Here is a 56067-nt window from a genome sequence, read left to right as displayed (position 1 = left end):
GACCGGTGGCATCTGCAGTGATGTACGGCAGGTTGACATCGGTCGACTGAGCGGAGGACAGCTCGATCTTGGCTTTTTCAGCAGCTTCTTTCAGACGCTGCAGGGCCAGGGGATCGTTCTTCAGGTCCATGCCGGACTCTTTCTTGAACTCGTCGACGAGGTAGTCGATCAGGCGCATGTCGAAGTCTTCGCCACCCAGGAAGGTGTCGCCGTTGGTGGCCAGTACTTCGAACTGGTGCTCACCGTCGACTTCGGCGATTTCGATGACCGATACGTCGAAGGTACCACCACCCAGGTCATAGACGATGACAGTGTGGTCGCCCTTGCCCTTGTCCATGCCGTAGGCCAGCGCGGCGGCGGTCGGTTCGTTGATGATACGTTTTACGTCCAGGCCAGCGATGCGGCCGGCGTCCTTGGTCGCCTGGCGCTGGCTGTCGTTGAAGTAGGCCGGCACGGTGATGACCGCTTCGGTGACCGGCTCGCCGAGGTAGTCTTCGGCGGTCTTCTTCATCTTTTTCAGGACTTCGGCGCTGATCTGCGGCGGAGCCATCTGCTTGTCGGCGGCCTCGACCCAGGCGTCACCGTTGTTGGCCTTGACGATCTTGTAAGGCACCAGCTTGATGTCTTTCTGCACGACATCTTCTTCGAAGCGGCGGCCGATCAGGCGCTTCACCGCGAACAGGGTGTTGTGCGGGTTGGTGACCGCCTGGCGCTTGGCCGACTGGCCGACCAGGATCTCGCCGTCGTTGGCGTAGGCGATGATCGAAGGCGTGGTACGCGCGCCTTCGGCGTTCTCGATGACCTTGGCGGTGCCGTTTTCCAGCACGGAGACGCAGGAGTTGGTGGTCCCCAGGTCGATACCGATGATTTTACCCATGTTGATTCTCCCGAAACTTGAATTTGGTAGCAGCGACTGCTTTGGCCAACTGCACTAATACTTGAAGGCTTGACACCTAGATGGGGGTGTCCGGAAAGATTTCAAGCCTTTTCGTTGATCGAAGGCTGCGGGGCGCTCGGCGCCTTGCTGACCACCACCATGGCAGGGCGCAGCAGACGACCGTTGAGCAGGTAGCCCTTCTGGAACACGTTCAGCACGCTGTTCGGCTCGACATCGGCGCTTTCCTGCATGGCCATCGCCTGGTGGTGCTCGGCGTTGAATGGCTGGCCGTGCGGCTCGATGGTCTCGAGGTTGTAGCGCTTGAGGGTGTCCTGGAACATCTTCAGGGTCAGCTCGATGCCTTCGCGCATAGGCTTGATGGTTTCGTCGTCGGCGCTGGACAGCTCCAGACCACGCTCCAGGCTGTCGATGATCGGCAGCAAGTCGCCGGCGAACTTCTCCAGGGCGAACTTGTGGGCCTTCTCGACATCCTGCTCGGCACGGCGGCGGATGTTCTGCAGGTCGGCGGCAGCGCGCAGGGACTGGTCCTTGGCGGCGGCCAGCTGCTCCTCGAGCTCCAGTACGCGGGCATCGGCATTCGCGGCGCCTGCTTCTTCGGAATTCAGGTTCTTCTCATCCAGCTGTTCGTCAGCCATTGGGTTTCTCCTCCACGATTTCTGTCGTGCGAGCCAGGCTCGCCATGTCTTGCCGGCTATATGGGGTCGGAAAAACCAGGTTCAAGGGGGAAGGTGCTTTTCCACATTCGTCGACCGGCTATTGGCAGACTCGCGAAAAGCACTGTATAAATATCCAGACACGACCCTTCGGGAGCCGCCCCATGCTGGTGCACCTGTCCATTCACAACTACGCCATCGTCGAACACCTCGACCTCGAGGTCGCCCGTGGCATGTCCGTCATCACCGGCGAGACCGGGGCCGGCAAGTCGATCATGCTCGACGCCCTCGGCCTGGCCCTGGGCGATCGCGCCGATAGCGGCGTGGTGCGCCCGGGCACCGACAAGGCCGACATCCTTGCTACCTTCGACCTGGTCGACATCCCCGAGGCGCACGCCTGGCTCGCCGAGCGCGACCTGGATAGCGACGGCCCGTGCATCCTGCGCCGGGTGATCACCGCCGAGGGCCGCAGCCGTGGCTACATCAACGGCACCCCCTGCCCACTGGGCGACCTCAAGGCCCTGGGCGAGCTGCTGATCGACATCCACAGCCAGCACGAACACCAGTCGCTGTTGAAGACCGACACCCACCGCCGCCTGGTGGACGAGTACGCCGGCGCCAGCGACCTGGCCCGCCAGGTCCAGCTGGCCGCCAAGCGCTGGAACCAGACGCGCCAGGAACTGGAGCGCCTGAGCAATTCCGGCGATGAGCAACGGGCGCGCCAACAGCTGCTCAGCTATCAGCTGGAAGAGCTGGACAACCTCGGACTTGGCGAGAACGAACTGGAACAGCTGGAGCAGGAGCACAAGAACCTGACCAACGCCGAGGCGCTGTTCGGCATCTGCCGCCAGGTCATCGACCAGTGCAGCGAAAGCGACTCGGGCAACGTGCTGAGCGCCCTGACCGTCAGCCTCAACCGGCTCACCGCGGTCGTCAACGGCCCCAAGGCACTGGGCGAGGCGGTCAACCTGATCGCCAGCGCGCAGATCCAGGTGGAGGAAGCCGTCGGCGAGCTCAACCGGTTCCTCGACAACTTCGACGCCGACCCGATGCGCCTGCAGGCCCTGGAAGAGCGCCTGGACACCATCTATACCCTCGCCCGCAAGCACCGCGTACACCCCACCGAGCTGCCGAACCTGCAGCAGCGCCTGATGGTGGAGCTGGAAGGGCTAAACGCCAGCGACGAGTCGATCGAGCGCCTGGGCGAGGAGCTGGCCGCCTACGCCCAGCACTATAAAGAGAAGGCCGGCGAGCTGAGCGCGCTGCGCCAGCAGGCCGCCAAGCAGCTGGCCACCGCCGTCGAGCAGGAAATCCAGCGCCTGGGCATGCCCGGCGGACGTTTCTGCATCGAGCTCACGCCCTTCGACAACGGCGACCTCTCGCCCCATGGCCTGGAGCAGATCGAACTACTGGTCAGCGCCAACCCCGGCCAGCCACTCAAGGGCCTGGCCAAGGTCGCCTCGGGCGGCGAGCTGTCGCGTATCAGCCTGGCGATCCAGGTGATCACCGCGCAGACCTCGCGCATTCCCACCCTGGTATTCGACGAAGTGGACGTGGGGATCGGCGGCCCGACCGCGGAAATCGTCGGCCAACTGCTGCGTCGTCTCGGCGAGCGCGGCCAGGTACTGACCGTGACCCACCTGCCCCAGGTGGCCGCGCAGGGCCATCACCACCTGTTCGTGCACAAGGTGCGCAACAGCGACACCACGCACACCGCCGTGGCCAGCCTGGGCAAGCGCGAGCGGGTCGAGGAAGTGGCGCGAATGCTGGGCGGGATCGACCTGACCAAGGAATCGCTGGCCCATGCGCGCAAGATGGTGGTGAGCAGCAAGGCCTGAGCCTGCGCGGTCCCTGTAGGAGCGGCCTTGTGCCGCGAAAGGGGCGCGTAGCGGCCCCAGTTCAGTATTGACGCACAGGTAGCCGGGGCCGCTTTGCGGCCCTTTCGCGACGCAAGGCCGCTCCCACAGGCATCGCGCAAGGTTTGAGCCGGTGCCCCCCATAGCATTGCTTCCCCCACAAAGCACAAAGGCGACCCGAAGGTCGCCTTTGTCATCAATAACGATCTGAATCGTTACTTCTTTTTACGCACATACAGAACCAGATTGTGGTCCACCAGCTCGAAGCCATGTTCGGCAACGATCTCCTTCTGGCGTTTCTCGATTTCGGCATCGAAGAATTCAATGACTTCACCGCTGTCCACGTTGACCATGTGATCGTGGTGCTTGCCATCCGCCAGCTCGAACACCGCGTGGCCGCCATCAAAGTTGTGGCGCTCCACCAGGCCCGCCGCTTCGAATTGGGTCAGTACGCGGTACACGGTCGCCAGGCCGACATCCTCGCCAGCTTCCATCAGCGCCTTGTAGACATCCTCGGCACTCATGTGACGTTGCTCGGCCGAGTCGAGCATCTGAAGAATCTTGACTCGAGGCAGAGTTACCTTGAGGCCCGCTTTGCGCAATTCGCTATTTTCAACCATGGTCAGCTTTCTCGCCGATGCTGCTTCGCAGCTTCTCTTAATACGGGTATGATCGGGGTTTACGTTGTCCAGCCAAGATAGTGGAAGTCGCCCACCGATGCAAAACACCAAGCTCTTGCTAACCAGCCTCACCCTAGTGGGACTGCTCGCACTCGCCGGTTGCTCGTTTCCCGGGGTTTACAAAATCGACATCCAGCAGGGCAATGTCGTCACGCAGGATATGATAGACCAATTGCGCCCGGGAATGACCCGCCGACAAGTAAGGTTTATCATGGGCAACCCGCTGCTGCAGGACACTTTCCACACCAACCGCTGGGACTACCTGTACAGCCTGCAGCCCGGCGGCGGCCAGCGCCAGCAAGAGCGCATGAGCATCTTCTTCAACGAGAACGACCAACTGGTCAACCTCTCCGGCGACTTCATGCCGGGCGTCAGCCGCGACCAGGAAATCCTCGGCGGCAGCGGCGACACCACGGTCAGCCCGGACAAACAGCCGAGCCAGCCCGAGAAGCCGGCCAAGCCAGGCTCGCTGGAAGACACGCTGCAGAAAGAAATCGACAACATCGAGACCACCCCGGTCCCGACGCCAGCACCGCTGGAAACCTCGCCGCAGTAATTGCGCCGACACTAAAAAGCCCGGATCCAGTCCGGGCTTTTTATTGCACTGTCGAAAAGCCCTTGGATCAGGCCATCAGCACTACTCAGCCATTAAGCTGCTTGGCACGCTGGCAAAACGCATCAACCATGGTATTGGCCGCCTGATTGAACAGCGGCCCCAGGGTCGCCCGCACCAGGGCGCCGGCGTAGTCGAACGACAGGTCGAGGCTGATCTTGCAGGCCTTCTCGCCCAGCGGCTTGAACACCCACAGGCCATGCAGCTGGGTAAACGGCCCATCTTCCAGGTTCATTTCGATCGACTGCCCCGGCACCAGCACATTGCGCGTGGTGAACTGCTGGCTCATGCCGCCCTTGGCCACTTCCAGCTTGGCGCGCATGTGCGTGTCGCTGGCCTCGAGCACGGTGGAAGCCGAGCACCAGGGCAAGAACTCCGGGTAGCTGGCCACATCGTTGACCAGGTCGTAGAGCGCCTGGGCAGGGAACGGCAGCAGGGCGGAGCGTTGAATATGGGTAGTCATCCAGGCGTCACTTCCAATCTGGGCGGCGGCGCGTCGCAGCGCCTCGAATACGGTTCTGCACAGCAGAACGAGGCCTGTATTGTCCGGGATTCACACAACTGGCTCAAGCGCACCTAAACCCCGTAGCCGAGGACGCGGACTCTCCCTATAATGCGGCCCCTATGGCTAAGCAAAAGAAACATCCGACCGGGACCATCGCGCAGAACAAGAAGGCGCGACACGATTACTTCATCGAACACAAGTTCGAGGCCGGGCTGGTCCTGTCCGGCTGGGAAGTAAAGAGCCTGCGGGCCGGCAAGGCGCACCTGACCGACAGCTACGTGCTGCTCAAGGATGGCGAAGCCTGGCTGTTCGGCAGCCACATCACACCGCTGAACACCGCCAGCACCCACGTCATCGCCGACCCGATCCGTACCCGCAAGCTGCTATTGAACAAGCGCGAGCTGGAGCGCCTGGAAGCGGCCGTGGCGCAGAAGGGTTACACCTGCGTGGCGATGTCGCTGTACTGGAGCAAGCACTTGATCAAGTGCGAGATCGCGCTCGGCAAGGGCAAGAAGGAGTTCGACAAGCGCGACACCGTGCGCGAGCGCGACTCCAACCGCGAGCTGCAGCGCACGATGCGCAACAAGGGCAAGGAAGAGTAACTCCTACCCTGCTTGGTCACTGTAGGAGCGGCCTCGTGCCGCGAAAGGGCTGCGAAGCAGCCCCCTACAACCTGTATGACGCATAGATTCTGAGGCCGCTGCGCGCCCTTTTCGCGGCACAAGGCCGCTCCTACAACGACCGTGCATGCCGCCTCTCAGCGCCCGCTGCGCCGCTCCGCCCGCGCCACCCGCTGGGCCTCCTGCTGCGCCTCTTGCAGCACCTCCTGCACATACAGGATGTGCCGGCTAGACACCTCCCGCGCATCGTCCGCCCGCCCCTCGACAATCGCCAGGTACAACTCGCGATGCTGACTGATCAGCATGTCGCGGGTCTCCGTGCGCTGCTGGTACATGCCGCCGATGTTGGTCACCACGTTGCGCTTGAGCAGGTCGAACAAGCCGCGGATGGTATGCAGCAGCACGGCGTTGTGACTGGCTTCGGCAATGGCCAGGTGAAAACGCGCATCGGCCGCGCCTTCCTGCGCCCGATCCACCTCACCGACACGGTTGTAGCAGTCCTGCAGTGCGTCGAACGCCGTCTTCAACCGCTCGCGATCAGGCTCGGTGGCGCGCTGGGCCGCGTAGTAGGCGCATGACGCCTCCAACGTATGACGGAACTCCAGCAGGTCGCGCTGGGCCTCCGGATTGCGCTCCAGCAGTTGCAACAGCGGATCGCTGAAGGTGGAGCCCAAGGCTTCGGCCACGTAGTTGCCGCCGCCCTGGCGACTGACCAGCAACCCCTTGGCCACCAGCTTCTGGATCGCCTCGCGCAGCGACGGACGGGACACGCCGAACTGCTCGGCCAGAACGCGTTCTGCCGGCAGGCGCTGACCCGAAGTGAGGGTACCTTCGAGAATCATCCCTTCCAACCGATCGACGATGTCGTCGGACAGGCGCCGCTGGCGGACCTGATCAAAAACCATTGCTTGCTCTCCACGTGCCCCGGCACCGATTTCGGGGGCGCTTATTCTGCGCTTATCCGCAGCGTGGCGACAGATGTTCCACCACGCGAGGGCCACCTTGCGGCCCGTTCGCGGCACGAGGCCGCTCCTACACAGGCCAAAACAGCCGCAGAAAACCCGAATGCATAGTCGCTCCGACAACACTCATCCAAACAGCCGCTCATCGGAGCTCGACCAAAGTTTTGTGTAGGACAAATTGACACACCCCTAATCAGGCTCTTAACCTAGCGCCCAGCCATTGTAAATTGGTCTTACCAATTATCCAATGCCAGTGCCTTGACCAACAACAATTAGGGGCCACCCCATATGCAAACCTGGCAACAACTCTATACCCCGCTTGGTAGCCTCGGCCTGTCCGCGCTGGCGGCGGTCATCCCCATCGTGTTCTTCTTCCTCGCCCTCGCCGTGTTCCGCCTCAAGGGCCACGTCGCCGGCAGCATCACCCTCGCGCTGTCGATACTGGTGGCAATCTTCGCCTTCCAGATGCCTGTCGACATGGCCCTGGCTGCCGCGGGCTATGGCTTCCTCTACGGCCTGTGGCCGATTGCCTGGATCATCGTCGCCGCGGTGTTCCTCTACAAACTCACGGTCAAGAGCGGCCAGTTCGAGGTGATTCGCAGCTCGGTGCTGTCGATAACCGACGACCAGCGCCTGCAAGTGCTGCTGATCGGCTTCTGCTTCGGTGCCTTCCTCGAAGGTGCGGCCGGTTTCGGCGCACCGGTGGCCATCACCGCCGCACTGCTGGTGGGCCTGGGCTTCAACCCGCTGTACGCCGCCGGCCTGTGCCTGATCGCCAACACCGCGCCGGTGGCCTTCGGCGCCCTGGGCATCCCGATCATCGTCGCCGGGCAAGTGACCGGCATCGACGCCTTCCACATCGGCGCCATGACCGGCCGCCAGCTGCCGCTGCTGTCGCTGTTCGTGCCGTTCTGGCTGGTGTTCATGATGGACGGCGTGCGCGGCGTGAAGGAGACCTGGCCCGCCGCCCTGGTTGCCGGCCTGAGCTTCGCCGTCACCCAGTACTTCACCTCCAACTTCATCGGCCCGGAGCTGCCGGACATCACCTCGGCCCTGGCCAGCCTGATCGCCCTGACCCTGTTCCTCAAGGTCTGGCAGCCCAAGCGCTCGTTCGCCGAAGCCAAGGGCAGCGTCGGCGCCGCCGTCGTGCAATCGGGCGGCAGCCAGCCTTCGCCGTACAGCTTCGGCGAGATCTTCAAGGCCTGGTCGCCGTTCCTGATCCTGACCGTGCTGGTCACCATCTGGACCCTGAAACCGTTCAAGGCGGCCTTCGCCCCAGGCGGGGCGATGTACAACTTCGTGTTCAACTTCGCCATCCCGCACCTCGACCAGCTGGTGATCAAGACCGCGCCGATCGTCACCGCGCCGACCGCCATGCCGGCGGTGTTCAAGCTCGACCCGATTTCCGCCACCGGCACGGCGATCTTCCTCTCGGCGCTGATCTCGATGTGGGTGTTGAAGATCAACTTCAAAACTGGTCTGACCACTTTTAAAGAGACCTTCTGGGAACTGCGCTGGCCTATCCTGTCGATCGGCATGGTGCTGGCCTTCGCCTTCGTCACCAACTACTCGGGCATGTCCTCGACCATGGCCCTGGTGCTGGCCGGCACGGGCGCCGCGTTCCCGTTCTTCTCGCCGTTCCTGGGCTGGCTGGGCGTATTCCTGACCGGTTCCGACACCTCGTCCAACGCCCTGTTCAGCTCGCTGCAGGCAACCACCGCGCACCAGATCGGGGTCAGCGACACCCTGCTGGTGGCGGCAAACACCAGCGGCGGCGTGACCGGCAAGATGATCTCGCCACAGTCGATCGCCGTGGCCTGCGCCGCCACCGGGCTGGTGGGCAAGGAATCCGACCTGTTCCGCTTCACCGTCAAGCACAGCCTGTTCTTCGCCACCATCGTCGGCCTGATCACCCTGGTCCAGGCCTACTGGCTCACTGGCATGCTGGTTCATCACTAAAGTGAAAGGGGCCGGGCGCCAGTCAGCGCCCGGCATCTCCTTCAACCCACGCTGCGAGAATCCATGATCATTTCCGCCTCCACCGACTATCGCGCCGCGGCCCAACGCAAGCTGCCCCCCTTCCTCTTCCACTACGCCGACGGCGGTGCCTACGCCGAGCACACCCTGCGCCACAACGTATCGGACCTGGCCAGCATCGCCCTGCGTCAACGCGTGCTGAAGAACATGTCGGACCTGAGCCTGGAGACCCGGCTGTTCGACGAGACCCTGAGCATGCCCGTGGCCCTGGCCCCGGTCGGCCTCACCGGCATGTACGCCCGTCGCGGCGAAGTGCAGGCGGCCCGTGCGGCGGCGGCCCATGGCATCCCGTTCACCATGTCCACCGTATCGGTGTGCCCGATCGAGGAAGTGGCCCCGGCCATCGACCGACCAATGTGGTTCCAGCTGTATGTCCTCAAAGACCGCGGCTTCATGCGCAACGCCCTGGAGCGCGCAAAAGCGGCCGGCGTGAAGACCCTGGTATTCACCGTCGACATGCCGGTACCCGGCGCCCGCTACCGCGATGCCCACTCCGGCATGAGCGGCCCGAACGCGCCGCTGCGCCGCGTGTGGCAGGCCATGACCCACCCGCAGTGGGCGCTGGATGTCGGCCTGCTCGGGCGCCCGCACGATCTTGGCAACATCTCCAAGTACCGTGGCAACCCCACGGGCCTGGCCGACTACATCGGCTGGCTGGGCAACAACTTCGACCCGTCCATCTCCTGGAAAGACCTGGAGTGGATCCGCGAATTCTGGGACGGCCCGATGATCATCAAGGGCATCCTCGACGCAGACGATGCCCGCGACGCGGTCAAGTTCGGCGCCGATGGCATCGTCGTCTCCAACCACGGCGGCCGCCAGCTCGACGGCGTGCTGTCCAGTGCCCGCGCCCTGCCGGCGATCGCCGACGCGGTGAAGGGCGACATCAAGATCCTCGCCGACTCCGGTATCCGCAGCGGCCTCGACGTAGTGCGCATGGTCGCCCTGGGCGCCGACACCGTGCTGATCGGCCGCGCCTTCCTTTATGCCCTGGCCACCCATGGCGAAGCGGGCGTGAAGAACCTGCTGGAGTTGTTCGAGAAAGAAATGCGCGTGGCCATGGTGCTGACCGGCGCCAAGTCCATCAGCGAGATCACCCGCGACTCGCTGGTCCGCGAACTGGGCGCCTGAGCGCGCCCGCCAACGCCTGATTGCCCGGGGCACGCCGCGCACAAGACGCCGCGGCCCCGCGAGGAGACTGCATGAGCCTGCCCGCCGCGTTCCTGCGTGATGCCGAGCGCCTGATCCCCGCCGAACGCCGCTTCGACGACCCGACCTCGACCCTGGCCTTCGGTACCGATGCCAGTTTCTACCGGCTGATTCCCAAGCTGGTGGTGCGGGTGGAGTCCGAGGACGAAGTGGTCGCGCTGCTGAAACTGGCCCAGCGCGAACGCGTGCCGGTGACCTTCCGCGCCGCCGGCACCAGCCTGTCGGGCCAGGCCATCAGCGACTCGGTACTGATCGTGCTCGGCGACAACTGGAATGGCCGGGAGATTCGCCGCCAGGGCGAGCAGATCCGCCTGCAACCCGGCGTGATCGGCGCCCAGGCCAATGCCTGGCTGGCCCCTTACGGGCGCAAGATCGGCCCCGACCCGGCCTCGATCAACGCCTGCAAGATCGGCGGCATCGTCGCCAACAACGCCAGCGGCATGTGCTGCGGCACCGCGCAGAACACCTACCACACCCTCGCCGGCCTGCGCCTGGTGCTGGCCGACGGCACCCGCCTGGATAGCGAGGACCCGGCCAGCGTCGCCGCGTTCGAGCAAAGCCACACCGGCCTGCTGGACGAACTGGCCCGCCTTGGCCGCGAGACCCGCGCCAACCTTGAGCTGGCCGACCGCATCCGGCACAAGTACCGACTGAAGAACACGACCGGGCTGTCGCTCAACGCACTGGTGGATTACGACCAGCCGCTCGACATCCTGCAGCATCTATTGGTCGGCTCCGAAGGCACCCTCGGTTTTATCAGCGCCGTCACCTACGACACCGTGCCCGACCATCCGCACAAGGCCAGCGCGCTGCTGGTGTTCCCGAGCGTCGAAAGCTGCTGCCGGGCGGTGACCCTGCTCAAGCCGCAACCGGTATCCGCCGTGGAGCTGCTCGACCGCCGCAGCCTGCGCTCGGTGCAAGATATGCCCGGCATGCCGGCCTGGGTGAAGGGCCTGTCGGCCAATGCCTGCGCCCTGTTGATCGAGTCCCGCGCCGCCAGCCGGAGCCTGCTGCACGAACAGCTCGACCAGGTGATGGCGGCCATCGCCGAGTGCCCGCTGGAGCAGCAGGTCGCCTTCAGCGAAGACCCGGCGGTGTACAACCAGCTGTGGAAGATCCGCAAGGACACCTTCCCCGCCGTCGGCGCCGTGCGCCAGACCGGCACCACGGTGATCATCGAAGACGTCACCTTCCCCATCGAGCAACTGGCCGAGGGCGTTAACCGCCTGATCCAGCTGTTCGACAAGCACCACTACGACGAAGCGATCATTTTCGGCCACGCCCTGGAAGGCAACCTGCACTTCGTCTTCACCCAAGGCTTCAACAGTGCCGAGGAAGTGGCGCGCTACCAGGCGTTCATGGATGACGTGGCACAACTGGTGGCGGTGGAGTTCGGCGGCTCGCTCAAGGCCGAGCACGGCACCGGGCGCAACATGGCGCCGTTCGTCGAGCTGGAATGGGGCAAGGACGCCTACCAGTTGATGTGGCAGCTCAAGCGCCTGCTCGACCCCAACGGCATCCTCAATCCTGATGTGGTGCTGAGTGAGGATCCGGACATCCACCTGAAGAACCTCAAGCCGCTGCCGGCCGCCGACGAGATCGTCGACAAGTGCATCGAGTGCGGCTTTTGCGAGCCGGTGTGCCCGTCGAAAGGGCTGACCTTGAGCCCACGCCAGCGCATCGTCATGTGGCGCGATATCCAGGCGAAGAAACGCGCCGGCGTCGACACCCGCGAACTGCTGCGCACCTACCAGTACCAGGGTATCGACACCTGCGCCGCCACCGGCCTGTGCGCCCAGCGTTGCCCGGTGGGCATCAACACCGGCGAGCTGGTGAAGAAATTGCGCGGCCAGGCGGCCGAGCACGGCAAGGCCGCCGACTGGCTGGCCGAGCATTTCCACGCCACCCTGCGCGGCGCCCGCTTCACCCTGGCCGCCGCCAATGGCGCGCGCAGGCTGCTCGGCGCGCCACGCATGAGCCGCCTCAGCGCCAGCCTGAGCAAGGCCAGCAAAGGCCGCCTGCCACAGTGGACACCCGCCATGCCGCAGCCACTGCGAGCCATCGACTTCCCCACGCCAAGCCACGATGCCCGACCACGGGTCGTCTACCTGGCCGCCTGCGTGTCGCGGGTGATGGGCCCGGCCTACGCCGACCGCGAACAGAGCTCGCTGCTGGACAAGACCCGCGCCCTGCTGGAGAAGGCCGGCTACCAGGTAGTGTTCCCGGACAACGCCGACAGCCTGTGCTGCGGCCAGCCGTTCGCCTCCAAGGGCTACCCCGAGCAGGCCGAGCACAAGCGCCAGGAGCTGATCACCGCCCTGCTGCACGCCAGCCGCGGCGGCCTCGACCCGATCTACTGCGACACCAGCCCCTGCACCCTGCGCCTGGTGCAGGACCTGGGCGAGTCGCGGCTGGACCTGTACGACCCGGTGCGCTTCATCCGCACCCACCTGGCCGACAGGTTGGAGTTCACCCCCCAGGACGAGCCGGTGGCGGTGCACGTGACCTGCAGCACCCAGCACCTGGGCGAAAGCCAGGCGCTGATCGACCTGGCGCGGCGCTGCAGCAAGCAGGTGGTGATCCCCGAGGGCATCCATTGCTGCGGCTTTGCCGGCGACAAGGGCTTCACCACGCCGGAGCTCAACGCCCACTCCCTGCGTACCCTGAAGGACGCCGTGCAGTATTGCAGCGAAGGAATCTCCACCAGCCGCACCTGCGAAATCGGCCTGTCGAGCCACAGCGGTATCGACTATCACGGCCTGGTGTACCTGGTCGACCGGGTCACCCGCGCGCGCAGCCTCTGAACCGCCGAGCAGCCCCGCTCTCTCCCGTGGGAGCGGGCTAGCCCCGCGCAAAGCCAGCGGCACAACTACGTCCTGCACAAACCCTGCGCACTCAAGTAAACTGGCGGCCTTTTCGCGCAGCCTCGGGCTGCCCCTGTCGATTTACCAAAGGTGCCCGCCATGCCCTGGCTGCAAGTACGCCTGGCCATCAGCCCGGAACAAGCCGAAACCTACGAAGACGCCCTGCTCGAAGTGGGTGCCGTCTCGGTGACCTTCATGGATGCCGAAGACCAGCCGATCTTCGAACCGGACCTCAACACCACCCCGCTGTGGTCGCACACGCACCTGCTGGCGCTGTTCGAGGCCGATGCCGAGCCCGACCAGGTATTCGCCCACCTGCGCCTACTGACCGGCGCCGAGTTGCCCGAGCACCACGCCGAAGTGATCGAGGACCAGGACTGGGAACGCAGCTGGATGGACAACTTCCAACCCATGCGCTTCGGCCAGCGCCTGTGGATTGTGCCGAGCTGGCACGAAGCCCCGGAAAAGGACGCGGTGAACCTGCTGCTCGACCCGGGCCTGGCGTTCGGCACCGGTACCCACCCGACCACCGCGCTGTGCCTGGAATGGCTCGACGGCCAGCAGCTCGAAGGCACCCAGGTGCTGGACTTCGGCTGCGGCTCGGGCATCCTCGCCATCGCCGCGCTGCTGCTGGGCGCCCGCCACGCGGTCGGCACCGACATCGACGTGCAGGCTATCGAGGCCTCCCGTGACAACGCCCAGCGCAACGGCATCGCCGACGACAAGTTCGACCTGTACCTGCCCGAGCAGATGCCGGCCATGCAGGCCGACGTGCTGGTCGCCAATATCCTGGCCGGCCCGCTGGTCTCGCTGGCGCCGCAGCTGTCCGGCCTGGTGCGCCCCGGTGGCCTGCTGGCGCTGTCGGGCATCCTCGCCGAACAAGGCGAGGAAGTGGCCGCCGCCTATACGGCCGACTTCGACCTGGACCCGATCGTCGTGCGCGACGGCTGGGTACGTATCAGTGGTCGCCGCCGCTAAGCGCGCCTAGACTCATTTCCTGCACAGTTCCCCGGACAGCCGCATGACCGACAGTTTCGTCACCCAGTGCCCGCATTGCCAGACCAGCTTTCGCGTCACCCATCACCAGTTGAGCGTGGCCCGTGGCGTGGTGCGCTGCGGTCATTGCCTGCAGGTGTTCAACGCGGCGAAACAGTTGCTGGAGCAGAACCGCGCCGCCGGCGCCGAGGCACCGCCTGCCGTGGCGCAGGCGATCGCTCCGCTGCCCCCGGCAGTCGCGCCGGTGGCCGAAACCCCGGCACCGGGCGAAGACAACTGGAGCGTCACGGCCGAGGAACTGGACGCCCTGGACCTCGACCAGGAACTGGCGCGCCTCGAACGGCGCAGCCCGGGTGACCGGCGCGGCGCGACGAAGGGCGTGCTGCAGGCCCGTCGCGACGAGCAGGTTGGCGATGGACACGGCGACGAACTGTTCGGCACGGCCACCGATAATGACCTGGAGCCCGTACAGGTGCGCGAGGAAGCGCCGGTACTGGTCGAGCAGGAACCGCTGGACCTGGAAGCCGCGGCCGACGAACGCACCGAACCGACCCTCGGCAGCGCCGACCTCGAGCTGGACGACGAACCGCCGGTGCGCCACCAGACAGCGACCGACGACCTCGACGAGCCGTTGGAACGGTTGTCCGCCCACGACGAGCCAGTTCCGGAGAAGGGCCTGTCGGCGCTGGATGACGAGGTCCGCAGCGAGCCGCTTTCAGCCCGCGACGAGGAACCCGACGAACAGTCCGGGCAACGCCTGGAGCCCAGCCTGGTGATCAAGCCCGAGCGCACGCGCAAGGAGCCGCTGGTCGACGTGGTCGACGATCCGTTGCAGCTGGATTGGGAAAAGCCCGCGCCGAACTGGGGCAAGCGCCTGCTGTGGGGCTTCCTGACCCTGCTGGCCGCCACCCTGCTGGCATTCCAGTACGTCTGGTTCCACTTCGATGAAATGGCCCGCCAGGACCAGTACCGCCCCTGGTTCCAGCAACTGTGCCCGGTGTTCGGCTGCCAGGTGCCGACCCGCGTGGACATCTCGCGGATCAAGAGCAGCAACCTGGTGGTGCGCAGCCACCCGGACTTCAAGGGCGCGCTGATCGTCGACGCGATCATCTACAACCGCGCCCCCTTCGCCCAACCCTTCCCCTTGCTGGAGCTGCGCTTCGCCGACCTCAACGGCCAGCTGATCGCCAGCCGCCGCTTCAAGCCCAGCGAGTACCTGTCGGGCGAGCTGGCCGGCCGCGGCGAGATGCCCAGCCAGACACCGATCCACATCGCCCTGGACATCCTCGACCCGGGGCCGAAGGCGGTGAACTACAGCCTGAGCTTCCGCTCGCCGGAGTAAACGACCAGCGGCAAGCCCGCCCTACGGGCTTGCTGGTGTCGCGAACGGGCCGCAAAGCAGCCCCAGGTTCAACTGAACGGTTGAATTTCCGAGACTCGCGGCATCTTTCATAACGCCGCAACTGTTCAGATTTTATCCAGATTCATCTTTATCCGGTCATCGAGAGCGGGTATCATGCCATCCCTTTTTCGAACTCCAATGATTCGGCCCCACAACAGGGAACACCTATGTCGGCGGTACGCATCGGCCCTTACACACTGCAGAACAACCTGATCCTGGCCCCCATGGCCGGCGTCACGGACCAACCTTTCCGCACCCTGTGCAAACGCCTGGGGGCGGGCATGGTGGTCTCGGAAATGGTCTCCAGCGACATGCGCCTGTGGAACAGCCGCAAGTCGAGCCTGCGTCGCATCCACGAAGGCGATCCCGAGCCACGCTCGGTGCAGATCGCCGGCGGCGACGCGCAGATGATGGCCGAGGCGGCCCGGGCCAACGTCGAAGCCGGCGCCCAGATCATCGACATCAACATGGGCTGTCCGGCGAAAAAAGTCTGCAACAAGGCCGCAGGCTCTGCTTTATTGAGAGATGAAGCCTTGGTCACCGAGATCCTCCACGCCGTCGTCGGCGCCGTGGACGTCCCGGTGACGCTGAAGATTCGCACCGGCTGGGACCGGGCGAACAAGAACGGCCTGAATGTGGCGAAGATCGCCGAACAGGCCGGCATCCAGGCGCTGGCGGTGCATGGCCGCACACGCGCCGACCTGTACACCGGTGACGCCGAGTACGACACCATCGCCGCGATCAAGCAGGCGGTGTCGATCCCGGTATTTGCCAACGGCGACATCACCTCGCCGGAAAAGGCCCGGGCGGTGCTGCACGCCACCGGTGCCGACGGCCTGCTGATCGGCCGTGCCGCCCAGGGGCGGCCGTGGATTTTCCGCGAGATCGAGCATTTCCTGCGCACGGGCGAGCATTTGCCCGCACCGGCGCTGGACGAAGTGGAACGCATTCTGCTGGAGCACCTGGCTGCGCTGCACGCCTTCTACGGCGATGTGATGGGCGTGCGTATCGCCCGCAAGCACGTGGGCTGGTACCTGGCGACCCGACCCGGCGGCAAGGAGTTCCGCAGCCGGTTCAACGCTTTGGAAGACACACAAGCGCAGTGCGCCAACGTTCAGGCCTTTTTCGCCGAACGTCGACAGAGCCTTGGGACAGAGGACGAACAAGGGGTGGCCGCATGACGATGATGACCGAGACATTAGTGAGTGGAACAACGCCCGTGAGCGACAACGCCAACCTCAAGCAGCACCTGAACACGCCGAGCGAGGAGGGCCAGACCCTGCGCGACAGCGTCGAGAAGGCGCTGCACAACTACTTCGCCCACCTGGAAGGCGCTACCGTCACGGACGTGTACAACCTGGTGCTCTCGGAAGTCGAGGCGCCCTTGCTCGAATGCGTAATGAACTACGTCAAGGGCAACCAGACCAAGGCCAGCGAGATGCTCGGGCTCAACCGAGGCACGCTGCGCAAGAAGCTCAAGCAGTACGATCTGTTGTAAGGCCAGAACCCCAACCAGAAAAGGCGCTCATGCAAAAAGGCGCCTTTTTTGCTGACTCCACCGCGTTATGGAATCTGAAATGACCGACCAGACTACCCGCCTGCCGATCCGCCGCGCCCTGATCAGCGTCTCCGACAAGACCGGTATCCTCGAATTCGCCCGTGAGCTGCAGCAGCTCGGTGTCGAGATCCTGTCCACCGGCGGCACCTACAAGCTGCTCAAGGACAATGGCGTGAACGCGGTGGAAGTGGCCGACTACACCGGCTTCGCCGAAATGATGGACGGCCGGGTCAAGACCCTGCATCCGAAGATCCACGGCGGCATCCTCGGCCGTCGCGGCACCGACGACGCCATCATGAACGAGCACGGCATCAAGCCGATCGACCTGGTCGCGGTCAACCTGTACCCGTTCGAAGCCACCATCAGCAAGCCGGGCTGCGACCTGCCGACCGCCATCGAGAACATCGACATCGGCGGCCCGACCATGGTCCGCTCTGCTGCGAAGAACCACAAGGACGTCGCCATCGTGGTCAACGCCAGCGACTACGCCGGCATCGTCGAGGGCCTCAAGGCCGGCGGCCTGACCTACGCCCAGCGCTTCGACCTGATGCTCAAGGCCTTCGAGCACACCGCCGCCTACGACGGCATGATCGCCAACTACATGGGCACCATCGACCAGGCCAAACAGACCCTGTCGACCGAAGACCGCAGCGAGTTCCCGCGCACCTTCAACAGCCAGTTCGTCAAGGCCCAGGAAATGCGCTACGGCGAGAACCCGCACCAGAGCGCGGCGTTCTACGTCGAGGCCAAGAAAGGCGAGGCCAGCATCTCCACCGCCATCCAGCTGCAGGGCAAGGAGCTGTCGTTCAACAACGTGGCCGACACCGACGCCGCGCTGGAGTGCGTGAAGAGCTTCGTCAAGCCGGCCTGCGTCATCGTCAAGCACGCCAACCCGTGCGGCGTGGCCGTGGTGCCTGAGGACGAAGGCGGTATTCGCAAGGCCTACGACCTGGCCTACGCCACCGACACCGAATCGGCCTTCGGCGGCATCATCGCCTTCAACCGCGAGCTGGACGGCGAAACCGCCAAAGCCATCGTCGAGCGTCAGTTCGTCGAAGTGATCATCGCCCCGAAAATCTCCCAGGCCGCCCGCGAAGTCGTGGCCGCCAAGCAGAACGTGCGTCTGCTGGAGTGCGGCGAGTGGCCTGCCGAGCGCGCTGCCGGTTGGGACTTCAAGCGCGTCAACGGTGGCCTGCTGGTGCAGAGCCGCGATATCGGCATGATCACTGCCGATGACCTGAAGATCGTCACCCAGCGTGCACCGACCGAGCAGGAAGTGCACGACCTGGTGTTTGCCTGGAAAGTGGCCAAGTTCGTCAAGTCCAACGCCATCGTCTACGCCAAGAACCGCCAGACCATCGGCGTCGGCGCCGGCCAGATGAGCCGCGTCAACTCCGCGCGCATCGCCGCGATCAAGGCCGAACACGCCGGCCTGCAGGTGCAGGGCGCGGTGATGGCCTCGGATGCGTTCTTCCCGTTCCGCGACGGCATCGACAATGCGGCTAAAGTGGGTATCAGCGCCGTGATCCAGCCGGGTGGCTCGATGCGTGACGCCGAGGTGATTGCTGCCGCTGATGAAGCCGGTATCGCCATGGTGTTTACCGGTATGCGCCACTTCCGCCACTAAACAGATGCCGGGTCGATCCCGGTCCTTGTAGGAGCGGCCTTGTGCCGCGAAAGGGCTGCAAAGCAGCCCACAGGGTTTAGGGATATCCCGGAAATCCAGGGGCCGCCCTGCGGCCCTTTCGCGGCACAAGGCCGCTCCTACAGGAAGCGGGATCGCCGCTCTACAGATTTCGAGGTTTTGACATGAAAGTTTTGATCATCGGCAGCGGCGGTCGTGAACACGCCCTGGCCTGGAAAGTCGCCCAGGACCCACGCGTCGAGAAAGTCTTCGTTGCCCCGGGCAACGCCGGCACCGCCACCGAAGCCAAGTGCGAAAACGTCGCCATTGACGTCACCGCCCTGGAGCAACTGGCCGATTTCGCCGAGAAGAACGTCGACCTGACCATCGTCGGCCCGGAAGCGCCGCTGGTCATCGGCGTGGTCGACCTGTTCCGCAGCCGCGGCCTGGACTGCTTCGGTCCGACCAAGGGCGCGGCCCAGCTGGAAGGCTCCAAGGCCTTCACCAAGGACTTCCTGGCCCGTCACAAGATCCCGACCGCCGACTACCAGAACTTCACCGAGATCGAGCCGGCCCTGGCCTACCTGCGTGAGAAAGGCGCGCCGATCGTGATCAAGGCCGACGGCCTGGCCGCCGGCAAGGGCGTGATCGTCGCCATGACCCTGCAGGAAGCCGAAGACGCCGTGCGCGACATGCTCGCCGGCAACGCCTTCGGTGAAGCCGGTTCGCGGGTGGTGATCGAAGAGTTCCTCGACGGCGAGGAAGCCAGCTTCATCGTCATGGTCGACGGCCACAACGTGCTGCCCATGGCCACCAGCCAGGACCACAAGCGCGTCGGCGACCAGGACACCGGCCCGAACACCGGCGGCATGGGCGCCTACTCGCCTGCCCCGGTGGTCACCGCCGACGTGCACCAGCGCGTGATGGACCAGGTGATCTGGCCGACCGTGCGCGGCATGGCCGAGGAAGGCAACGTCTACACCGGCTTCCTCTACGCCGGCCTGATGATCGACAAGGCGGGCAACCCCAAGGTCATCGAGTTCAACTGCCGCTTCGGCGACCCGGAGACCCAGCCGGTCATGCTGCGCCTGGAGTCGAGCCTGGTGCTGCTGATCGAGGCTGCCTTCGCCAAGGCCCTGGACAAGGTCGAGGCCCAGTGGGACCCACGTCCGAGCCTGGGCGTGGTGCTGGCCGCCGGTGGCTACCCGGGCGACTACGCCAAGGGTGCCGTGATCAGCGGCCTGGATGCCGCCGCCAAGCTTGAAGGCAAGGTGTTCCACGCCGGTACCGCGCTGAAGGACGGCCAGGTGGTCAGCGCCGGTGGCCGCGTGCTCTGCGCCACCGCCATGGGCGACACCGTCGAGGCCGCCCAGCAGCAGGCCTACCGCCTGGCCGAGCAGGTCAAGTGGGACGCCAGCTTCTACCGCACCGACATCGGCTACCGGGCCATCGCCCGCGAGCGCGGTGAGCACCAGCAGTAAAAATGCACCGAACGGTCGTGGCGCTCCGCGCGCGCGGCCTTCGGCTCGTCGTCAAGGCCCCGCCGGGGCCTTGCCTTCGCCTTGGCGCGCCGCGCATAGTTGTTATCCGGCACATTAGCTAAGAAGGGATTTCGTCGTGCGTCGGCTTCGGATTGCCATAGCCCTGATCGTCAGCCTGCTGACCCTGCTCTGCCTGCTCCCGGCACATGCCGAACAGGCCGCAGGCTGGTCGGCGCTGCTCGACGAACAGGCCAACCTGCAATTGTCCGATGTACGCTCCGAACGTTACCGCAACCAGTTCAGCCCCCTGGCCCTCGACGAACTGGATGCCGCCCTCCCCGACCAGGCGCTCTGGCTGCACTACCGCCTGGAACCGCACGACCAGGAGCAACTGGTCCGTATCTTCGCCCCCGACCTGTCGCGCCTGGACCTCTACGCCCTCGAAGGCGGCAAACTGCTGCGCCAGCTGCACCATGGCCGCCAGGGCGATGGCCTGAGCCCGACCCAGCGCGGCCGGGACCATGTGCTGCCGCTGCCACACAGCAGCCAGCCACTGGACATCTACCTGCGGCTGGTCTCCGAACACCAGTTGCGCCCGGCCATCAGCGTCGAGTCCACCGCCCACGCCGCCGCCGACCAGCGCCAGTCGCTGCTGTTCGGCCTGCTGTTCGGCGGGCTGGTGATGCTGATCCTGCACAACCTGATCCGCTTCGCCTATTCTCGCTCCAGCACCACGCTGGTCCTGGCGCTGTACCACGGCCTGATGCTGCTCAGCGCGCTGATCCTGCTCAATCTCACTGGCCCGTGGGGGCAGCTGTGGCACAGCGCACAGACCCCGGCGGCCTACCTGACCTTGGTGCTGGCGGGCCTGGCCGGGCTGTACTTCACCCTGCATTTCTTCTCTCCCTGCAGTTCGGCGCGGCTCAACCGCCTGATGCAGATGGAAATGGTAGTGGCCGCGGTCAGCGGCCTGGTGCTGCTGTTCGTCGACACGCTGCCGCTGAACCTGATGACCTACGCCCTGCTCGCCCTGGGCAGCGTGAGCATGCTGCTGGTCAGCAGCTATCACTGGTACAAGGGCTACGGCCCGGCGCGGCTGTTCAGCGTGGCGATGCTGGTGTTCAACCTCGGCGGCCTGGTACTGCTGCCGGCCCTGCTGGGCCTGACCCGCACCCCAATGCCCTGGCTGCTGTGCATCCTCATGGCGTTGACCGTGGTCAGCGGCCTGTTGCTCAACCTCGCGGTCAGCGAGCGCCTGCGCCGGATCAGCGAAGAGCGCTTCCGCGCCAGCCGCGCCCTGGCCGCCAGCGACGCCGAGATCAACGCCAAGGCCGAGTTCCTGGCCAAGATCAGCCACGAGATCCGCACCCCCATGAACGGCGTGCTGGGCATGACCGAGCTGCTGCTGGGCACGCCGCTGTCGGTCAAGCAGCGCGACTACGTGCAGACCATCCACAGCGCCGGCAACGAACTGCTCACCCTGATCAACGAGATCCTCGACATCTCCAAGCTCGAATCGCGACAGATTGAACTGGACGACGTGCAGTTCGACCTCAACGCCCTGATCGAGGACTGCCTGAACATCTTCCGGGCCAAGGCCGAGCAGCAGAACATCGAGCTGATCAGCTTCACCCAGCCCCAGGTGCCCAGGGTCGTCAGCGGCGACCCGACGCGCCTGCGCCAGGCCCTGTCGAGCCTGCTGGACAATGCCCTGAAGAACACTACCCAGGGCGAGATCCTGCTGGTGGTGGCCCTCGACCAGCGCGGCGACAGCCCGCGCCTGCGCATCGCCGTGCAGGACAGCGGCGAGCCGATGCCGCCCGCCGAGCGCGACGCCCTGCTGCAGGCCGAACTGCACAGCCGCCACTTCCTCTCCAGCAACAAGCTCGGCGGCCACCTGGGCCTGGTGATCGCCAAGCAGCTGATCGGCCTGATGCAAGGCGAGTTCGGCATCAAGACCAGCACCAGCATGGGCAACACCCTGTGGCTGACCCTGCCGCTGGATCCGCAGCGCCTGGAGCAGCCGGCCACCGACCTCGACGGCCCGTTGCGCGATGCGCGGGTGCTGGTGGTCGACGACAACGACACCTGCCGCAAGGTGCTGGTGCAGCAATGCAGCGCCTGGGGCATGAACGTCAGCGCGGTGCCGTCGGGCAAGGAAGCGCTGGCGCTGCTGCGTACCAAGGCGCACCTGCGCGACTACTTTGACGCGGTGCTGCTGGACCAGAACATGCCCGGCATGACCGGCATGCAACTGGCGGCCAAGATCAAGGAAGATCCGAGCCTGAACCACGACATCCTGGTGGTGATGCTCACCGGTATCAGCAATGCGCCGAGCAAGATCATCGCCCGCAACGCCGGGGTCAAGCGCATCCTCGCCAAGCCGGTGGCCGGCTACACGCTCAAGACTACCCTCGCCGAGGAGCTCGCCCTGCGCGGCCGCGACCAGGCCGCGCCGCCGCTGCCGGTCGGCACTCCGGTGCCGCTGGACCTGCCCGGCGACTTCCGCATCCTGGTGGCCGAGGACAACAGTATTTCGACCAAGGTCATCCGCGGCATGCTCGGCAAGCTCAATCTCGAGCCGGATACTGCCAGCAACGGCGAAGAAGCCCTGCAAGCGATGAAGACCAAGCACTACGACCTGGTGCTGATGGACTGCGAGATGCCGGTGCTCGACGGCTTCTCCGCCACCCAGCAGCTGCGCGCCTGGGAGTCCGCCAACCAGCGGCCGCGCACCCCGGTGGTGGCGCTGACCGCGCACATTCTCAACGAGCACAAGGAGCGCGCACGGCTGGCCGGCATGGATGGCCATATGGCCAAGCCCGTGGAGCTGTCGCAATTGCGCGAACTGATCCAGTTCTGGGCGGGGCAGCGTCAGGTAGTTACTGCCCCCCTCGACTGAAATGCTATTGGTGTAGGAGCGGCCTTGCCGAGGCGTCGGACCGGCCGGAATGGGCTGCACAGCAGCCCCCGGCCATTTCTGCTTTAGCTGAGATCCCGGGGCCGCGCTGCAGCCCTTTCGCGGCGCAAGGCCGCTCCTACAGGATCCGTGCTATACAGTGACATTTCACCGCCGCGGACCCGCCCCCATGCTCCATGAGTTGTTCAGCGTCTACCTGAAAATGCTCGTGCTCTACAGCCCGTTCTTCGTGCTGTCGTGTTTCATCGGCCTGACCCGCGGCCACTCCAGCAAGGAACGCAAGCAACTGGCCTGGCGCGTGGCGATCGCCACGCTGGTGGCCAGCGTGCTGCTCTATCTGTTCGGACGGGTGATCTTCGGCGTGTTCGGCATCACCGCCGACGCCTTCCGCATCGGCGCGGGCTCGGTGCTGTTCATCTCGGCGCTGGGCATGGCCCAGGGCAAGTCGGCGGTGCAGACCGACAACGTGCAGCAGGACGTGACCATCGTGCCGCTGACCATTCCGCTGACAGTCGGCCCGGGCACCATCGGTGCGCTGCTGGTGATGGGGGTGGGCCAGCCGCACTGGGACGACAAGCTGCTGGCCATCGTCAGCATCGCCCTGGCCAGCTTCACCGTCGGCCTGGTGCTGTACCTCTCGCACCGTATCGAGCGGCTGCTCGGCGACCAGGGCCTGCAGATCGTCAGCCGCCTGATGGGGCTGTTCGTCTGTGCCCTGGCGGCGCAGATCATCTTCACCGGGATCAAGGGCTACCTGCTGCCCTGACCCCGGCTGCACTCAGGGCTTGGCGGGATACCAGCGCGGCGTGTACACCCACTGGCCGCCATCGGCACGGGGGAAGGTGCAGGTGGTCGAGGAGCCGACCAGCACCATGGTACGCATGTCGACCATCTCCGGCAGCAGCTCGCCCAGGGTCACTACCCGCAGGGTCTGGCCCGGCCGGCCGATATCACGGCCCAGCACCACCGGCGTGCCTGCGTCACGATGACGGCGTACCACCTCCAGCGCCGCACCCAGCTGATGAGGCCGGGCCTTGGAGATCGGGTTGTAGAACGCCAGCACCAGATCCGCCTGGGCCGCCAGGTCGAGGCGTTTCTCGATGATCGACCAGGGCTTGAGGTTGTCCGACAGCGACATCACGCAGAAATCATGCCCCAGCGGCGCCCCCGCTTGCGCGGCGGTGGCCAGCGAGGCCGAGACGCCGGGCAGGATCTGCAACTCGACGCGCTGCCAGGCCGGGTCGCTGGACTCGTGCAACGCCTCGAGCACTGCGGCGGCCATGGCGAACACGCCCGGATCACCCGACGACACCACCACCACCGAACGCCCCTGGGCCGCCAGCTCGAAAGCATGACGAGCGCGCTGCATCTCTTCGCGGTTGTCGGTGCAGTGCAGTACCTGATCGTCGCGGAACGGGCCGGCCATGCGCACGTAGGTTTCGTAGCCGAGCACATCCTGCGCCCGCGCCAGCTCCGCCTTGACCGCCGGTACCATCAGTTCGGCGGCACCAGGGCCCAGGCCGATCACCGCCAGGCGACCACGGCGACGGCCAACGCGGGCGATGTCGACCGGTGCCGCGGCAACGGCGTGGGCGAGCCCCACGGACGAACCTACGCGCGCGTGCGGCAATGCATCAGCCAGCATCCGCTCCAGGCTCTCGGCGGCCGGGGCGAAGCGCAGGGCGACATTCAAGGCCTGTGCAGCTTCGTGCAGGGCCGACTCCGCCATCTCGGTTTCGCTCGCCAGCAGGCAGGCCAGCGCAGGCTCGGCAATGTTCGCTCGCAGCAGCTCCTCGCGCACCTGTTGCACCAGGTCAGCGCTACCGGCTGTGACCGCCACCACCACGCAACGCGCGTGGATCAGCAGTTCGTCACGACTGGCCGGACGCAGTGCGCTGCCCACGTGGATAGTGCGTTGGGCATCTTCGCTGGCGGGCAACTGCGCGTGCTCAAGCCACGGCGCGTCGCCTTCGACACGCACCGCCTCGCCCGCCAGCAGGTCGCAGACGAAGCGCTTGCCCTGTTCCAGGTCCGCCAGTGCGTAACCCTCGGGCGGATTCAGCAGGCAGGTGCCGAAGCGCAGCTCGCCACTGGTGGTGATCGCCGCGCTGACACCCAACGCTTCACCGATCTCTCGGGCCATGACGTTGACTCCGCCCAGGCCACCGAGCAGCGGAACCACGGCGCTGCCGTCCTCGGCCACCGCCAGTACCGGTGGTTCGACGCCTTTTTCGCTCAACAGCGGCGCCAGGGTGCGAATGACGATACCCGCCGCGCACAAGGCGATGATCGGCGTGTCTTGCTGATACAGCTCACGCAGGGTGTCGCCGAAGACTGCGTAGTAACGGTCGACACCCTCCACGCGCCCTTGCAGGCCATGGATCACGGCCTGTGGATAGCATTGCTGGATACGCTGCGCGGTAGCCAGGCTGCCGGGGCCGAGAATGACGATTGCCGGTGCCTTGATCATCCCTGCCATTTCTCACCCGGCACGATGATCAGCGAGAAGTACGGCGAGGACTGCGGGTCGACCTCGTCCAGCGCGACGATCTTCTGGTTGGCCATGGTGGCCCGCTCCACGTACAGCGCACGGCTATCCAGGCCCAGCTCGCCGAGCACCTGGCGCACCTTGGGGAAGTTGCGCCCCAGCTTCATGATCACTGCCGCGTCGGCAGCAGCCAGTCGCTGTTTGAGCTCTTCATGGGGCAGCACACCGGAGAGCACGGTAAGGGTCTGGTTGCGGTACACCAACGGTGCACCGAGCACCGAGGCGCCACCGAGCATCGAGCAGACGCCCGGAATCACCTGCGCCTCGTAGCGCGAGGCCAGGCGATCGTGCAGGTACATGTAGGAGCCGTAGAAGAACGGGTCCCCTTCGCAGATCACCGCCACGTCGCGGCCGGCGTCCAGGTGCGCGGCAACCTGCAGGCTGGCTTCGTCGTAGAAGTCGCTGATCACCTGCTCGTAGGAGAGCGGCGCGGGCAGCGCCTCGGTGGTCACCGGGTACACCAGCGGCAGCAGGGTCTGTTCGGCTTGCAGGTGCGCTTCGATGATACCGAAGGCATTGCCGCGCTTGCCCTTGGCCACGAAGTACGCCACCACCGGTGCCTCGCGCAGCAGGCGCAGGGCCTTGACCGTGATCAGCTCGGGATCGCCCGGGCCCACGCCCAGGCCCAGCAGTCGTCCGCGTGCGTGCATCATTCCACCTCCGTGGCCAGGGCGTTGACCGCGGCGGCGGCCATCGCGCTGCCGCCCAGGCGGCCCTGCATGATCACGAACGGCACGCCACGGCTGTCGGCGGCGAGCATCGCCTTGGACTCGGCGGCGCCGACGAAGCCGACCGGGAAGCCGAGGATCAGCGCCGGTTTCGGTGCGCCGGCATCGAGCATTTCCAGCAGATAGAACAACGCGGTCGGCGCGTTGCCGATCACCACCACGCTGCCCTCCAGGTGCGGGCGCCACAGCTCCAGGGCCACCGCCGAACGGGTATTGCCCTCGGCCTTGGCCAGGTCCGGCACGCTCGGGTCGCGCAGGGTGCAGATCACCGGGTTGTTGGCCGGCAGGCGGGCGCGGGTGATGCCTTCGGCAACCATGTGCGCGTCGCAGAGGATCGGCGCGCCCTTGGCCAGGGCTTCGCGACCGGCGCTACCGGCGCCATCGGAGAACTGCAGGCCATCGATGGCCTCGACCATGCCGCAGGCATGGATCACGCGCACGGCGAGTTTTTCGAGATCGGCGGGGATCCGTTCGAGCCGGGCCTCCTCGCGGATGATCCGGAAGGAATTGCGATAGATCTCCTGACCATCGCGGATGTAGTCAATCATCAAGGTGCTCCGTCGGCAGGTCGAGCATGGCGCCTGCTTCTTCTGGGGTAAGGTTGGCGGCGCGCAACCTGCCGAAGCCCGGCAGGCGCGCATCGCGCAAGTAAAGGTCATAGCGGCCCGGGGCGCGGGCCAGCAGGGTCGCCGGGGCGACGTGGGCCATGGCGCAGGAACGTGGGCAGGCGGACAGGTGCACGCAGCCCGGGGCGCCATGGTGCAGCAGGGCGGCCAGGGCGATGGCGTCAGCCTTGGTGTCGGCCTGGGCCTTGGCGCAACCGCTGGAGCCGGTGCAGGCGACGACCCGCGCCAGTGGATGTTCGTTGTGGCAGAGCATGCCGGATGCCGCCAGTTGCACACGGGCGTTTTCCAGCGCGGTCGGTTCGAGGGAGGTCAGCACCAGGCTCTGCCAAGGCGTCAGGCGCAAGCTGCCATCGCCCCATTGCCGGGCGATGCGCGCGGCACTACGGAGCATTACGGGCGTCAGCCGCCCGAGGGGTGGCGCGACGCCCAGGGCCACACCCTGGCGCTGGGGCAGCACGCCCAGCCACGGGCTTGTCGTCGCCGGGCGCTGCCAGGGCATCGACGGGGTGTCGATCTGGATCGCCAGCCCTTCGAGGAAGTGCTCAACCGGGCACACCTGCAGCAATTGACGCATGCGCGACTGCTCGGGCGTCGCCAGGTCGAGGAAGCGCTCCAGCACCGCGCGCACCAGCGCCGGCCCCTGCTCCATCGGTACCGCACCCAGCGCCTGGCCATTCGACAGGCTGCTCGCGAGGCCGAACCGCAACCAGATGCGTCCTTCGTGCGGCATGGCGGACAACCACAGGTCGTGGGCGTGGTCGAGCATCGCCAGCGCTTCGCCGCCATCGAGCTGCACGGCGAACTTGGCCGAGAGCTTGTGGAACCGGGGTGTGCTTTCCAGCAGGTCGAGGATCTGCCCGGCCAATGGTCGGGTGTCGAACAGCATGGTCGGATCGAGTCCGGCCAGTGGGCTGAGCATGAGGTTGCGCACATCATCGCCCGCCGCGTCACGCGGGCCGAGCCCTGCGGCCAGCAGATGCTCGACCAGGCCGCCGTGATCCTGGCCAATGCCACGGATCTGCAGGTTGGCCCGGTTGGTCGCCTCGATCACCCCGCCGGCGAAGCGCTCGGCGGCGTCGGCCACGGCATCGGCCTGGTCGGCCAGCAGCAGGCCGCCCGGCAGCTTGATCCGGCAGATGCCACCGTCGCGCGCGGCAACGATGCGCCACAACCCCGGGCAGGCCGAGGGACGGGTCGAAACTTCGGAGGGTGGGGGCTGCGTCAAGGGGGCATCCGGCAATCGTGAAAGTGCGCTTCAGTGTAGAAGGCGCGGTATTATGCCTGCTTTGTCCGGCGGCATGAAAAGCCGGTGGTCGAACGTTCAATTTCGGGGCTGCTGTGCAGCCCTTTCGCGGCACAAGGCCGCTCCTACAGGGTTTGCGCTGCACCTGTAGGAGCGGCCTTGCGCCGCGAAAGGGGCACGTAGTGCCCCCATGCGGTATCGAAGAGGACCCAATGGCCCCCTGGCTGACAGTAATAGGCATCGGCGAAGACGGTTTCAGCGGCCTGGGCAAGCAGGCCCGGCGTGCCCTGCTATCGGCCACGCGAATCATCGGGGCCCCACGCCAGCTGGCACTGCTGCCCCGCTGCGTGACCGCCGAGCAATTGCACTGGCCCAGCCCCTTCTCCCTGGCCCCGGTCATGGCCTTGCGCGGCGAGCCCGTATGCGTACTGGCCAGCGGCGACCCGATGTTCTACGGCGTCGGCGCCAGCCTGGCGCGCCAGCTGCCCGCCGAGGAATTGCAGGTGCTGTCGATGCCCTCCTCCTGCGCCCTGGCCGCCGCCCGCCTGGGCTGGCCGTTGCAGGATGTACAGGTGGTCTCGGTGGTTGCCCGCCCACTGGCCGCGCTCAATGCCCATCTGCACAGCGGCGTGCGCCTGCTGGTGCTGAGCAACGACGAGTGCAGCCCGGCGGCCATTGCCTCGCAGCTGTGCGAACGAGGCTTCGGCCCCAGCCGTCTCCAGGTGTTCGAACACCTCGGCGGCCCCCAGGAGCGAATGCTGAGCGGCACCGCCGACGACTGGCCGCACACCGACATCGCCACGCTCAACCTGGTCGCCATCGAATGCCAGGCCTCGCCCGACACCCCACGCCTGCCGCGTGTGGCCGGCCTGCCCGACAGCGCCTTCCGTCACGACGGCCAGCTGACCAAGCGCGACGTGCGAGCGATCACCCTGGCTCGCCTGGCACCACAACCCGGTGAGCTGCTGTGGGACGTAGGTGCTGGCTGCGGCTCGATCGGCATCGAATGGATGCGCGCCCACCCCAGCTGCCGTACCCTTGCGATCGAGGCCGACGAGAGCCGACAGGGCTTTATCGAATACAACCGCGACACCCTCGGCGTGCCCGGCCTGCAACTGATTCGCGGCAAGGCCCCCGAAGCGTTGGCCGGGCTGGAGCGTCCGGACGCGATCTTCATCGGCGGCGGCGTCACCCGCAAAGGCATGCTCGACCTGTGCTGGGAGCGCCTGCTGCCGGGCGGGCGCCTGGTTGCCAACGCCGTCACCCTGCAAAGCGAGGTCGCCCTGGCGCAGTTCCGCGACCAGCATGGCGGCGAGCTGACTCGCATCCACATCGCCCACACCCAGCCTCTGGGCAGTTTCGACACCTGGCGCCAGGCCCTGCCGATCACCCTGCTCGACGTGGTGAAGCCCCTCGATGCGTGAAGAAACCCGCGAACAGCCCGCGCCGCTGCGCAGCGGCCTGACCACCGGCAGCTGCGCCACCGCCACCAGCCTGGCGGCGGCGCGCCTGCTGCTGACCGGGCAACGGCACGACGCGGTGGAGATCACCCTGCCCAAGGGCAAGGTGGTGCAGATGCGCCTGGAGTTCTGCCACCTCAAGGGTGACATGGCCGAGGCCGGTACCTTGAAGGATGCCGGCGACGATCCCGATGTCACCCACGGCGCCCTGCTCTACAGCCAGGTGCGCCTGCTCGCCGAGCCCGGCGTTCGCTTCGTCGCAGGCGCGGGCGTTGGCACCGTGACCCGCCCGGGGCTGGTGCTGGCAGTCGGTGAACCGGCCATCAACCCGGTGCCGCGCAAGATGATCAGCGACCATCTGCTGCAACTGGCCGGCGATTGCGGCTACCACGGCGGTTTCGAAGTGACGGTCAATGTCCAGGGCGGCGAGCAGTTGGCCCTGAAGACCATGAACCCGCGCCTGGGCATCCTCGGCGGGCTGTCGATCCTGGGCACCAGCGGCATCGTCCGGCCGTTCTCCTGCTCGGCCTACATCGCCTCGATCCACCAGGGCATCGACGTCGCCCACACCAACGGCTACACCCACATCGCCGCCTGCACCGGCAACGCCAGCGAAGACACCATGCGCCGTGTCTACAACCTGCCGGAGATCGCCCTGATCGAGATGGGCGACTTCGTCGGCGCCGTGCTCAAGCACCTGCGCAAGGTACCCGTGCCGCGCCTCACGCTATGCGGCGGCTTCGGCAAGATCAGCAAGCTGGCGGCCGGGCACATGGACCTGCACAGCCGCCACTCCAGCATCGACCTGCCACAGCTCGCGGGCTGGGCGGCGGCGATTGGCGCGGACACCGCGCTGCAACAGGCGATCATCACCGCCAATACCAGCCAGCAGGCCCTCGCACTTGCTCATGCTGCCGGCATCGCCCTCGGTGACGAGGTGTGCCGCCACGCCCTGGTCTTCGCCCGTAGCGTGGTGCCGGCCCAGGTGCAGGTGGAAGTGTTCGCCATCGACCGCCAGGGCGGCATCGTCGGCAAGGCAGGTGTGGCATGAAGGGGCGCATCCTGCTGCTCGGCGGCGTCACCGAAGCCCTGGCCATTGCTCGCCAGCTGGGTCCTCAGCACGTCTATAGCCTCGCCGGTATCGGCCGTGTACCACAGGACCTGACGTGCCAGGTGCGGGTCGGTGGTTATGGCGGTGCCGAAGGCCTGGCCGACTACCTGCGCGAAACAGGCATCGACCTGCTGATCGACGCCACCCACCCCTACGCCGCGCAGATCAGCCGCAACGCCGCCCTCGCAGCGCGCAGCGCCGGCATTCCCTGCTGGGCCCTGCGCCGCCCGGCGTGGCAGGCGCAGGCTGGGGACGACTGGCGCGAAGTCAAGGACTGGGCCGGGCTGATCGAGGCGCTGACCCCGTTCGAGCGCCCCTTGTTCACGCTGGGTCGTGAACCCTTGCAACATCAGGACGAAATTCCACCACACCAGTTCTGGACCCTGCGCGCGCTCGAGGCGTGTCCCGCCAATGAACGCTGCGAGGTGATCGGTGCTCGCGGGCCGTTCCTCATCGACGACGAACGTGCCCTGTTCGAACGTCGGCGGATCGATGTGCTGGTCAGCAAGAACAGCGGCAGCACGGCTACCGAGCCGAAGCTGGAAGTGGCGCGGGAGCGCGGGATTCCAGTACTGGTGCTCAAGCGGCCGGTGCTGCCGGAGGCGGATCGGGCGTTTCAAGATGCAGGGTTACTGCTGGAGGCGCTCGGCCTGTCCAAGGCCTGACCTCGCTACGTATATCCCATTGACATATCCATTCCCGGAATTAAACTCCGGACATACATTTGCGCTTTCAAGGAGGCCCATCATGGAGCAAGGTGCAGTCTTCAAAAGCAACCGCAGCCAGGCTATCCGTATGCCCAAAGCCCTCGCCCTTCCAGAAGACGTCACCCGCGTGGACATCGTCGCGGTGGGCCGTTCCCGTATCATTTCGCCTGCCGGCGAAAGCTGGGACAGCTGGTTCGAGGGTGACGATGTGAGTGCGGACTTCATGGCAAGCAGGGAACAGCCAGCCGACCAGGAGCGCGAAGGATTCTGATGCTCAGGTACATGCTCGATACCAACATCTGCATTTTCACCATCAAGAACAAGCCACAGGTAGTGCGCGAGGCATTCAATCGCTACCACGGCCAGTTGGCTATCAGCACGGTAACCCTGATGGAGTTGATCTACGGTGCGGAGAAATCCGCCGCGCCGGTACGTAACCTGGCCATTGTCGAGGGGTTCGCCGCACGGCTCGATGTGCTTGACTACGACATTCAGGGCGCAGCTCACACCGCGCAGCTACGTGCGGAGCTGGCCAAGGCCGGCACGCCCATCGGCCCCTACGACAGAATGATTGCCGGCCACGCCCGCGCTCGTGGCCTCACGCTGGTGACCAACAACCTGCGCGAGTTCCAGCGTGTTCCGGGGTTGCGTGTGGAAGACTGGGTGTCACACCCACGCTGACGGTCACGAGATGGCCCTGTGCCTTGATCCTGCCGTAGAATCACCTCTCCCCTTCTGGAAGGCTCCACCCATATGGAAATGCAATGGTGGATCTGGCTCGTCTTCGGCGTGGCCCTGATCCTGCTGGAACTGGTGCTCCCCACCTTCTTCATCCTCTGGTTCGGCGTCGGTGCCGTGCTGGTGTCGCTCGTCTCGCTGCTCGCCCCCAGCCTGCAACTCGATATGCAGGGCCTGCTGTGGGTGGTGTTCTCATCGATCACCACCGTGCTCTGGTTCAAGGTGTTCCGCCGCAAGAAGCCGGACGTGCGCTGGACCGCCGACAGCGTGATCGGTGAGGTCGGCCTGCTGACCGCCAACGTGTCGCAGTTCCAGAAAGGCCGGGTACGCTTTCAGAAACCGATCCTCGGCAACGAGGAATGGACTTGCGTCTCGGACAATGAAATTCCCGCCGGCGAGCGCGTGCGCCTGGCCGCCATCGAAGGCAACACCGCCCGGGTCACCCGGGCCTGAATCCGCACTAAAAGGAAGTTCGCAAGCATGACCAGCCTCATCGTCGTCGGCACCCTCGCCGCATTCGTCCTGATCACCGTGTTCAAGGGGGTGCGCATCGTGCCCCAGGGCGAGGAATGGATCGTCGAGCGCCTGGGCCGCTACCACAGCACCCTCAAGCCGGGCCTGAACATCGTCATTCCGTACATGGACGTGGTCGCCTACCGCCTGCCGACCAAGGACATCATCCTCGACGTGCAGCAGCAGGAGATCATCACCAAGGACAACGCGGTGATCGTCGCCAACGCCCTGTGTTTCGCCAAGGTGGTCGACCCGCAGAAGGCCTCGTACGGCGTGCAGAACTTCTCGTTCGCCGTCACCAGCCTGACCATGACCTCGCTGCGCGCCATCGTCGGCGCCATGGACCTGGACGAGGCGCTGTCCAGCCGCGAGCAGATCAAGGCGCGCCTGCGCGAAGCGATGTCCGAGCAGACCGAAGACTGGGGCGTGACCGTGCGCTCGGTGGAGATCCAGGACATCAAGCCCTCGCCGAGCATGCAGACCGCCATGGAACGCCAGGCGGCCGCCGAGCGTGAGCGTAAAGCTGATGTGACCCGCGCCGAAGGCAACAAGCAGGCGGCGATTCTCGAAGCCGAGGCACGCCTGCAGGCGGCCAAGCTGGATGCCGAGGCCCAGGTCAACCTGGCCGAGGCGTCGGCGCGGGCGATCACCCTGGTCAAGGAAGCGGTGGGCAGCGAGACCGTGCCGGCCATGTACCTGCTGGGTGAGCGGTATATCGGGGCGATGGAGAATCTGGCGGGTAGCGACAATGCCAAGGTGGTGGTGCTGCCGGCAGATCTGCAGGAGACCGTGCGTGGGCTGATGGGGCGTGGCAAGGCCTGATACCCCAGCCCTGCGCGAGCGGGCATCGTGGGAGCGGGCTTGCCCCGCGATAGGGCCCGCCCAGGCAACATCATTCCCAGGCCTGGCCCTATCGCGGGGCAAGCCCGCTCCCACGAACCCGCGCCTCTGGCACGACATGCTCTGCCCCAGGTGCGGCACTTCACCGCACCCCGGCTTTTTTACCTATACTCCGCCGTACAATAGCCATCACGATTCCTGACCGGATCTCTCCATGCCCCCACGTCGGCACATCGCCTGGATAGCCTGCTTCGCAGTGCTGTTCAACCTGCTGGCCATGCCGCTGTCCTCTGCCGCGCCCAAGGGCCCGGCCGAACAGCTGCTGTGGGGGGCTTTCTGTTCCAGCATGGCCAACAAGGCCAAGGTCGATGTCCAGGCCCTGGCCAAGATCGACCTGGGGACGCAAAGCGACGACAGCGCCAGCATGATGAACTGCTGGTGCTGCCTGGGCGCGGCGCCTTTGCTGGCCCTACCCGGCTACCCGCCGCAGTTGCACAACCCTCCCGTGCAGCCGGCAAGCCACCCACAACACCTCGCCGACTACCAACCCACGCCGCGCCAACTCTGGCCCGCGCTCAATCCCCGTGCCTCTCCGCTGGTCTGAGTTCACTACGCTGTCCTTCAGAACCTGAACAGACCGGAGACTCACCCATGCTCAAGCAAGCCCTCGTCCTGGCCGCCCTGCTGCTGCCCGGCGCCTACGCCACCGCCCACGAGTACAGCGTCGGCGACCTGCATATCGCCCACCCCTGGTCGCTGGAGCTGCCGCCGAACGCGCCCAACGTGGCGGCCTACTTTGTCGTGCACAACAACGGCAAGGCCGATGACCGCCTGCTTTCGGTGAAAAGCCCCATCACCGACGACGCCCAGTTGCATGAGCATGTGATGAGCGCCGCCGGCGCCATGAAGATGCAACATGTGCCAAGCGTGTTGGTCCCGGCCGGCAAGGATGTGGTGTTCGCCCCCAGCGCCTACCACGTGATGATCATGCAACCCAAGGACCGCAGCCTGCTGACCGACGGCAAGCGCTTCCCGCTGACCCTGCACTTCGAAAAAGCCGGTGACGTCACTGTCGACGTCGCGGTGCAGAAGCAGCCACCGGCCGAGCAGGCCGCGGCGCACGAGCACGCGCACTGACCTGATCGACTGACTGGCGCTCGCCATGAGCCTGCCGCGCTACAGCTCCGCCCGCACTACCCGCCCTGATTGCAGGCGCGTCGGTGGCGGCTGGCTGAGCCTGTTCGCCATGTGGATGATCTTCATCGGCCCGCTGGTTTCCCAGTCGATGCCGATGGAGCACCACGCCGGCATGTCCATGCCCATGGACATGTCGATGAGCATGCCCATGGCGCACGGTCACGACGAGCACCACGGCCACGGCAACGATGGCCAGCTGCATGTGATGTGGGAGAAGTGCGGCTACTGCAGCCTGCTGTTCAACTGCCCCGCCCTGCCCCAAAGCCTCAGCCCGCTCAGCGCAGGCTGCGCCCCCCCACCCACCCACCTCACCGTCGCCACGCGCCAGGGCCATGCCCGGCAGGCTGTATTCCCCGGCGCCCGCAGCCGCGCACCGCCCCGTTCGATCGTCGTATGAACACAACACGCTAAATGCCCGAAGCCAGGAGGCTTCGCGCTGACTCACGACTGATCGACTGGAATCATTATGTCCGGCTGCACCCCTGTTTTTGCCCTTTCCCTGCGTGGCACCGTCGCCATGCTCTGCGGCTCGCTGCTCGCGCCACTGGCCTTCGCCGCCGAAACTGGCCATGAAGGCCATGTGCACGACCCGGCCGAGCTGAGCCCGACGGTGATCACCGCCATCGCCCCGAGCTCGCCACTGACCGTGGTCACCAACCCCAAGGACCCGCGCCAACCCGTGCCCGCCAGCGACGGCGGCGACTACCTCAAGACCATCCCCGGCTTCTCGGTGATCCGCGCCGGCGGCACCAATGGCGACCCGGTGCTGCGCGGCATGTTCGGCTCGCGCCTGAACATCCTCACCAACGGCGGCATGATGCTCGGCGCCTGCCCCGGCCGTATGGACGCCCCGACCTCGTACATCTCGCCGGAAACCTACGACCGCCTCACCGTGATCAAAGGCCCGCAAAGCGTAATCTGGGGCCCAGGCGGCTCCGCTGGCACCATCCTCTTCGAGCGTGAACCGGAGAAGTTCGGCGAGCTGGGCAGCCGGGTCAACGGCAGTGTGCTGGCCGGCTCCAATGGCCGCTTCGACAAGGTGCTCGACGCCGCGGCCGGCGGTTCGCTCGGCTATGTGCGCTTCATCGGCAACCAGTCGCACTCGGACGACTTCGAGGACGGCAACGGCGACACCGTGCCGTCGCGCTGGGACAAGTGGAACGGCGATGTCTCGGTTGGTTGGACCCCGGACGCCGACACCCTGCTCGAACTGACCGCCGGCAAGGGCGACGGCGAGGCCCGTTCCGCCGGGCGCGGCATGGACGGCTCGCAGTTCAAGCGCGAAAGCCTGGGGCTGCGCTTCGAGAAGTCCAACCTCGGCGAGGTGCTCGACAAGGTCGAGGCGCAGGTCTACTACAACTACGCCGACCACGTGATGGACAACTACACCCTGCGCACCCCGTCGGGCGCCGGCATGATGGGGATGCCCATGGTCAGCAACGTCGACCGCCGCACGATGGGCGCGCGGATCAAGGCCACCTGGCGCTGGGCCGACGTGCAGTTGACCAGCGGCATCGACGCGCAGACCAACGAGCACCGCCAGCGTGGCGGCATGGGCGTCAACGCGCACAAGGGCCAGCCCTGGACCAAGGATGCCGACTTCCACAACTACGGCGCCTTCGGCGAACTCACCTGGTATGCGACCGGCGAAGACCGCCTGGTCACCGGCGCCCGCCTGGACCGCGCTTCGGCCCGAGACTTCCGCAAGGGCAGCGCCACTGAAGGCGATACCCGCGCCGACACCCTGCCCAGCGGCTTCGTGCGCTACGAGCACGACCTGGCGGCGATCCCGGCCACCACCTACATCGGCCTCGGCCACACCCAGCGCTTCCCCGACTACTGGGAGCTGTTCTCGCCCAAGCGTGCCCCGGCCGGTTCGGTGAACGCCTTCGACGGTATCAAGCCGGAGAAGACCACCCAACTCGACTTCGGCATCCAGTACCGCGACGAGCGCCTGGAAGCCTGGGCTTCGGGTTATGTCGGGCAGGTCCGCGACTACATCCTGTTCGACTACCAGCGCAACATGATGGGCTCGCTCACCTCCCAGGCACAGAACATCGACGCCCGCATCATGGGCGGCGAACTGGGCGCGGCCTACAAGCTGACCGAAAACTGGAAGGCCGACGCCACCCTGGCCTACGCATGGGGCAAGAACAGCAGCGACGGCAAGGCCCTGCCACAGATGCCACCGCTGGAAAGCCGCCTGGGGCTGACCTACAGCCGCGACACCTGGAGCGTCGGCGCCCTGTGGCGCCTGGTGGCCGAGCAGAACCGCATCGCCCAGAACCAGGGCAATGTGGTCGGCAAGGACTACGACACCAGCTCAGGCTTCGGCGTGTTCTCGCTCAACGGCGCCTACAAGATCAACAACAACCTCAAGCTCAGCGCGGGCGTCGACAACCTGTTCGACAAGGCCTACGCCGAGCACCTGAACCTGGCCGGGAACGCCGGGTTCGGCTACCCGGCCAACGCCACGGACCCGGTGAACGAGCCAGGCAGGACCTTCTGGACCAAGGTCGACTTCAGCTTCTGACAACAACAAACGGGCGCGGGACCTGACCGCGCCCACTTGAGGTCTACGGGAGGCTCCCATGAGCAAACCAAACGTTTCCTTCTACAACCTTGCGTGGCGCTGGCATTTCTATGCCGGACTGTTCGTGGCGCCGTTCATGATCCTGCTGGCGATCACCGGGATCATCTACCTGTTCAAGCCGCAGCTCGACCCGCTGATGTACCGCGAGCTGATGGTGGTCGAGGCCGGCCATCACCGACAGGGCGCCGATACGTTGCTGGCCAACGTACGCCAGGCTTATCCACAGGGTCAGGTGGGGCAGTACCTGCCATCGGTGAGCGCCGAGCGCAGCGCACAGTTCGTCGTACATGACGGCGGGCGCGAGCTGAACGTGTTCGTCGATCCGTACAGCGGCAAGGTGCTGGGCGCGCAGGACGGCAAGCAAAACCTGCAGGCCATTGCCCGTGCCCTGCATGGCGAACTGATGGTCGGCACGGTCGGTGACCGGCTGGTGGAACTGGCGGCCGGCTGGGGCATCGTCCTGGTCGTGTCCGGCCTCTATTTGTGGTGGCCACGCGGGCGCAACAGCGCGGGCGTGCTGTGGCCACGCCTGAGCGCACGCGGCCGGGTGCTGTGGCGCGACCTGCATGCTGTTACAGGATTCTGGGGCTCAGCCCTGCTGCTGTTGATGCTGATCAGCGGCATGACCTGGACCGGGCTATGGGGCAAGCAGTATGCCGACCTATGGAACCGGTTCCCGGCGGCCATGTGGAATGATGTGCCCAAGTCAGATAAAGAGGCACGCGAACTGAATGAAGCCCACCGCCAGACCGTGCCGTGGGCCATGGAGAACACCCCGATGCCGGTGTCCGGCGCCCATGCCGAGCATGCCGGGCACCACATGATGGATCACGCCCCCGCCGCGCCCCAGGTGAGCCTGCAGCAGGTCGAGAACATCGCCAATCTGCGCGAGGTCGAGCCGGGCTACAGCATCACCCTGCCGACCAGTGCCGAAGGAGTGTTCACCATTGCGGTGTTCGCCGACGATCCGCGTAACGATGCCACCCTGCATGTGGACCAGTACACCGGACAGGTGCTAGCCGATGTGCGCTGGCAGGACTACAGCCCGGTGGCGCGTGCCACGGAGCTGGGGGTGATGCTGCACGAAGGGAAGATGTTCGGGCCGTTGAACCAGATCGTCATCCTGCTGGTGTGCCTGATGATCCTGCTGGGGTCGGTGAGTGGGCTGGTGATGTGGTGGAAGCGCAAGCCGGCTGGTGGGCTGGGGGTGCCGCCGCTGCGCCATGACCTGCCGCGCTGGAAGATGGCCGTGGGGGTGATGGTGGTGCTAGGCGTTGCCTTCCCGCTGGTGGGGATTTCGATGGTGGTGATGTGGGTGGTGGATAGTCTGGTTGTGAGACGCCGGGTCATGGTTCGAGCCTGATATCGCAATCGCGGGGCAAGCCCGCTCCCACGCCAATCTCACAGGGCTGGCGTGGGAGCGGGCTTGCCCCGCGATGAGGCCGGCACCAACAACCATTGATTCCCGTCATGTCGAGCACCGCGCTGCACCGCCAAGATCGTGCCGATCTGCCGCACCCGCGATCGGAACGCGACGTGATAGCCTACTCGGCTTTCGCTCACAAAAAGACTGACCCTCAATGGAATGCAGCCTATGACCCGGACCTCCCAGACACCCTCCGAAGAGCAGCACCTGCAACGCAACCTGACCAACCGCCACATCCAGCTCATCGCCATCGGCGGCGCCATCGGCACCGGCCTGTTCATGGGCTCGGGCAAGACCATCAGCCTGGCCGGCCCGTCGATCATCTTCGTCTACATGATCATCGGCTTCATGCTGTTCTTCGTCATGCGCGCCATGGGCGAGCTGCTGCTGTCGAACCTCAACTACAAGTCGTTCATCGATTTCTCCGCCGACCTGCTCGGCCCCTGGGCCGGCTACTTCACCGGCTGGACCTACTGGTTCTGCTGGGTGGTCACCGGCATCGCCGACGTGGTGGCGATCGCCGCCTACACGCAATTCTGGTTCCCGGACCTTCCGCAGTGGATACCGGCGCTGAGCTGCGTGGCCCTGCTGCTGTCGCTGAACCTGGTGACGGTGAAGATGTTCGGTGAAATGGAGTTCTGGTTCGCCCTGATCAAGATCATCGCCATCATGGGCCTGGTCGCCACCGGCCTGTACATGGTCATCACCGGCTTCCAATCGCCAGCAGGCCATACCGCCACCCTGGCCAACCTGTGGAATGACGGCGGTATGTTCCCCAACGGCCTGCTCGGTTTCTTCGCCGGCTTCCAGATCGCCGTGTTCGCCTTCGTCGGCATCGAGCTGGTAGGCACCACCGCCGCCGAGGCGAAGAACCCCGAGCGCACCCTGCCGCGGGCGATCAACTCGATCCCGATCCGCATCATCGTGTTCTACGTGCTGGCGCTGATCGCGATCATGGCCGTGACTCCATGGCGTGACGTGGTGCCGGGCAAGAGCCCGTTCGTCGAGCTGTTCGTGCTGGCCGGCCTGCCGGCGGCGGCGAGCATCATCAACTTCGTGGTGCTCACCTCGGCGGCCTCGTCGGCCAACAGCGGCGTGTTCTCCACCAGCCGCATGCTGTTCGGCCTGGCCCAGGAGGGTGATGCGCCCAAGGCGTTCGAGAAACTCTCGCGCCGCGCGGTACCGGCCAACGGCCTGTACTTCTCCTGCACCTGCCTGCTGCTGGGCGCGGTGCTGATCTACCTGGTACCCAATGTGATCGAAGCCTTCACCCTGGTGACGACGGTGTCGGCGGTGCTGTTCATGTTCGTGTGGACGCTGATCCTGCTGTCGTACCTGAGCTACCGCAAACAGCGCGCGGCGCTGCATGAGCAGTCCACCTACAAGATGCCGGGCGGGCGTTTCATGTGCTATGTGTGCCTGGTGTTCTTCGCCGGCATTCTGGTGCTGTTGAGCCTGGAAGCGGATACGCGCTCGGCGCTGGTGGTGACGCCGATCTGGTTTGTGATTCTGGCGGTGACCTATCAGTTTGTGCGCAGCAGGCGTCAGCCGCGTGCGGCGGTGCGTGAAGCCTCTAATAACTGATCCGGCCAATGGGGCCGCTGCGCGGCCCTTTCGCGGCACAAGGCCGCTCCTACAGATGATCGCGCTCCCCCTGTGTAGGAGCGGCCTTGTGCCGCGAAAGGGCTGCAAAGCAGCCCCAGGGCTAACCCTGCTCCAACCCCTCAAGCACCGCCTCGGCCAACGCCAGGCCTTTCTCCAGCGAGTTCTCGGTCGCCGTCAGCAAACTGCGCAACGGCTCCCCGGCCTTCTCCAATGCGGCAGCATTGGTCTCATACGCCGCCTTCAACGCCGCCACGGCGCACACCAGCGCATCCTCGCTATCAACGCCAGCACGTACCGAGAGAATCGGATCATGGGCGTGATTGCAGGTGCCGAAGTGGGAACAAGCGGTGACGGGACGTGATTTGCGGGGACTGTGGTTGACCAGCGATTCCTGGTTCATGGCTGCACCTCTCGATGAAAGGTGGCGATCTCGACAAATGCGAACGGTGGATCTGGAACGATCTTCTTGAGCATGGTGCATCTCCTTGCAGCTCTCTCTTTTAGAAGCTCCGCGCCCATACGCCAGGATGGGTGAGCGAAGCCGTGCGAGGTTGGCGTGCCGGCAGAGAGAACCGGTGAGCCCGAAGGCTCCCCCACACGACTCCGCCCATAACGGGTGCAGCCATGCAGAACACCGCCGCAAGGTGCGCCAGTGCTCGATCTCTCTGAATACGGGACGCCAATCCCGAACCGCAGAAACTACTGCGGTGCGGCACGGTACTCAAGTACCGCTTATGTGTCAAAAGTGTTCATCGCCCCCGGCCCCAATCCTGTGCAGGCCCAACCTGCAAGCACCATCCTGGCCCCTCCCTACGCCCCGATTCGTCGCACAACCGCTCTATCACGCACTTTCCATCGCTCGGCACAGCCTTTGCACTCTCCGACCTGGCCAACACCCACCATCACATCGGAGTGAGCACATGAAGCGACGCAGTCTGATCAAGGCCTTCACCCTCAGCGCATCGATCGCCGCGATGGGCCTGAGCTGGAGCATCCAGGCCGCCGAGACCATCAAGGTCGGCATCCTGCATTCGCTGTCGGGGACCATGGCGATTTCCGAGACTTCGCTCAAGGACATGGCGCTGATGACCATCGACGAGATCAACGCCAAGGGCGGGGTCAACGGCAAGCAGCTTGAGGCGGTGGTGGTGGACCCGGCGTCCAACTGGCCGCTGTTCGCCGAGAAGAGCCGCCAGTTGCTGACCCAGGACAAGGTGGCGGTGGTGTTCGGCTGCTGGACCTCGGTGTCGCGCAAGTCGGTGCTGCCGGTGTTCGAGGAGCTCAACGGCCTGCTGTTCTACCCGGTGCAGTACGAGGGTGAGGAGATGTCGCCGAACGTGTTCTACACCGGCGCTGCGCCCAACCAGCAGGCGATCCCGGCGGTGGAATACCTGATGAGCGAGGACGGCGGCAGCGCCAAGCGCTTCTTCCTGCTGGGCACCGACTACGTCTACCCGCGCACCACCAACAAGATCCTGCGCGCCTTCCTGCACAGCAAGGGCGTGGCCGACAAGGACATCGAAGAGGTCTACACGCCGTTCGGTCACGCCGATTACCAGACCATCGTCGCCAACATCAAGAAGTTCTCGGCTGGCGGCAAGACGGCGGTCATTTCCACGGTCAACGGCGACTCCAACGTGCCGTTCTACAAGGAGCTGGCCAACCAGGGGCTGAAGGCCACCGACGTGCCGGTGGTGGCGTTCTCGGTGGGTGAAGAGGAGCTGCGCGGCATCGACACCAAGCCGCTGGTGGGCCACCTGGCGGCGTGGAACTACTTCGAGTCTGTGGATAACCCGGTGAACCAGAAGTTCGTCGCCAACTGGAAGGCCTACGCCAAGGCCAAGGGCCTGCCGGGGGCCGACAAGGCGGTGACCAACGACCCGATGGAAGCCACCTACGTGGGCATCCACATGTGGGCGCAGGCGGCGCAGAAGGCCGGCAGCACCGATGTGGACAAGGTGCGCGAGGCGCTGGCCGGGCAGAGCTTCAAGGCGCCGTCGGGCTTCACCCTGACCATGGACAAGAGCAACCACCACCTGCACAAGCCGGTGATGATCGGCGAGATCCAGGATGACGGGCAGTTCAGTGTGGTGTGGCAGACCGAGGAGCCGCTGCGGGCGCAGCCTTGGAGCCCGTTCATTCCGGGGAATGACAAGCGGCCGGACTATGCAGTGAAGGGCAACTGACGCTATCGCGGGGCAAGCCCGCTCCCACGCCGATCTCGTCAGCTAGCAGATCTCGTCAGCTAATGGTGGGTGGCGTGGGAGCGGGCTTGCCCCGCGATGAATCCACCGCAGATTTCCAGGATTGCCCGCATGATCAGACTCCTGCTCACACTACTGCTGCTATTGCCCCTGGCCACCCAAGCCAGCGAGGGCGAATTCTTTCTCAGCGCCAAACCCGCCGAGCAAGCCCGCCTGCTCGAAACCTGGGCCGCGCAACCTGATGCCGCCCGCCTGCCGCTGCTGGACAACCTGCGCCAGGGCCGCATCGCCGAAAACGACACCCGCAAACTGCGCCTGAACAACCGCCTGCGCGGCCTGATCAACAACGCCCTGGCCAGCCATCAACTGCTCAGCGACCAAGCCAACGTGCGCCTGGCCGCCGCCCAGCAACTGCAGAAAACCGCGCAACCCGCGCAAATGGCCTTCCTCGACCGCCGCTTCGCCAGCGAACCGGACGCCGCCGTGCACGCGGCCCTGGGCCTGGCCCTGGCCAACCTGCAACTGGGCGCCAGCGAGCCCGCGGTACGCCTGGCAGCCGTGCGTCTGCTCGGTGAAACCGGCGACCCGCTGGCCCGCACCCGCCTCGAAGCCCTTCTGCAACCCGACGCGGAAACCGACGCCGCCGTACGCACCGCCGCCGAAACCAGCCTGGCACAGGTGCAGCGCAAGCTGCTGGTCGGTGAATTGCTCGGCCAGGCCTTCAGCGGCCTGTCACTGGGCTCGATCCTGCTGCTGGCGGCGCTGGGCCTGGCGATCACTTTCGGCCTGTTGGGGGTGATCAACATGGCCCACGGCGAAATGCTGATGCTCGGCGCCTACAGCACCTACATGGTCCAGGTACTGCTGCAACGCTATGCCCCGGGCGCCATCGAGTTCTATCCGCTGATCGCCCTGCCGGTGGCCTTCTCCGTCAGCGCGGGCGTCGGCATGGCCCTGGAGCGCACCGTGATCCGCCACCTATATGGCCGGCCGCTGGAAACCCTGCTGGCGACATGGGGCATCAGCCTGATCCTGATCCAGGCCGTGCGGCTGATCTTCGGCGCGCAGAACGTCGAGGTGAGCAACCCGGCCTGGTTGTCCGGCGGCATCCAGGTGCTGCCCAACCTGGTGCTGCCGTACAACCGCCTGGTGATCATCGGCTTCGCCCTGGCGGTGGTGCTGCTCACCTGGTTGCTGCTCAACCGCACGCGGCTGGGCCTGAACGTGCGCGCCGTCACCCAGAACCGCAACATGGCGGCCTGCTGCGGGGTGTCCACCGGGCGCGTCGACATGCTCGCCTTCGGCCTCGGCTCCGGCATCGCCGGGCTTGGCGGCGTGGCCCTGAGCCAGGTCGGCAACGTGGGGCCGGACCTGGGCCAGAGCTACATCATCGACTCGTTCCTGGTGGTGGTGCTCGGCGGCGTCGGCCAACTGGCCGGCAGCCTGTGGGCGGCCTTCGGGCTGGGTATCGCCAACAAACTGCTGGAGCCGCAGATCGGTGCGGTGCTGGGCAAGATCCTCATCCTTGCGCTGATCATTCTGTTCATCCAGAAGCGCCCGCAAGGCCTGTTCGCCCTCAAGGGACGGGTAATCGACTGATGAACCAGCCATTGATTGTCACTGCCACGCGCAAGGCCGGCACCCGGGTGTCGCTGGCCGTCGGCGCCGTTGTCGTCCTGGTGCTGCTGGCCCTGCCGCTGCTGTCGCTGCTGCCCGACGGGCACTCCTTGCAGGTCTCGGCCTATACCCTGACCTTGGTCGGCAAGATCCTCTGCTACGCCATCGTCGCCCTGGCCCTGGACCTTGTGTGGGGCTATGCCGGGCTGCTGTCGCTGGGCCACGGCCTGTTCTTCGCCCTGGGCGGCTATGCCATGGGCATGTACCTGATGCGCCAGGCGGCCGGCGATGGGCTGCCGGGGTTCATGACCTTCCTGTCGTGGAGCGAGCTGCCCTGGTACTGGGCCGGCACCCAGTATTTCGCCTGGGCGCTGTGCCTGGTGGTGCTGGCGCCGGGGTTGCTGGCGCTGGTGTTCGGCTTCTTCGCCTTCCGCTCGCGGATCAAGGGCGTGTACTTCTCGATCATGACCCAAGCCCTGACCTTCGCCGGCATGCTGCTCTTCTTCCGCAACGAGACCGGTTTTGGCGGCAACAACGGCTTCACCAATTTCCGCACCATCCTAGGTTTCGACATCACCGCCCAGGGCACCCGGGCCGCGCTGTTCCTGCTCACGGTCGGCCTGCTGCTGGGCAGCCTGTTCCTGTGCTGGCGCCTGACCCAGAGCAAGTTCGGTCGCCTGCTCACCGCCGTACGCGATGCGGAAAACCGCCTGATGTTCTGCGGTTACGACCCACGCGGCTTCAAGCTGCTGGTGTGGGTGCTCAGCGCCGTGCTGTGCGGCCTGGCCGGGGCGCTGTATGTGCCGCAAGTGGGCATCATCAACCCCAGCGAAATGTCGCCGACCAACTCCATCGAGGCCGCCGTGTGGGTAGCCCTGGGAGGGCGCGGCACGCTGATCGGACCGCTGCTTGGCGCCGGCCTGGTCAATGGCATGAAGAGCTGGTTCACCGTGGCGTTCCCCGAGTACTGGCTGTTCTTCCTCGGTGCGCTGTTCATCCTCGTCACCCTGTACCTGCCCAAGGGCGTGGTCGGCCTTGTGAAGAAAAGGAGCCAGCCATGAGAAGCGTGCCCCCGGTGCATCCGGAATTCATGCTGGAACCGATATTCGACCAGATCGGCAGCGGTCGCGAGGCCATTGGCCTCGGTCGGCGCCGCGAGGCCGGGCTCGACACCCGCCACGGCACGGTGCTGAGCCTGGAGGGCATCAGCGTCAGCTTCGATGGCTTCAAGGCGCTCAACGACCTGAACCTGTACATCGGCGTCGGCGAGCTGCGCTGCATCATCGGCCCCAACGGCGCCGGCAAGACCACCATGATGGATGTGATCACCGGCAAGACTCGGCCCGACACAGGTACCGCGTTTTTCGGCGACACCCTCGACCTGACCCGCATGAGCGAGTGCCAGATAGCTCAGGCCGGCATTGGCCGCAAGTTCCAGAAGCCCACGGTGTTCGAGGCGCTGACGGTATTCGAGAACCTGGAGCTGGCGCTCAAGGCCGACAAGTCGGTGTGGGCTAGCCTGGTGGCACGGTTGTCCGGCGAACAGCGCCAGCGCATCGAGGAAGTCCTGGCCACCCTGCGCCTGCTGCCCCTGGCCCAGCGCCAGGCGGGGTTGTTGTCCCATGGGCAGAAACAGTTCCTGGAGATCGGCATGCTGCTGGTGCAGGAGCCGAGGTTGCTGCTGCTCGACGAGCCGGTGGCGGGGATGACCGATGCCGAGACCGAATTCACCGCCGAGCTGTTTCGTTCGTTGGCGGGTCGGCATTCGCTGATGGTGGTGGAGCATGACATGGGCTTCGTCGGCAGCATCGCCGACCATGTGACGGTGCTGCACCAGGGCAGCGTGCTGGCGGAAGGGTCGCTGGCGCAGGTGCAGGAGGATGAGCGGGTGGTCGAGGTGTATCTCGGTAGATAGGCCTGCGAGGGTTGCGTGGGAGCGGGCTTGCCCCGCGATGGCGCCAGCCCGGCCAACATCACTTCCAGGCCTGACGCCATCGCGGGGCAAGCCCGCTCCCACGCTCAAATCAAACAAGGGCACAACATGCTGAAAATCGACACCCTGCACCAATACTACGGCGGCAGCCACATCCTGCGCGGCCTGTCCTTCGAGGCCAAGGTCGGCGAGGTCACCTGCCTGCTGGGCCGCAACGGCGTGGGCAAGACCACCCTGCTGCGCTGCCTGATGGGCCTGCTGCCGGCCCGCGAGGGCCGCATGGAATGGGAAGGCAAACCGATCACCACGCTCAAGCCCCAGCAAAGGGTCCACGCCGGCATCGCCTACGTGCCCCAGGGCCGCGAGATCTTCCCGCGCCTGAGCGTCGAGGAAAACCTGCTGATGGGCCTGTCGCGCTTCCCCGCCCGCGAGGCACGTGAAGTGCCGGCCTTCATCTACGAACTGTTCCCGGTGCTGGAGCAGATGAAACAACGCCGTGGCGGCGACCTCTCCGGTGGCCAGCAGCAACAGCTGGCCATCGGCCGTGCCCTGGCCAGCCGCCCTCGCCTGCTGATCCTCGACGAGCCCACCGAAGGCATCCAGCCGTCGGTGATCAAGGAGATCGGCGCGGTGATCCGCAAGCTCGCCGACCGGGGCGACATGGCCATCCTGCTGGTGGAACAATTCTACGACTTCGCCGAGGAGCTGGCCGACCAGTATTTGGTCATGGCCCGCGGCGAAATCGTCCAGCGCGGCCGGGGTGAAAACATGCAGGCCGAAGGTGTGCGCGGCCTGGTTACCATTTAATCTGCAACCACTTCCCTTGCGAGACGCTGTCATGAGTTACCAGATCCGCGACGCCCTGATCAACGACGTGCCGGGCATCCTCGACATCTACAACGACGCCGTGGCCAACACCACGGCGATCTGGAACGAAACCCCGGTTGACCTGGGCAACCGCCTGACCTGGTTCGAGGCCCGCGCGCAGCAGGGCTACCCGATCCTGGTGGCGGTGGACGACAGCGGCGTGCTGGGCTATGCCTCATTTGGCGACTGGCGGCCGTTCGAGGGTTTCCGGCATACCGTCGAGCACTCGGTGTACGTGCGTGGCGACCAACGCGGCAAGGGCCTGGGCCCCGTCCTGATGGAAGCGCTGATCGAACGGGCGCGCCTTTGCGACAAACATGTGATGGTCGCTGCCATCGAGAGCGGCAATGCCGCATCGATCCGCCTGCACGAACGCCTGGGCTTCAGCATCACCGGGCAGATGCCGCAGGTGGGGGTGAAGTTTGGGCGCTGGCTGGACCTGACCTTCATGCAGCTTTACCTGGATGGCAACACCCTTCCCCCTTCAAGGAACTGAAGCCCATGAATACAGCCCAGCTGCACCGCGTCACCCACGAAGGCCTGGCGTACTACCGCGACGGGCTGGTGGCCCTTTTACTCGATGCGGTGCGACAGGGCGCGTCGGTGGGGTTTCTGGCCGATATCAACGAGCAGCAGGCCAAGGCCTACTTCGATGAGGTGAAGGCAAAGCTGGTCGGTGGCGAGCAACTGCTCTGGGTCATTGCCCAGGGGCAGGAAGTGCTGGGTAGTGTGCAGCTGGGGTTGTGCCTGAAGCCCAATGGGCTGAACCGGGGCGAAGTGCAGAAGTTGCTGGTGCACAGCGATGCAAGGCGGCGTGGGTTGGGGCAGCAGTTGATGGGGGTGCTGGAGGCTGATGCGCGGCGGATCGGGCGGGGGATGTTGTTTCTCGATACCGAGGCGGGGTCTGGGGCGGAGGCGTTCTATCGAGCGCTGGGGTACAGCAAGGCGGGGGAGATTCCGGATTATGCCTGCGGGCCGGAGGGGGTTTACCGGGCGACAGCGCTGTACTTCAAAGTGATTGCGAAAGCTTCGTGAAGTTGGGGGCGCTCTGCGCCCCTTTCGCGGCACAAGGCCGCTCCTACAGGCGAGCGCGATCCCTTGTAGGAGCGGCCTTGTGCCGCGAAAGGGCTGCGCAGCAGCCCCAGCTACATTTGGGTAAACCTGCCCAACCGCTGCTTCAACATGCTGTTCTCGCTACGCAACTGCTGCACCTCTTCCAGCAATTCCAGCGCCAGCGCCACCCCTTCCCACTCCAACTCAAGCTCCTGATGCAGCTTCACCGCGCGCTTCAACGTCACCGGCGCGCGGTCATCGAACACCCACTCTTCGGGCGTTCGCCCCGACGGTTCGACAATGCCGTGCTCGACGATCTCGATCACCCAGTCGGCCGACACATCGGCTTCCTGGCACAGGGTACGCATGTCCAGTTGAACGATCAGGGTGCTGCTCATGATCACTTACTCCATTGAGTCCTCGGATTGAACGCGGCTTTCTCGGAGAGCTGGGTCCACAATGCGCGAGCTGCGTCATCGGACTGGGCGGGCATGACCACCTTGAGCTGGGCGTACAGGTCGCCGCGCTCGCCCTGCTTGTTCAAAAGGCCCATGCCCTTGACCCGCAAGCGCTGGCCGCTCTGGCTGTCGGGGCGGATGGTCAGGTTGATCTTGCCGGTCAGGGTCGGCACGGCCACCTTGGCGCCGAGCGCCGCTTCCCACGGTGCCAGCGGCACGGTGATGATCAGGTCATGGCCTTCGACATCGAACAGCGGGTGCGGTGCCATGCGGATGGTCAGGAACAGGTCGCCATTGGCGCCACCGCCCACGCCCGGCGCGCCCTGGCCCTTGAGCCGGATGCGCTCGCCGTCGGTCACCCCGGCAGGGATCTTCACGTTCAGCGTTTTCGTGGTGAAGCCGGTGCGCTGCCCGGCGCCGTTGGTCTGCGGCACCTGGAAGCTGATCTGCTTGGATTCCTTGTTCAGGGTCTCTTCGAGGAACACTGCAAGTTCAAGCTCCACGTCCTGCCCTCGCCTGCCGGCACTGCGTTGTTGCCGGCCACCGCCGCCACCGAAGGGGTTGCCGCCCCGGGCGCCGAAGATCGAGCTGAAGAAATCGGAGAAATCACCACCCTCGAAGCCACCGCCGCCGCCATTGCCGCCACGGGACTGCCAGCCGGGCGGTGCCTGGAACGGCCGACCATGCTGGCCGCCATACTTGCGAATTTCGTCGTACTCGGCGCGCTTGTCCTTGTCGCCAAGCACTTCGTAGGCCTCGTTGGCCTCCTTGAACTTGTCCTCGGCGTCACGCTCCTTGCTGACGTCGGGGTGATACTTGCGCGCGAGCTTGCGGTACGCGGCCTTGATCGCCTTCTCGTCCGCGCTCGTCTCGACGCCGAGTATCTTGTAATAGTCTTTGAAGTCCATCTATGGATCACCGATGTGAATGTACGTATTGCTACTGAAGATTGGGGTCAAGCATAGCCTTTCAAGGTTGATCCGGGGTTGCGCTATCGCAGACGACCGGTCTTGATTTAGCCGCAGACTGGCATAAACTGCGCGGCCGTTTTGCCTCCGGAAGCTCTCCCCCATGTCTGACGTATCCCCGGCCCGCGCCCTTGGCATCGACTTCGGCACCTCCAACTCCACGGTTGGCTGGCACCGCCCGGGCGTCGAATCGCTGATCGCCCTGGAAGACGGCAAGATCACCCTGCCGTCGGTGGTCTTCTTCAACATCGAGGAGCGTCGCCCGGTGTACGGTCGCCTGGCCCTGCACGAGTACCTGGAAGGCTACGAAGGCCGCCTGATGCGCTCGCTCAAGAGCCTGCTGGGCTCCAAGCTGATCAAGCACGACACCAGCGTGCTGGGCAGCGCCCTGCCGTTCAAGGACCTGCTGGGCATGTACATCGGCGAGCTGAAAAAGCGCGCCGAAGCCGATGCCGGCCGCGAGTTCGACCAGGTGGTGCTGGGCCGCCCGGTGTTCTTCGTCGACGAAGACCCGGCCGCCGACCAGGAGGCCGAGGACACCCTGGCGGAGGTTGCGCGCAAGATCGGCTTCAAGGATGTGTCGTTCCAGTACGAGCCCATCGCCGCGGCGTTCGACTACGAGTCGGGCATCAGCCGTGAAGAGCTGGTACTGATTGTCGATATCGGCGGTGGTACCTCGGACTTTACCCTGATCCGCCTGTCACCGGAGCGCCACCAGGTGGCCGAGCGCCAGGACGACATCCTCGCCACCGGCGGCGTGCACATCGGCGGTACCGACTTCGACAAGCAGCTGAGCCTGCAGGGCGTGATGCCGCTGTTCGGCTACGGCAGCCGGATGAAGAGCGGTGCGCTGATGCCCACCAGCTACCACCTCAACCTGGCCACCTGGCACACCATCAACGCCCTGTACTCGCAGAAATCGCAGCTGGCCCTGGGCAACATGCGCTACGACATCGAGGACACCCTCGGCATCGACCGCCTGTTCAACCTGATCGAACAGCGCGCCGGGCACTGGCTGGCGATGGAAGTGGAGGCCAGCAAGATCGAGCTGACCGACCGTGACAGCCGCTGCATCGACTTTGGCCGCATCGAGCCGGAGCTGTCGGCCGAGTTGACCCGGGCGCTGTTCGAAGACGCCATCGGCGGGCTGCTGGAGCGGGTGCGCGGCAGCGTGAGCGAATTGCTGGCCAAGGCCGGCGTCAGCGAGGGGCAGGTGGACACGGTGTTCTTCACCGGTGGTTCCAGCGGCATTCCGGCGCTGCGCAACAGCGTGGCGGCGATGCTGCCCAATGCGCGGCATGTGGAAGGCAATATCTTCGGCAGCATCGGTAGCGGCTTGGCAATCGAGGCACGCAAGCGTTACGGCGCGGCCTGAGCCATCCTGGGGCCGCGTTGCGCGCCCTTTCGCGGCACAAGGCCGCTCCTACAGGGGGACGCGCTCTTCTGTAGGAGCGGCCTTGTGCCGCGAAAGGGCTGCAACGCAGCCCCAGCAATTTGTCAAACCAACTCCGCCCGCTTCAACTCACTCTTCAGGTAGGCGTAATAAATCGGCCCCGCCACCACCCCCGGCAGCCCGAACGCCGCCTCGAACACCAGCATCGCCAGCAGCAGCTCCCAGGCCTTGGCACTGATCTGCCCGCCGACGATCCGCGCGTTGAGGAAGTACTCGACCTTGTGGATCACGATCAGGTACCCCAGCGCCGCCATCGCCACCCAGATCGACAGCGACAACCCGACGATGGTGATCAGGGTGTTGGACATCAGGTTGCCGATCACCGGCAGCAGCCCGAGCAGGAAGGTGAGCACGATCAGCGTCTTGGTCAACGGCAGGTGCACGCCGAACAGCGGCAGCACCACGGCCAGGAAGATGCCGGTGAAGACGGTGTTGAGCAGCGAGATCTTGATCTGCGCGAAAACGATGTTGCGAAACGCCTGCACCAGAAGGCTCAGGCGTTCGAACAGCGCCGCCGCCAGGGGCTTGCGCCGGGAGATGTCGGGGATGCGCTGCAGGGCGACGATGGCGCCGAGGATCATGCCGATCAGCAGGGTCACGAACATGTGCGCCATGCCCTTGCCCACCAGTTGCAGGTCGCTCAGGTGGCTCTTGATCCAGTCGCCGATGGCCACCTTGAACTCGGCGGCGCTGGCCGGCAGGTAGGCTTCGATGAACGGCGGCAACTGGCCACGGGCGCGCTCGACCAGGCCCATGAACTTGTCCAGCGAGGCGCCGGGATTCTCGGCCTCGTGCAGCAGGAAACTGAAGGCGCCGGCGATCAGCAACGTCAGCGTGCTCACCACCAGGGTGCCGAGCAGCGCCACCGCCAGCCAGCGTGCGCGCTGCCCGGCGATCAGCGGTTGCAGGCGCGGGGTGAGCATGTTGACCAGCTCGTAGACCAGCAGGCCGGCCAGCAGGCTCGGCAGCAGCTTCAGCGGCAGCGCCAGCAACAGGCCCGCCATGACGATGATCCAGCTGGCCAGGGTGACCTGGCGGGGAGTGAAAGTCATACAGCCTCAACGGCAGACAGCGGAAAGTCCCGCAGTCTGCCAGCCTTCACGGCAGAGGCATAGGCGCAGGTCATTTCTTCTTCAGGCAGTCACTCATGAAGGTCTTGCGTTCATCGCCCTTGAGCGCCTTGGTGCTGGCGTCGGCGTTGCAGGTCTTCATCTTCTCCTGCTGGGTCTGCGGCACATCCTTTTTCAGGCAGGTGCTCATGAACGCCTTGCGCTCATCGCCCTTGAGCGCCTTGGTGGTGGCGTCGGCATTGCAGGTCTTCATCTTTTCCTGTTGCGCGGTGGCGGCGAACCCTTGGCCCGCGATCAACAGGCCCAATACCAGCAGGGGTACGTGCAGCAGCTTCATGGAGTGGTCTCCTTGCCTGCGCGCCGGATGCGCGCTCGTCGCAGCTGAGTGTAGACAAGAATTCTTACATCTCTGTCCGCGCCCGCCGCCGGTACTGCTCCGGGGTGCAATTGGCCTGGCGCTGGAACATGGCGATGAAGGCCGAAGCGCTGCTGTAGCCGAGGTCGAAGGCGATGGCCTGGATCGGCGTGCCCGCCTCGAGCGCCTCGATGGCCCGCAGAAAGCGCAGGCGCAAGCGCCATTCGCCGAAGCTCATGCCCAGCTCGCGCAAGAACTGCCGGGCCAGGGTGCGCTCGCTGACATGCACCTGCCCGGCCCAATGGCCGAGCGGACGGTTGTCGCCAGGCTCCGCGTGCAACGCCTCGAGCACCTGGCGCAGGCTGTCGCCGCGGGCGAACGGCAGGTAGCAGGTCTGCGTCGGTGCCAGGTGCAACTGGTCGATCAATACCTGGATCAGGCGCTGGTCGCGCTCGTCCTGGGCGATGTGCAAGTCGCGGCGGGCGAAGTCGCCGAGGATCGCCTTGAGGATATCGCTGATCACCAGGCTGCAGGGCTGGTCCGGCAACTCGGCACACAGGCTGCGCTCCAGGTAGACCGAGCGGTAGATGATGGCCTGGGGGTTGTAGCAGCCGTGCTCGGTGTCCGGCGGCACCCAGACGGCGTAGTGCGGGGGCGAGATGAAGCGCTGGCCCTCGACGTCCAGGTGCATCAGGCCATGGGAGGCGTAGTTGAGCTGGCCCCAGGGGTGACGGTGCGGCGGGCTGTGGGTATCGGCGCCGAATTCGTCGTAGCGGAAGTACACCGGGGCGGGGAGCCGGTCGAATTGCGGAATGTCGAGGTACTTGCGGGTCATGCTGTCTGCTTCGCGGGGCGAGTTGTCTGGATGGAAGTATAGGCATTTGAACAGACAAGCGATAATGGCCGCCACGTGGGAGCGGGCTTGCCTCGCTCCCACGGGTCAACCGCAACTCGAGAATCATCATGAACTACCTCTTCCCCCTCATCGCCATCCTCATCTGGGCCGGCAACACCGTAGTCACCAAGATGTCCGCCGGGGCCATCTTCCCCGCCGAGATCGGCTTCTACCGCTGGCTGCTGGCCGGCCTGCTGTTCACCCCTTTCCTGCTGCCGCAAGTCTGGCGCAACCGCGCGGCCATCCGCCCGCACCTGGGCAAGATCTTCGTGCTGGGCGTGCTGGGCATGGCCATCTACCAGAGCCTGGCGTACTTCGCCGCGGCCATCACCAGCGCCACCAACATGGGCATCATTCTCTCGTTGATGCCGTTGATGTCGCTGGCCCTGTCCATCGCCTGGCTCGGCCAGCGTCTGACCTACGGCGCGCTACTGGGCGCGCTGGTGTCGTTCTTCGGCGTGCTGGAGGTGGTCTCAGCCGGGCAACCCGGCGTGCTGCTGCACCAGGGGCTGAACGCGGGCGACCTGATGATGCTGGTGGCCACCCTCGCCTATGCGCTGTACAGCTTCCTGCTGAAGAAATGGCAACTGCGCCTGCCGCCGCTGCAACTGCTGTACCTGCAGGTGCTGGTGGCGATCCTGGTGTTGCTGCCGCTGTTCCTGCTGTCGCCCAAGACCGGGTTGAACGGCCACAACATTGGCCTGGTGCTGTATGCCGGCCTGTTGGCCTCGATGGTCGCGCCGCGGGTGTGGATGCAGGCGGTGCACCGCCTGGGGCCGAGCCGTACCACGCTGTTCTTCAACCTGTTGCCGGTGGTGACGGCGGTGATCGCGGCAGTGGTGCTGGATGAGCAGTTGGCCAGTTATCACCTGGTTGGCGGTGTGCTGACATTAGTCGGCGTGCTGTTGGCCGAGCGTTGGACCACGCCTGTGCGGCGTTGACAGATGGGAGCGCTTTGCGCTCCTTTCGCGGCACAAGGCCGCTCCTACAGGGGGATTGCGTTCGTCTGTAGGAGCGGCCTTGTGCCGCGAAAGGGCTGCGAGGCAGCCCCCGGGTTCGTCACAACCCAGCAGCCTTGAGCCGGGCGGCATGCTCGGTAAACAGTCGCACCGGCTCGGCACCCTTGCCCACCGCGCCCAGCGACTGGTTGACGATATCCAGATGATCGAGCGGATAGTCATCGCCAATCACCTGCCCCAGGTGCGAGCTGAAACGCCCAACCATGCCGTCACATTGCCCCTTCTCCCGGACGAAACTGCGGGCGAACAGCCGGCAAAATCGGTTGCTGCCGTCAAAACGGTTCAGGCCCTGGTCGGTACGCCCAGGCTGCAGGGTTCCGGACCATGAGTAATAGCGCACGCCGTTCACTTGCGGCGCCCCCTCGCCGCCCCAGACCTCGGGCAGCCCCTGTGGATAAGCCTGGTTGAACAGCGCCACCCCGGCACTGGTCAGCGACTGGTGCGAAGCATGCACGTCGATCGGCAGCGGATCGCGGCGCCAGCCGGTCTCCAGCCAACCCAGCACCACAGCGAAGCCATGCAGCACGGCCTTGAGGATGCGCCCCCGGACAGAGTCATCAGGTGCCGTGCGTTCGAGATGGTCGGCCAGCTCCGAGCCATGGTTGGGGCCGGCCACCGATGTCACCGAGGCCACCCGGTCAGGCCGCTTCGCCGCCGCATAACGGGCACTGAGCGCGCCCTGGCTATGGCCGATCAGGTTGACCTTGTCGGCCCCCGTGCGCTGGCAGACCTCCTCGATGATGCCGAGCAACTGCTCGCCCCGCACCTCGCTGGAATGCAGCGGCGACACCTGCACCGGGAACACCTGCGCGCCGCCCCGACGCAATGCCGGAACGATGCCGAACCAGTAGGGATAGACCAGCGCCCGCACGAAGCCGAGCATGCCCGGCACCAGCACCAGTGGATAACGCGTGGCCAGCTCCTGACTCATCACCCTTGCCCTCATCCGTGAACAGACCGGCCCACCCTACAGCGCCATCGGAGACAAGCGCAATCGAACTCCCGGCGCGCCGCGCGGTTCCAAGCAGAACAGACCCTGAGCAAGGAGCGGGACCATGTACAAGCGAACCCTGGCCATCCTTCTGGCAAGCGCCACCCTCGCCGCCTGCGGCAGCCGCCCGGAAAACCCGGTGGACTACGTCACCTACCGCGACGAGCCGCTGGTCAAGCAGGTCGAGCACGGCATGACCATGCAGAAGGTCATCGCCATCGGCGGCAGCCCGTCGAATGTCATCGACCTGCCCCACGGCGGCACCTGCAACGACTACATCCTCAACCGCGATGGCCACCAGCAACCCTACTACGTGCGCTTCGACGCCACCGGCCATGTCGACGCCAAGGGTTTCAAGACCTGCAAGCAACGCCAACAAGACAGCGACGCCGTGCACGGCGCATGACACCCCATGACCACCCTGATGCTTTCGGAGATGAACATGAGCGTTGAACTGACCGATGTGAAAACCCTGCGCGAACGTGCCCGCCAGCATGTCGAGCAAGGCGCGGTGACCGAGGGTTACCACGCCGATCGCGAGAAGATCCTGCGCCTGCTCAACGAGTCGCTGGCCACCGAGCTGGTCTGCGTCCTGCGCTACAAGCGTCACTACTTCATGGCCAGCGGCATCAAGGCCAGCGTCGCCGCCGCGGAGTTCCTCGAGCACGCCAATCAGGAAGCCGAGCACGCCGACAAGCTGGCCGAGCGCATCGTGCAGCTGGGCGGCGAGCCGGACTTCAATCCGGACAACCTGACGAAGAATTCCCACGCCCAGTACGTGGCGGGCAGTTCGTTGAAGGAGATGGTGCTGGAGGACCTGGTGGCAGAACGCATCGCCATCGACAGCTACCGCGAGATCATCCAGTACATCGGCGACAAGGATCCGACCACCCGGCGCATCTTCGAGGACATCCTGGCGCAGGAGGAAGAGCACGCGGACGATATGTCCGATCTGTTGAAAGGCCTCTGAT

Annotated in this window: 54 protein-coding genes (1 of these 54 only partly in view); 38 read left to right on the top strand and 16 right to left on the bottom strand. The window is 65.5% G+C overall.

All coding sequences use genetic code 11. The features are described 5' to 3' along the window. Together dnaK and grpE are read right to left on the bottom strand one after the other, a co-directional pair. Positions 1–877, bottom strand: the 5' end (the start) of a protein-coding gene (gene dnaK, locus POF53_RS09510; protein ID WP_254464336.1) for a molecular chaperone DnaK. It extends 1049 nt beyond the left edge of the window; 877 of the gene's 1926 nt are visible here — the first part of the coding sequence; its start codon is at positions 875–877; its stop codon lies off the left edge, out of view. 101 nt (positions 878–978) lie between these two features. After that, entirely contained in the window at positions 979–1533 is a 555-nt protein-coding gene (gene grpE / locus POF53_RS09505; protein ID WP_050706997.1) for a nucleotide exchange factor GrpE, read from the bottom strand. A gap of 182 nt (positions 1534–1715) precedes the next feature. Here grpE and recN point away from each other — a divergent pair, with 182 nt between their 5' ends. Continuing rightward, positions 1716–3389 carry a DNA repair protein RecN gene (gene recN / locus POF53_RS09500; protein ID WP_254464337.1) on the top strand — a complete coding sequence of 558 codons (1674 nt, stop codon included), beginning with the start codon at positions 1716–1718 and terminating at the stop codon, positions 3387–3389. Positions 3390–3622: 233 nt separating this feature from the next. On the opposite strand, the gene fur is transcribed toward recN, so the two are convergent. Further along, a complete protein-coding gene (gene fur, locus POF53_RS09495; protein WP_028691268.1) occupies positions 3623–4027 on the bottom strand; it encodes a ferric iron uptake transcriptional regulator in 405 nt (134 codons plus the stop codon). A 97-nt stretch (positions 4028–4124) separates the two neighbouring features. On the opposite strand from fur, the gene POF53_RS09490 reads away from it, so the two are divergent. Further along, positions 4125–4643: an outer membrane protein assembly factor BamE gene (locus POF53_RS09490; RefSeq protein ID WP_203648100.1), complete on the top strand. Its 519-nt coding sequence runs from the start codon at positions 4125–4127 to the stop codon at positions 4641–4643. 85 nt (positions 4644–4728) lie between these two features. Here POF53_RS09490 and POF53_RS09485 read toward each other — a convergent pair whose 3' ends face one another. Next, positions 4729–5163, bottom strand: coding sequence for a type II toxin-antitoxin system RatA family toxin (locus POF53_RS09485; protein ID WP_203648101.1), 435 nt, complete (start codon positions 5161–5163; stop codon positions 4729–4731). Positions 5164–5324: 161 nt separating this feature from the next. On the opposite strand from POF53_RS09485, the gene smpB reads away from it, so the two are divergent. Further along, positions 5325–5807, top strand: coding sequence for an SsrA-binding protein SmpB (gene smpB / locus POF53_RS09480; protein ID WP_023629355.1), 483 nt, complete (start codon positions 5325–5327; stop codon positions 5805–5807). A 155-nt stretch (positions 5808–5962) separates the two neighbouring features. Here smpB and POF53_RS09475 read toward each other — a convergent pair whose 3' ends face one another. Continuing rightward, positions 5963–6730, bottom strand: a complete 768-nt coding sequence (locus POF53_RS09475; RefSeq protein ID WP_050707001.1) for an FCD domain-containing protein — start codon at positions 6728–6730, stop codon at positions 5963–5965. A 345-nt stretch (positions 6731–7075) separates the two neighbouring features. On the opposite strand from POF53_RS09475, the gene POF53_RS09470 reads away from it, so the two are divergent. The 11 genes from POF53_RS09470 (at position 7076) to POF53_RS09420 (ending at position 23644) form a co-directional block, all read left to right on the top strand. Further along, positions 7076–8746, top strand: coding sequence for a lactate permease LctP family transporter (locus POF53_RS09470; protein WP_203648102.1), 1671 nt, complete (start codon positions 7076–7078; stop codon positions 8744–8746). A 63-nt stretch (positions 8747–8809) separates the two neighbouring features. Beyond that, positions 8810–9955 (top strand): FMN-dependent L-lactate dehydrogenase LldD, encoded by a 1146-nt coding sequence (lldD, locus tag POF53_RS09465; protein WP_050707002.1) that lies wholly within the window; start codon positions 8810–8812, stop codon positions 9953–9955. 71 nt (positions 9956–10026) lie between these two features. After that, a complete protein-coding gene (locus POF53_RS09460) occupies positions 10027–12837 on the top strand; it encodes an FAD-binding and (Fe-S)-binding domain-containing protein (protein ID WP_498967420.1) in 2811 nt (936 codons plus the stop codon). 159 nt (positions 12838–12996) lie between these two features. Then, on the top strand, positions 12997–13875 hold the full coding sequence (prmA, locus tag POF53_RS09455) for a 50S ribosomal protein L11 methyltransferase (RefSeq protein WP_498967417.1): 879 nt from the start codon (positions 12997–12999) through the stop codon (positions 13873–13875). 43 nt (positions 13876–13918) lie between these two features. Then, the gene (locus POF53_RS09450; protein WP_498967415.1) at positions 13919–15235 is read left to right on the top strand and encodes a DUF3426 domain-containing protein; all 1317 of its coding nucleotides are present in this window, start codon (positions 13919–13921) and stop codon (positions 15233–15235) included. Positions 15236–15462: 227 nt separating this feature from the next. Further along, on the top strand, positions 15463–16476 hold the full coding sequence (dusB, locus tag POF53_RS09445; protein ID WP_050707006.1) for a tRNA dihydrouridine synthase DusB: 1014 nt from the start codon (positions 15463–15465) through the stop codon (positions 16474–16476). 38 nt (positions 16477–16514) lie between these two features. Then, positions 16515–16793 (top strand): DNA-binding transcriptional regulator Fis, encoded by a 279-nt coding sequence (gene fis, locus POF53_RS09440; RefSeq protein ID WP_498967413.1) that lies wholly within the window; start codon positions 16515–16517, stop codon positions 16791–16793. 79 nt (positions 16794–16872) lie between these two features. Then, positions 16873–18480 (top strand): bifunctional phosphoribosylaminoimidazolecarboxamide formyltransferase/IMP cyclohydrolase, encoded by a 1608-nt coding sequence (purH, locus tag POF53_RS09435; RefSeq protein WP_203648107.1) that lies wholly within the window; start codon positions 16873–16875, stop codon positions 18478–18480. Positions 18481–18662: 182 nt separating this feature from the next. After that, entirely contained in the window at positions 18663–19958 is a 1296-nt protein-coding gene (gene purD, locus POF53_RS09430) for a phosphoribosylamine--glycine ligase (RefSeq protein ID WP_203648108.1), read from the top strand. A gap of 136 nt (positions 19959–20094) precedes the next feature. After that, complete coding sequence (locus POF53_RS09425; protein WP_232856597.1) at positions 20095–22860, top strand: hybrid sensor histidine kinase/response regulator; 2766 nt, start codon at positions 20095–20097, stop codon at positions 22858–22860. Between the two features lie 187 nt (positions 22861–23047). Beyond that, a complete protein-coding gene (locus tag POF53_RS09420; protein ID WP_028691281.1) occupies positions 23048–23644 on the top strand; it encodes a MarC family protein in 597 nt (198 codons plus the stop codon). 12 nt (positions 23645–23656) lie between these two features. Here POF53_RS09420 and cobJ read toward each other — a convergent pair whose 3' ends face one another. Genes cobJ through cobG form a run of 4 tightly spaced genes read right to left on the bottom strand, consistent with a single transcriptional unit; the run spans position 23657 to position 28005 of the window. Continuing rightward, positions 23657–25357, bottom strand: a complete 1701-nt coding sequence (gene cobJ, locus POF53_RS09415; RefSeq protein WP_232856596.1) for a precorrin-3B C(17)-methyltransferase — start codon at positions 25355–25357, stop codon at positions 23657–23659. Then, positions 25345–26079, bottom strand: a complete 735-nt coding sequence (locus POF53_RS09410; RefSeq protein WP_177330861.1) for a precorrin-2 C(20)-methyltransferase — start codon at positions 26077–26079, stop codon at positions 25345–25347. The genes cobJ and POF53_RS09410 overlap by 13 nt, the downstream gene beginning before the upstream one ends. Further along, positions 26076–26702, bottom strand: coding sequence for a precorrin-8X methylmutase (locus tag POF53_RS09405; protein ID WP_203648111.1), 627 nt, complete (start codon positions 26700–26702; stop codon positions 26076–26078). Before POF53_RS09405 ends, POF53_RS09410 begins: the two co-directional genes overlap by 4 nt. Then, a complete protein-coding gene (gene cobG / locus POF53_RS09400) occupies positions 26695–28005 on the bottom strand; it encodes a precorrin-3B synthase (RefSeq protein ID WP_498967408.1) in 1311 nt (436 codons plus the stop codon). The genes POF53_RS09405 and cobG overlap by 8 nt, the downstream gene beginning before the upstream one ends. A gap of 230 nt (positions 28006–28235) precedes the next feature. Between cobG and cbiE the strand changes: the two genes are divergently transcribed. The 13 genes from cbiE to cycA all read left to right on the top strand — a co-directional run bounded on the left by cbiE (position 28236) and on the right by cycA (position 40192). Next, positions 28236–29447: a precorrin-6y C5,15-methyltransferase (decarboxylating) subunit CbiE gene (gene cbiE, locus POF53_RS09395; RefSeq protein ID WP_498967406.1), complete on the top strand. Its 1212-nt coding sequence runs from the start codon at positions 28236–28238 to the stop codon at positions 29445–29447. After that, positions 29440–30534, top strand: coding sequence for a cobalt-precorrin-5B (C(1))-methyltransferase (locus POF53_RS09390; protein WP_232856593.1), 1095 nt, complete (start codon positions 29440–29442; stop codon positions 30532–30534). The genes cbiE and POF53_RS09390 overlap by 8 nt, the downstream gene beginning before the upstream one ends. Then, positions 30531–31259, top strand: coding sequence for a cobalt-precorrin-6A reductase (locus POF53_RS09385; protein WP_498967403.1), 729 nt, complete (start codon positions 30531–30533; stop codon positions 31257–31259). The genes POF53_RS09390 and POF53_RS09385 overlap by 4 nt, the downstream gene beginning before the upstream one ends. An 82-nt stretch (positions 31260–31341) precedes the next feature. Then, positions 31342–31572, top strand: a complete 231-nt coding sequence (gene vapB / locus POF53_RS09380) for a type II toxin-antitoxin system VapB family antitoxin (protein ID WP_011535889.1) — start codon at positions 31342–31344, stop codon at positions 31570–31572. Then, positions 31572–31982 carry a type II toxin-antitoxin system tRNA(fMet)-specific endonuclease VapC gene (gene vapC / locus POF53_RS09375; RefSeq protein ID WP_498967401.1) on the top strand — a complete coding sequence of 137 codons (411 nt, stop codon included), beginning with the start codon at positions 31572–31574 and terminating at the stop codon, positions 31980–31982. Before vapB ends, vapC begins: the two co-directional genes overlap by 1 nt. 72 nt (positions 31983–32054) lie before the next feature. Beyond that, complete coding sequence (locus POF53_RS09370) at positions 32055–32492, top strand: NfeD family protein (protein ID WP_232856591.1); 438 nt, start codon at positions 32055–32057, stop codon at positions 32490–32492. 27 nt (positions 32493–32519) lie between these two features. Further along, complete coding sequence (locus POF53_RS09365) at positions 32520–33374, top strand: SPFH domain-containing protein (RefSeq protein ID WP_110735010.1); 855 nt, start codon at positions 32520–32522, stop codon at positions 33372–33374. A 232-nt stretch (positions 33375–33606) separates the two neighbouring features. After that, positions 33607–33996 carry a DUF2946 domain-containing protein gene (locus POF53_RS09360; protein ID WP_234560879.1) on the top strand — a complete coding sequence of 130 codons (390 nt, stop codon included), beginning with the start codon at positions 33607–33609 and terminating at the stop codon, positions 33994–33996. A gap of 47 nt (positions 33997–34043) precedes the next feature. Beyond that, on the top strand, positions 34044–34529 hold the full coding sequence (locus POF53_RS09355; RefSeq protein WP_234560880.1) for a copper chaperone PCu(A)C: 486 nt from the start codon (positions 34044–34046) through the stop codon (positions 34527–34529). A 25-nt stretch (positions 34530–34554) separates the two neighbouring features. Then, positions 34555–34986 carry a DUF2946 domain-containing protein gene (locus POF53_RS09350; RefSeq protein WP_498967397.1) on the top strand — a complete coding sequence of 144 codons (432 nt, stop codon included), beginning with the start codon at positions 34555–34557 and terminating at the stop codon, positions 34984–34986. A 69-nt stretch (positions 34987–35055) separates the two neighbouring features. Further along, positions 35056–37122, top strand: a complete 2067-nt coding sequence (locus POF53_RS09345; protein ID WP_498967395.1) for a TonB-dependent copper receptor — start codon at positions 35056–35058, stop codon at positions 37120–37122. Between the two features lie 58 nt (positions 37123–37180). Continuing rightward, positions 37181–38545: a PepSY-associated TM helix domain-containing protein gene (locus POF53_RS09340; protein WP_498967393.1), complete on the top strand. Its 1365-nt coding sequence runs from the start codon at positions 37181–37183 to the stop codon at positions 38543–38545. A gap of 231 nt (positions 38546–38776) precedes the next feature. Next, entirely contained in the window at positions 38777–40192 is a 1416-nt protein-coding gene (cycA, locus tag POF53_RS09335; RefSeq protein ID WP_232856584.1) for a D-serine/D-alanine/glycine transporter, read from the top strand. A gap of 121 nt (positions 40193–40313) precedes the next feature. On the opposite strand, the gene POF53_RS09330 is transcribed toward cycA, so the two are convergent. Continuing rightward, positions 40314–40613: a hypothetical protein gene (locus tag POF53_RS09330; protein ID WP_186713780.1), complete on the bottom strand. Its 300-nt coding sequence runs from the start codon at positions 40611–40613 to the stop codon at positions 40314–40316. A 520-nt stretch (positions 40614–41133) separates the two neighbouring features. Between POF53_RS09330 and urtA the strand changes: the two genes are divergently transcribed. The 7 genes from urtA (at position 41134) to POF53_RS09295 (ending at position 47869) form a co-directional block, all read left to right on the top strand. After that, entirely contained in the window at positions 41134–42399 is a 1266-nt protein-coding gene (urtA, locus tag POF53_RS09325; protein ID WP_232856583.1) for an urea ABC transporter substrate-binding protein, read from the top strand. A 129-nt stretch (positions 42400–42528) separates the two neighbouring features. After that, positions 42529–44016 (top strand): urea ABC transporter permease subunit UrtB, encoded by a 1488-nt coding sequence (gene urtB, locus POF53_RS09320; RefSeq protein WP_232856582.1) that lies wholly within the window; start codon positions 42529–42531, stop codon positions 44014–44016. After that, the gene (urtC, locus tag POF53_RS09315; protein ID WP_203648126.1) at positions 44016–45095 is read left to right on the top strand and encodes an urea ABC transporter permease subunit UrtC; all 1080 of its coding nucleotides are present in this window, start codon (positions 44016–44018) and stop codon (positions 45093–45095) included. Before urtB ends, urtC begins: the two co-directional genes overlap by 1 nt. 29 nt (positions 45096–45124) lie before the next feature. Next, a complete protein-coding gene (gene urtD / locus POF53_RS09310) occupies positions 45125–45949 on the top strand; it encodes an urea ABC transporter ATP-binding protein UrtD (protein ID WP_498967479.1) in 825 nt (274 codons plus the stop codon). Between the two features lie 126 nt (positions 45950–46075). Then, a complete protein-coding gene (gene urtE, locus POF53_RS09305; protein ID WP_232856580.1) occupies positions 46076–46774 on the top strand; it encodes an urea ABC transporter ATP-binding subunit UrtE in 699 nt (232 codons plus the stop codon). 31 nt (positions 46775–46805) lie between these two features. Beyond that, a complete protein-coding gene (locus POF53_RS09300; RefSeq protein WP_232856579.1) occupies positions 46806–47330 on the top strand; it encodes a GNAT family N-acetyltransferase in 525 nt (174 codons plus the stop codon). Between the two features lie 5 nt (positions 47331–47335). Next, complete coding sequence (locus POF53_RS09295; RefSeq protein ID WP_232856578.1) at positions 47336–47869, top strand: GNAT family N-acetyltransferase; 534 nt, start codon at positions 47336–47338, stop codon at positions 47867–47869. A 110-nt stretch (positions 47870–47979) separates the two neighbouring features. Here POF53_RS09295 and POF53_RS09290 read toward each other — a convergent pair whose 3' ends face one another. Together POF53_RS09290 and cbpA are read right to left on the bottom strand one after the other, a co-directional pair. Further along, positions 47980–48285: a chaperone modulator CbpM gene (locus POF53_RS09290; protein ID WP_011535907.1), complete on the bottom strand. Its 306-nt coding sequence runs from the start codon at positions 48283–48285 to the stop codon at positions 47980–47982. 2 nt (positions 48286–48287) lie between these two features. Beyond that, the gene (cbpA, locus tag POF53_RS09285) at positions 48288–49253 is read right to left on the bottom strand and encodes a curved DNA-binding protein (protein WP_232856577.1); all 966 of its coding nucleotides are present in this window, start codon (positions 49251–49253) and stop codon (positions 48288–48290) included. A 163-nt stretch (positions 49254–49416) separates the two neighbouring features. On the opposite strand from cbpA, the gene POF53_RS09280 reads away from it, so the two are divergent. Then, positions 49417–50688 carry an Hsp70 family protein gene (locus tag POF53_RS09280; RefSeq protein WP_232856576.1) on the top strand — a complete coding sequence of 424 codons (1272 nt, stop codon included), beginning with the start codon at positions 49417–49419 and terminating at the stop codon, positions 50686–50688. A gap of 122 nt (positions 50689–50810) precedes the next feature. Here POF53_RS09280 and POF53_RS09275 read toward each other — a convergent pair whose 3' ends face one another. The 3 genes from POF53_RS09275 to POF53_RS09265 form a co-directional block, all read right to left on the bottom strand. After that, a complete protein-coding gene (locus POF53_RS09275; protein WP_110734957.1) occupies positions 50811–51818 on the bottom strand; it encodes an AI-2E family transporter in 1008 nt (335 codons plus the stop codon). Between the two features lie 70 nt (positions 51819–51888). Further along, entirely contained in the window at positions 51889–52173 is a 285-nt protein-coding gene (locus tag POF53_RS09270; protein WP_232856575.1) for a PsiF family protein, read from the bottom strand. 64 nt (positions 52174–52237) lie between these two features. After that, entirely contained in the window at positions 52238–53026 is a 789-nt protein-coding gene (locus POF53_RS09265; RefSeq protein ID WP_232856574.1) for an AraC family transcriptional regulator, read from the bottom strand. 125 nt (positions 53027–53151) lie between these two features. Here POF53_RS09265 and POF53_RS09260 point away from each other — a divergent pair, with 125 nt between their 5' ends. Next, complete coding sequence (locus POF53_RS09260) at positions 53152–54027, top strand: DMT family transporter (RefSeq protein ID WP_498967477.1); 876 nt, start codon at positions 53152–53154, stop codon at positions 54025–54027. Between the two features lie 118 nt (positions 54028–54145). Here POF53_RS09260 and POF53_RS09255 read toward each other — a convergent pair whose 3' ends face one another. Beyond that, positions 54146–55036, bottom strand: a complete 891-nt coding sequence (locus POF53_RS09255; protein ID WP_254464353.1) for a lipase family alpha/beta hydrolase — start codon at positions 55034–55036, stop codon at positions 54146–54148. A 124-nt stretch (positions 55037–55160) separates the two neighbouring features. Here POF53_RS09255 and osmE point away from each other — a divergent pair, with 124 nt between their 5' ends. Both osmE and POF53_RS09245 read left to right on the top strand, forming a co-directional pair. Beyond that, a complete protein-coding gene (gene osmE / locus POF53_RS09250) occupies positions 55161–55502 on the top strand; it encodes an osmotically-inducible lipoprotein OsmE (protein ID WP_028688233.1) in 342 nt (113 codons plus the stop codon). A 30-nt stretch (positions 55503–55532) separates the two neighbouring features. Then, positions 55533–56066 carry a ferritin-like domain-containing protein gene (locus POF53_RS09245; protein ID WP_232966694.1) on the top strand — a complete coding sequence of 178 codons (534 nt, stop codon included), beginning with the start codon at positions 55533–55535 and terminating at the stop codon, positions 56064–56066. Position 56067: the final 1 nt, after the last annotated feature.

The organism is Mitsuaria sp. RG (assembly GCF_028369275.1).
Classification (GTDB): Bacteria; Pseudomonadota; Gammaproteobacteria; order Pseudomonadales; family Pseudomonadaceae; genus Aquipseudomonas; species Aquipseudomonas peradeniyensis.
This window is presented reverse-complemented; position numbering and strand designations above follow the sequence as displayed.

What these genes read in the sequence shown, in the direction of transcription:
- urtC (WP_203648126.1), top strand. Translation starts at nt 44,016, where the DNA reads ATGAACCAGCCATTGATTGTCACTGCCACGCGCAAGGCCGGCACCCGG.
- POF53_RS09355 (WP_234560880.1), top strand. Translation starts at nt 34,044, where the DNA reads ATGCTCAAGCAAGCCCTCGTCCTGGCCGCCCTGCTGCTGCCCGGCGCC.
- POF53_RS09255 (WP_254464353.1), bottom strand. Translation starts at nt 55,036, where the DNA reads ATGAGTCAGGAGCTGGCCACGCGTTATCCACTGGTGCTGGTGCCGGGC.
- POF53_RS09275 (WP_110734957.1), bottom strand. Translation starts at nt 51,818, where the DNA reads ATGACTTTCACTCCCCGCCAGGTCACCCTGGCCAGCTGGATCATCGTC.
- POF53_RS09345 (WP_498967395.1), top strand. Translation starts at nt 35,056, where the DNA reads ATGTCCGGCTGCACCCCTGTTTTTGCCCTTTCCCTGCGTGGCACCGTC.
- POF53_RS09370 (WP_232856591.1), top strand. Translation starts at nt 32,055, where the DNA reads ATGGAAATGCAATGGTGGATCTGGCTCGTCTTCGGCGTGGCCCTGATC.
- POF53_RS09490 (WP_203648100.1), top strand. Translation starts at nt 4,125, where the DNA reads ATGCAAAACACCAAGCTCTTGCTAACCAGCCTCACCCTAGTGGGACTG.
- purD (WP_203648108.1), top strand. Translation starts at nt 18,663, where the DNA reads ATGAAAGTTTTGATCATCGGCAGCGGCGGTCGTGAACACGCCCTGGCC.
- vapB (WP_011535889.1), top strand. Translation starts at nt 31,342, where the DNA reads ATGGAGCAAGGTGCAGTCTTCAAAAGCAACCGCAGCCAGGCTATCCGT.
- POF53_RS09290 (WP_011535907.1), bottom strand. Translation starts at nt 48,285, where the DNA reads ATGAGCAGCACCCTGATCGTTCAACTGGACATGCGTACCCTGTGCCAG.
- POF53_RS09470 (WP_203648102.1), top strand. Translation starts at nt 7,076, where the DNA reads ATGCAAACCTGGCAACAACTCTATACCCCGCTTGGTAGCCTCGGCCTG.
- POF53_RS09350 (WP_498967397.1), top strand. Translation starts at nt 34,555, where the DNA reads ATGAGCCTGCCGCGCTACAGCTCCGCCCGCACTACCCGCCCTGATTGC.
- cycA (WP_232856584.1), top strand. Translation starts at nt 38,777, where the DNA reads ATGACCCGGACCTCCCAGACACCCTCCGAAGAGCAGCACCTGCAACGC.
- POF53_RS09340 (WP_498967393.1), top strand. Translation starts at nt 37,181, where the DNA reads ATGAGCAAACCAAACGTTTCCTTCTACAACCTTGCGTGGCGCTGGCAT.
- POF53_RS09410 (WP_177330861.1), bottom strand. Translation starts at nt 26,079, where the DNA reads ATGATGCACGCACGCGGACGACTGCTGGGCCTGGGCGTGGGCCCGGGC.
- POF53_RS09360 (WP_234560879.1), top strand. Translation starts at nt 33,607, where the DNA reads ATGCCCCCACGTCGGCACATCGCCTGGATAGCCTGCTTCGCAGTGCTG.
- cbiE (WP_498967406.1), top strand. Translation starts at nt 28,236, where the DNA reads ATGGCCCCCTGGCTGACAGTAATAGGCATCGGCGAAGACGGTTTCAGC.
- urtD (WP_498967479.1), top strand. Translation starts at nt 45,125, where the DNA reads ATGCTGGAACCGATATTCGACCAGATCGGCAGCGGTCGCGAGGCCATT.
- smpB (WP_023629355.1), top strand. Translation starts at nt 5,325, where the DNA reads ATGGCTAAGCAAAAGAAACATCCGACCGGGACCATCGCGCAGAACAAG.
- dusB (WP_050707006.1), top strand. Translation starts at nt 15,463, where the DNA reads ATGTCGGCGGTACGCATCGGCCCTTACACACTGCAGAACAACCTGATC.
- POF53_RS09295 (WP_232856578.1), top strand. Translation starts at nt 47,336, where the DNA reads ATGAATACAGCCCAGCTGCACCGCGTCACCCACGAAGGCCTGGCGTAC.
- cobJ (WP_232856596.1), bottom strand. Translation starts at nt 25,357, where the DNA reads ATGGCAGGGATGATCAAGGCACCGGCAATCGTCATTCTCGGCCCCGGC.
- POF53_RS09265 (WP_232856574.1), bottom strand. Translation starts at nt 53,026, where the DNA reads ATGACCCGCAAGTACCTCGACATTCCGCAATTCGACCGGCTCCCCGCC.
- purH (WP_203648107.1), top strand. Translation starts at nt 16,873, where the DNA reads ATGACCGACCAGACTACCCGCCTGCCGATCCGCCGCGCCCTGATCAGC.
- POF53_RS09385 (WP_498967403.1), top strand. Translation starts at nt 30,531, where the DNA reads ATGAAGGGGCGCATCCTGCTGCTCGGCGGCGTCACCGAAGCCCTGGCC.
- osmE (WP_028688233.1), top strand. Translation starts at nt 55,161, where the DNA reads ATGTACAAGCGAACCCTGGCCATCCTTCTGGCAAGCGCCACCCTCGCC.
- POF53_RS09390 (WP_232856593.1), top strand. Translation starts at nt 29,440, where the DNA reads ATGCGTGAAGAAACCCGCGAACAGCCCGCGCCGCTGCGCAGCGGCCTG.
- POF53_RS09475 (WP_050707001.1), bottom strand. Translation starts at nt 6,730, where the DNA reads ATGGTTTTTGATCAGGTCCGCCAGCGGCGCCTGTCCGACGACATCGTC.
- fur (WP_028691268.1), bottom strand. Translation starts at nt 4,027, where the DNA reads ATGGTTGAAAATAGCGAATTGCGCAAAGCGGGCCTCAAGGTAACTCTG.
- POF53_RS09460 (WP_498967420.1), top strand. Translation starts at nt 10,027, where the DNA reads ATGAGCCTGCCCGCCGCGTTCCTGCGTGATGCCGAGCGCCTGATCCCC.
- POF53_RS09270 (WP_232856575.1), bottom strand. Translation starts at nt 52,173, where the DNA reads ATGAAGCTGCTGCACGTACCCCTGCTGGTATTGGGCCTGTTGATCGCG.
- POF53_RS09450 (WP_498967415.1), top strand. Translation starts at nt 13,919, where the DNA reads ATGACCGACAGTTTCGTCACCCAGTGCCCGCATTGCCAGACCAGCTTT.
- POF53_RS09405 (WP_203648111.1), bottom strand. Translation starts at nt 26,702, where the DNA reads ATGATTGACTACATCCGCGATGGTCAGGAGATCTATCGCAATTCCTTC.
- recN (WP_254464337.1), top strand. Translation starts at nt 1,716, where the DNA reads ATGCTGGTGCACCTGTCCATTCACAACTACGCCATCGTCGAACACCTC.
- urtE (WP_232856580.1), top strand. Translation starts at nt 46,076, where the DNA reads ATGCTGAAAATCGACACCCTGCACCAATACTACGGCGGCAGCCACATC.
- urtB (WP_232856582.1), top strand. Translation starts at nt 42,529, where the DNA reads ATGATCAGACTCCTGCTCACACTACTGCTGCTATTGCCCCTGGCCACC.
- grpE (WP_050706997.1), bottom strand. Translation starts at nt 1,533, where the DNA reads ATGGCTGACGAACAGCTGGATGAGAAGAACCTGAATTCCGAAGAAGCA.
- lldD (WP_050707002.1), top strand. Translation starts at nt 8,810, where the DNA reads ATGATCATTTCCGCCTCCACCGACTATCGCGCCGCGGCCCAACGCAAG.
- POF53_RS09280 (WP_232856576.1), top strand. Translation starts at nt 49,417, where the DNA reads ATGTCTGACGTATCCCCGGCCCGCGCCCTTGGCATCGACTTCGGCACC.
- prmA (WP_498967417.1), top strand. Translation starts at nt 12,997, where the DNA reads ATGCCCTGGCTGCAAGTACGCCTGGCCATCAGCCCGGAACAAGCCGAA.
- POF53_RS09485 (WP_203648101.1), bottom strand. Translation starts at nt 5,163, where the DNA reads ATGACTACCCATATTCAACGCTCCGCCCTGCTGCCGTTCCCTGCCCAG.
- POF53_RS09300 (WP_232856579.1), top strand. Translation starts at nt 46,806, where the DNA reads ATGAGTTACCAGATCCGCGACGCCCTGATCAACGACGTGCCGGGCATC.
- urtA (WP_232856583.1), top strand. Translation starts at nt 41,134, where the DNA reads ATGAAGCGACGCAGTCTGATCAAGGCCTTCACCCTCAGCGCATCGATC.
- POF53_RS09330 (WP_186713780.1), bottom strand. Translation starts at nt 40,613, where the DNA reads ATGAACCAGGAATCGCTGGTCAACCACAGTCCCCGCAAATCACGTCCC.
- vapC (WP_498967401.1), top strand. Translation starts at nt 31,572, where the DNA reads ATGCTCAGGTACATGCTCGATACCAACATCTGCATTTTCACCATCAAG.
- POF53_RS09245 (WP_232966694.1), top strand. Translation starts at nt 55,533, where the DNA reads ATGAACATGAGCGTTGAACTGACCGATGTGAAAACCCTGCGCGAACGT.
- POF53_RS09365 (WP_110735010.1), top strand. Translation starts at nt 32,520, where the DNA reads ATGACCAGCCTCATCGTCGTCGGCACCCTCGCCGCATTCGTCCTGATC.
- POF53_RS09420 (WP_028691281.1), top strand. Translation starts at nt 23,048, where the DNA reads ATGCTCCATGAGTTGTTCAGCGTCTACCTGAAAATGCTCGTGCTCTAC.
- cbpA (WP_232856577.1), bottom strand. Translation starts at nt 49,253, where the DNA reads ATGGACTTCAAAGACTATTACAAGATACTCGGCGTCGAGACGAGCGCG.